This is a genomic window from Pseudomonas acericola (SeqCode), from assembly GCF_053456465.1.
In genome coordinates this window covers 884,103-929,006 of sequence record NZ_JBRFJB010000003.1, presented here as the reverse complement: position 1 = coordinate 929,006, position 44,904 = coordinate 884,103, and the positions used below count along the sequence as shown (strand labels likewise).

36 protein-coding genes (1 of these 36 cut by a window edge) are annotated in these 44,904 nt (G+C 62.1%); 16 read left to right on the top strand and 20 right to left on the bottom strand.

Annotation, left to right across the window (positions count from 1 at the left end; all coding sequences use genetic code 11):
• The first annotated feature begins 649 nt into the window (after nucleotides 1-649).
• From ACU688_RS16225 to ACU688_RS16210, 4 genes are all read left to right on the top strand, one after another.
• Nucleotides 650-1,240: an antibiotic biosynthesis monooxygenase gene (locus tag ACU688_RS16225; RefSeq protein ID WP_448185578.1), complete on the top strand. Its 591-nt coding sequence runs from the start codon at nucleotides 650-652 to the stop codon at nucleotides 1,238-1,240.
• Nucleotides 1,237-3,075, top strand: a complete 1,839-nt coding sequence (locus tag ACU688_RS16220; protein WP_448185577.1) for an amidohydrolase — start codon at nucleotides 1,237-1,239, stop codon at nucleotides 3,073-3,075. Before ACU688_RS16225 ends, ACU688_RS16220 begins: the two co-directional genes overlap by 4 nt.
• A gap of 28 nt (nucleotides 3,076-3,103) precedes the next feature.
• Nucleotides 3,104-3,718 (top strand): isochorismate family cysteine hydrolase YcaC, encoded by a 615-nt coding sequence (gene ycaC, locus ACU688_RS16215; protein ID WP_016980087.1) that lies wholly within the window; start codon nucleotides 3,104-3,106, stop codon nucleotides 3,716-3,718.
• Between the two features lie 214 nt (nucleotides 3,719-3,932).
• On the top strand, nucleotides 3,933-4,814 hold the full coding sequence (locus ACU688_RS16210; RefSeq protein ID WP_448185576.1) for a LysR family transcriptional regulator: 882 nt from the start codon (nucleotides 3,933-3,935) through the stop codon (nucleotides 4,812-4,814).
• On the opposite strand, the gene ACU688_RS16205 is transcribed toward ACU688_RS16210, so the two are convergent.
• Nucleotides 4,801-5,838 carry an AraC family transcriptional regulator gene (locus ACU688_RS16205; RefSeq protein WP_448185575.1) on the bottom strand — a complete coding sequence of 346 codons (1,038 nt, stop codon included), beginning with the start codon at nucleotides 5,836-5,838 and terminating at the stop codon, nucleotides 4,801-4,803. The two genes, ACU688_RS16210 and ACU688_RS16205, sit on opposite strands and share 14 nt — an antisense overlap.
• A gap of 1 nt (nucleotide 5,839) precedes the next feature.
• Nucleotides 5,840-6,754, bottom strand: a complete 915-nt coding sequence (locus tag ACU688_RS16200; RefSeq protein WP_257782427.1) for a GGDEF domain-containing protein — start codon at nucleotides 6,752-6,754, stop codon at nucleotides 5,840-5,842.
• Nucleotides 6,755-7,158: 404 nt separating this feature from the next.
• Here ACU688_RS16200 and ACU688_RS16195 point away from each other — a divergent pair, with 404 nt between their 5' ends.
• The 5 genes from ACU688_RS16195 to ACU688_RS16175 all read left to right on the top strand — a co-directional run bounded on the left by ACU688_RS16195 (nucleotide 7,159) and on the right by ACU688_RS16175 (nucleotide 13,583).
• Nucleotides 7,159-9,672, top strand: coding sequence for a TonB-dependent receptor (locus ACU688_RS16195; RefSeq protein ID WP_448185574.1), 2,514 nt, complete (start codon nucleotides 7,159-7,161; stop codon nucleotides 9,670-9,672).
• A gap of 83 nt (nucleotides 9,673-9,755) precedes the next feature.
• Nucleotides 9,756-11,618 (top strand): phytase, encoded by a 1,863-nt coding sequence (locus tag ACU688_RS16190; protein WP_448185573.1) that lies wholly within the window; start codon nucleotides 9,756-9,758, stop codon nucleotides 11,616-11,618.
• A gap of 46 nt (nucleotides 11,619-11,664) precedes the next feature.
• A complete protein-coding gene (tolQ, locus tag ACU688_RS16185) occupies nucleotides 11,665-12,357 on the top strand; it encodes a protein TolQ (RefSeq protein WP_448185572.1) in 693 nt (230 codons plus the stop codon).
• A 15-nt stretch (nucleotides 12,358-12,372) separates the two neighbouring features.
• Nucleotides 12,373-12,819 carry a protein TolR gene (tolR, locus tag ACU688_RS16180; RefSeq protein ID WP_448185571.1) on the top strand — a complete coding sequence of 149 codons (447 nt, stop codon included), beginning with the start codon at nucleotides 12,373-12,375 and terminating at the stop codon, nucleotides 12,817-12,819.
• A complete protein-coding gene (locus tag ACU688_RS16175; RefSeq protein ID WP_448185570.1) occupies nucleotides 12,816-13,583 on the top strand; it encodes an energy transducer TonB in 768 nt (255 codons plus the stop codon). Before tolR ends, ACU688_RS16175 begins: the two co-directional genes overlap by 4 nt.
• A 5-nt stretch (nucleotides 13,584-13,588) precedes the next feature.
• Here the strand turns inward: ACU688_RS16175 and ACU688_RS16170 are convergent, their stop codons facing one another.
• The 6 genes from ACU688_RS16170 to ACU688_RS16145 form a co-directional block, all read right to left on the bottom strand.
• The gene (locus ACU688_RS16170) at nucleotides 13,589-15,709 is read right to left on the bottom strand and encodes a TonB-dependent receptor (protein ID WP_448185569.1); all 2,121 of its coding nucleotides are present in this window, start codon (nucleotides 15,707-15,709) and stop codon (nucleotides 13,589-13,591) included.
• A 295-nt stretch (nucleotides 15,710-16,004) separates the two neighbouring features.
• Nucleotides 16,005-16,949 (bottom strand): D-isomer specific 2-hydroxyacid dehydrogenase family protein, encoded by a 945-nt coding sequence (locus tag ACU688_RS16165; protein WP_448185568.1) that lies wholly within the window; start codon nucleotides 16,947-16,949, stop codon nucleotides 16,005-16,007.
• Entirely contained in the window at nucleotides 16,946-18,115 is a 1,170-nt protein-coding gene (locus ACU688_RS16160) for an acyl-CoA dehydrogenase family protein (protein ID WP_448185567.1), read from the bottom strand. Before ACU688_RS16160 ends, ACU688_RS16165 begins: the two co-directional genes overlap by 4 nt.
• Nucleotides 18,116-18,239: 124 nt before the next feature.
• Nucleotides 18,240-18,923, bottom strand: coding sequence for a peroxiredoxin-like family protein (locus ACU688_RS16155; protein WP_448185566.1), 684 nt, complete (start codon nucleotides 18,921-18,923; stop codon nucleotides 18,240-18,242).
• Nucleotides 18,920-20,269, bottom strand: a complete 1,350-nt coding sequence (locus ACU688_RS16150) for an LLM class flavin-dependent oxidoreductase (protein ID WP_448185565.1) — start codon at nucleotides 20,267-20,269, stop codon at nucleotides 18,920-18,922. Before ACU688_RS16150 ends, ACU688_RS16155 begins: the two co-directional genes overlap by 4 nt.
• A gap of 11 nt (nucleotides 20,270-20,280) precedes the next feature.
• Nucleotides 20,281-21,255 (bottom strand): ABC transporter substrate-binding protein, encoded by a 975-nt coding sequence (locus ACU688_RS16145; protein WP_448185564.1) that lies wholly within the window; start codon nucleotides 21,253-21,255, stop codon nucleotides 20,281-20,283.
• Between the two features lie 285 nt (nucleotides 21,256-21,540).
• Between ACU688_RS16145 and ACU688_RS16140 the strand changes: the two genes are divergently transcribed.
• Nucleotides 21,541-25,830, top strand: a complete 4,290-nt coding sequence (locus ACU688_RS16140; protein ID WP_448185563.1) for an RHS repeat-associated core domain-containing protein — start codon at nucleotides 21,541-21,543, stop codon at nucleotides 25,828-25,830.
• Nucleotides 25,817-26,407, top strand: coding sequence for a hypothetical protein (locus tag ACU688_RS16135; protein WP_448185562.1), 591 nt, complete (start codon nucleotides 25,817-25,819; stop codon nucleotides 26,405-26,407). The genes ACU688_RS16140 and ACU688_RS16135 overlap by 14 nt, the downstream gene beginning before the upstream one ends.
• A 338-nt stretch (nucleotides 26,408-26,745) precedes the next feature.
• Here ACU688_RS16135 and ACU688_RS16130 read toward each other — a convergent pair whose 3' ends face one another.
• From ACU688_RS16130 to ACU688_RS16105, 6 genes are all read right to left on the bottom strand, one after another.
• Nucleotides 26,746-27,108, bottom strand: a complete 363-nt coding sequence (locus ACU688_RS16130) for a 4Fe-4S dicluster domain-containing protein (RefSeq protein WP_448185561.1) — start codon at nucleotides 27,106-27,108, stop codon at nucleotides 26,746-26,748.
• 131 nt (nucleotides 27,109-27,239) lie between these two features.
• A complete protein-coding gene (locus ACU688_RS16125; protein WP_448185560.1) occupies nucleotides 27,240-28,760 on the bottom strand; it encodes an FAD-dependent oxidoreductase in 1,521 nt (506 codons plus the stop codon).
• 9 nt (nucleotides 28,761-28,769) lie between these two features.
• Nucleotides 28,770-31,223, bottom strand: coding sequence for a TonB-dependent receptor plug domain-containing protein (locus tag ACU688_RS16120; protein WP_448185559.1), 2,454 nt, complete (start codon nucleotides 31,221-31,223; stop codon nucleotides 28,770-28,772).
• 158 nt (nucleotides 31,224-31,381) lie between these two features.
• Complete coding sequence (locus tag ACU688_RS16115) at nucleotides 31,382-32,212, bottom strand: TauD/TfdA dioxygenase family protein (RefSeq protein WP_448185558.1); 831 nt, start codon at nucleotides 32,210-32,212, stop codon at nucleotides 31,382-31,384.
• Nucleotides 32,213-32,307: 95 nt separating this feature from the next.
• Nucleotides 32,308-33,891: a rhodanese homology domain-containing protein gene (locus tag ACU688_RS16110; protein ID WP_448185557.1), complete on the bottom strand. Its 1,584-nt coding sequence runs from the start codon at nucleotides 33,889-33,891 to the stop codon at nucleotides 32,308-32,310.
• On the bottom strand, nucleotides 33,888-34,499 hold the full coding sequence (locus tag ACU688_RS16105; RefSeq protein WP_448185556.1) for a cysteine dioxygenase family protein: 612 nt from the start codon (nucleotides 34,497-34,499) through the stop codon (nucleotides 33,888-33,890). The genes ACU688_RS16110 and ACU688_RS16105 overlap by 4 nt, the downstream gene beginning before the upstream one ends.
• Before the next feature lie 214 nt (nucleotides 34,500-34,713).
• Here ACU688_RS16105 and ACU688_RS16100 point away from each other — a divergent pair, with 214 nt between their 5' ends.
• A complete protein-coding gene (locus ACU688_RS16100; RefSeq protein ID WP_017736142.1) occupies nucleotides 34,714-35,619 on the top strand; it encodes a LysR family transcriptional regulator in 906 nt (301 codons plus the stop codon).
• A 244-nt stretch (nucleotides 35,620-35,863) separates the two neighbouring features.
• Nucleotides 35,864-36,658, top strand: a complete 795-nt coding sequence (locus tag ACU688_RS16095) for a class II aldolase/adducin family protein (RefSeq protein WP_124528382.1) — start codon at nucleotides 35,864-35,866, stop codon at nucleotides 36,656-36,658.
• A 257-nt stretch (nucleotides 36,659-36,915) separates the two neighbouring features.
• Here the strand turns inward: ACU688_RS16095 and ACU688_RS16090 are convergent, their stop codons facing one another.
• Nucleotides 36,916-37,998, bottom strand: coding sequence for an LLM class flavin-dependent oxidoreductase (locus ACU688_RS16090; RefSeq protein WP_448185555.1), 1,083 nt, complete (start codon nucleotides 37,996-37,998; stop codon nucleotides 36,916-36,918).
• Between the two features lie 256 nt (nucleotides 37,999-38,254).
• Between ACU688_RS16090 and ACU688_RS16085 the strand changes: the two genes are divergently transcribed.
• The 3 genes from ACU688_RS16085 (at nucleotide 38,255) to glsB (ending at nucleotide 40,941) form a co-directional block, all read left to right on the top strand.
• Entirely contained in the window at nucleotides 38,255-39,076 is an 822-nt protein-coding gene (locus ACU688_RS16085) for an ABC transporter permease (RefSeq protein ID WP_448185554.1), read from the top strand.
• Between the two features lies 1 nt (nucleotide 39,077).
• Nucleotides 39,078-39,866, top strand: coding sequence for an ABC transporter ATP-binding protein (locus ACU688_RS16080; protein ID WP_448185553.1), 789 nt, complete (start codon nucleotides 39,078-39,080; stop codon nucleotides 39,864-39,866).
• Nucleotides 39,867-40,032: 166 nt separating this feature from the next.
• Nucleotides 40,033-40,941, top strand: a complete 909-nt coding sequence (gene glsB, locus ACU688_RS16075) for a glutaminase B (RefSeq protein WP_448185552.1) — start codon at nucleotides 40,033-40,035, stop codon at nucleotides 40,939-40,941.
• A gap of 144 nt (nucleotides 40,942-41,085) precedes the next feature.
• On the opposite strand, the gene mddA is transcribed toward glsB, so the two are convergent.
• From mddA to ACU688_RS16050, 5 genes are all read right to left on the bottom strand, one after another.
• Nucleotides 41,086-41,877: a methanethiol S-methyltransferase gene (gene mddA / locus ACU688_RS16070; RefSeq protein WP_448185551.1), complete on the bottom strand. Its 792-nt coding sequence runs from the start codon at nucleotides 41,875-41,877 to the stop codon at nucleotides 41,086-41,088.
• A gap of 126 nt (nucleotides 41,878-42,003) precedes the next feature.
• Nucleotides 42,004-42,507, bottom strand: a complete 504-nt coding sequence (lspA, locus tag ACU688_RS16065) for a signal peptidase II (RefSeq protein ID WP_448185550.1) — start codon at nucleotides 42,505-42,507, stop codon at nucleotides 42,004-42,006.
• A gap of 94 nt (nucleotides 42,508-42,601) precedes the next feature.
• Nucleotides 42,602-43,105, bottom strand: coding sequence for a DUF6622 family protein (locus ACU688_RS16060; protein WP_448185549.1), 504 nt, complete (start codon nucleotides 43,103-43,105; stop codon nucleotides 42,602-42,604).
• Between the two features lie 240 nt (nucleotides 43,106-43,345).
• Nucleotides 43,346-44,590 carry a saccharopine dehydrogenase family protein gene (locus ACU688_RS16055; protein WP_448185548.1) on the bottom strand — a complete coding sequence of 415 codons (1,245 nt, stop codon included), beginning with the start codon at nucleotides 44,588-44,590 and terminating at the stop codon, nucleotides 43,346-43,348.
• Between the two features lie 28 nt (nucleotides 44,591-44,618).
• Nucleotides 44,619-44,904 carry the 3' end of a carboxynorspermidine decarboxylase gene (locus ACU688_RS16050; RefSeq protein WP_257783592.1) on the bottom strand. 812 nt of this gene lie beyond the right edge of the window, so the window shows 286 of its 1,098 coding nt (coding positions 813-1,098); its start codon lies off the right edge, out of view; it ends in the stop codon at nucleotides 44,619-44,621.

The window sequence follows — 44,904 nt, the reverse complement described above, 5'->3', positions numbered from 1 at the left end:
ACCGATATGTGGCGCGCTACAACAGCGTAAGGCGCCACAGCTACAACGGATACCATTCGCCAATAGCAGCAGAAAAGTTAGCGGCGTGAGAACCGAAAAGAATGTCCGAAATTACTGGACCAGTTCAGCTTGCCTGCGATGCAGACAACTCGGTACATCAGACAAACCCAGTTGAGGCCATCGCAGGCAAGCCAGCTCCCACAGGGTACCGCGCACGCTTCATCGATCAGGTCGGCTGTCAGGCCGCCTCGCTTTGTTTTTGATTTTGATCTTGGGCGCCCCGTCAAACACGCTGGCCGGAATTCGGCATGGATTTGGGGGGTAAACCGGCAGGGATGCCGGTTTAGCCGCCACGCGCCATGGATGGCGCGTGGCGGCGGCCCCCCAAATCCATGTCGGATTACGGGCATGCCGAGCCTAGGCGAGGCACCGAGTGTTGGGGCAAGAGCCCTTTGGTTACTTTGGGGCTTTTCCAAAGTGACCCGCCGTAAGGGCGGAACCAATAGCAGCCGTTACCGCAGCAACGGATATGTACCCAACCCAACCCAACCCAACCCAACCCAAACAGCACATACATCCAATTCCGCCACCACCCGGACCGGCAAACTCCCCTCATCGCTGATATCTCGAAGAAGCAGAGGGACACTCCATGGACCCAGCACCCCAGACAGGCCCCGACGAAGTCGTCACCCTGGTCGTCAAACACCTCATCAAACCCGGCCACGAAACCAACTACGAAGCCTGGCTACGCCGCATCGTCCGCATCGCCGGCGAACGCCCCGGCCACCTCGGCGTGGACGTCGTACGCAGCAAACAAAACAACCTCGCCCTGTTCACCTGCGTCCTGCGCTACCGCTCCACCGACGCCCTGGAACGCTGGCTCGACTCCCCCGAACGCAACGAATTGATCGCCGAAGCCGCCCCCATGCTCGCCGACGGCGACAACACCGAAATCGGCGCCGTCAACGAATTCTGGTTCAACCCCGAAACCGAAAACGCCGCCAAGCCCCCGCGCTGGAAGCAAGCCGTGGTCACGCTGTTCGTGATCCTGCCGCTGACCCTGCTGGTCCCGATCATCTGGGGCCCAATCCTGCGCCTGCACCCCTTCCTCTCCAACTATGTGGTCGCCACCTTCCTGGTCACCCTGACGATCGTTCTGCTGGTGGTCTACCTGCTGATGCCGGCCGCCACACGCCTGTTCGCTCCCTGGCTTGAAGCCTCTGTAAAGGAAACCCTATGAACGCCGACCTGATTCTGTTCAATGGCCAGTTCCACACCGTGGACCGGGAAAACCCACGCGCCACCGCCGTCGCCATCCACCAGGGCCGCTTTGTCGCGGTCGGCACCGACGGTGAAGCCATGGCCCTGCGCGGCAGTGGCACCCAGGTCATCGACCTCAAGGGCCGCACCGTGATCCCCGGCCTCAACGACTCGCACCTGCACCTGATCCGTGGCGGCTTGAACTACAACCTGGAGTTGCGCTGGGAAGGCGTGCCGTCCCTGGCCGATGCGCTGCGCATGCTCAAGGACCAGGCCGAGCGCACCCCGACGCCACAGTGGGTGCGCGTGGTCGGTGGCTGGAACGAATTCCAGTTCGCCGAAAAACGCATGCCCACCCTGGAAGAGTTGAACCAGGCCGCGCCGGACACCCCGGTGTTCGTGCTGCACCTGTACGACCGTGCCTTGCTCAACCGTGCCGCCCTGCGTGTGGCCGGCTACACCAAGGACACGCCGAACCCGCCGGGCGGCGAGATCGTGCGTGACAGCAACGGCAACCCCACCGGCATGCTGGTGGCGCGGCCCAACGCGATGATCCTGTATTCGACCCTCGCCAAAGGCCCGAAACTGCCGCTGGAATACCAGGTCAACTCGACCCGCCAGTTCATGCGCGAACTCAATCGCCTCGGCCTGACCAGCGCCATCGATGCCGGCGGTGGTTTCCAGAACTACCCCGATGACTACGCGGTGATCGAGCAACTGGCCAAGGACGAACAGCTGACGGTGCGCATCGCCTACAACCTGTTCACCCAGAAGCCCAAGGAAGAGCTCAGCGATTTCAAGAACTGGACCGGCAGCGTCACCCTGCACCAGGGCGATGACTACCTGCGCCACAACGGCGCCGGCGAGATGCTGGTGTTCTCGGCCGCCGACTTCGAAGACTTCCTCGAGCCGCGCCCGGACTTGCCGCTGACCATGGAGCAAGAGCTGGAACCGGTGGTGCGCCACCTCGTGGAGCAGCGCTGGCCGTTCCGCCTGCATGCCACGTATGACGAGTCGATCTCGCGCATGCTTGACGTGTTCGAGAAGGTCAACCGCGACATTCCGTTCAACGGCCTGCCGTGGTTCTTCGACCATGCCGAAACCATCACCCCGAAAAACATCGAGCGCGTGCGTGCATTGGGCGGCGGCATTGCGATCCAGGACCGCATGGCGTTCCAGGGCGAATACTTCGTTGAGCGCTACGGCGCCAAGGCCGCCGAAGCCACGCCGCCGATCAAGCGCATGCTCGCCGAAGGCGTGCCGGTCGGCGCGGGCACCGATGCCACGCGGGTGTCGAGCTACAACCCGTGGACCTCGCTGTACTGGATGGTCAGCGGCCGCACCGTCGGCGGCCTGGAGCTGCACGCCGAAGGCTTGCCGCGCCTCACCGCGCTGGAACTGTTCACCCATGGCAGCGCCTGGTTCTCGTCCGAGCAGGGCAAGAAAGGCCAGATCAAGGTCGGCCAATTGGCAGACGTTGCCGCACTGTCGGCGGACTTTTTCAGCGTCGATGAAGAAGCGATCAAGTGGATTGAGTCGGTACTGACCGTGGTCGGCGGCAAGGTGGTCTACGGCGCCGGCGATTTCGAAGATTACGCACCGCCGCGCGTGCCGGTGCTGCCGGACTGGTCGCCGGTGGTCAAGGTGCCGGGTCACTGGCGTCCGACTTCGCCGTTGCAGGCGCAAGTGCACCAGTGCAGCGGCCCCTGCGGCGTGCACTCCCACAGCCACGAAAAGGCGCGCCTTTCCAGCGTGCCGGTCAGCGACTTCCAGGGTTTCTGGGGCGCGTTTGGCTGTTCCTGCTTTGCTTTCTGATTTCCCCACCCCCGTAAGGAGTTGAACCATGGCTAGCCCACGCTTGAACAAAGATGACGCGGTTGTACTGTTGGTCGATCACCAGACTGGCCTGATCTCCCTGGTCCAGGATTTCTCCCCCAACGAATTCAAGAACAACGTCCTGGCCCTGGCCGATGTGGCGAAGTTCTTCAACCTGCCAACCATCCTCACCACCAGCTTTGAAAGCGGCCCCAACGGCCCGCTGGTGCCGGAACTCAAAGAGCTGTTCCCGGACGCGCCGTACATTGCCCGCCCTGGCCAGATCAACGCCTGGGACAACGAAGATTTCGTCAAGGCGGTGAAGGCGACCGGCCGCAAGCAGATCATCATTGCCGGCGTCGTGACCGATGTGTGCGTGGCGTTCCCGACCCTGTGCGCGCTGGAGGAAGGCTTTGAAGTGTTCGTGGTTACCGATGCTTCGGGCACCTTCAACGAAACCGTGCAACAGGCCGCCTGGGCGCGCATGACCGCCGCCGGTGCCCAACTGGTGAACTGGTTCGCCGTGGCGTGCGAGCTGCAACGCGACTGGCGCAACGACATGGAAGGCCTGGCCAACCTGCTGTCGCCGCGTATTCCCAACTACCGCAACCTGATGAACAGCTACTCGGCGTTTACCAAGTAACCCCACCCGCAAAACACCGCTGAACCCTGTGGGAGCCGGGCTTGTGTGGGAGCGGGCTTGCCCGCGATGGCGGTCGATCAGCCACTGACGTGCTGGCTGGACTACCGCTATCGCGGGCAAGCCCGCTCCCACATAAGCCAGCTCCCACATTTTGGTTTGTGGTGTTGCGACTAACCGGTTATACAACCGCTTAAATGTCCACCGAGAAGCGACAATGAACCCCTTTGAAGACATGCGCCTGTTCTGCCAGGTCATGGAGTCCGGCAGTTTCACCGCCGCCGCCGAACAGCTGGGCCTGTCCAAGCAGTTCGTCAGCCGTCGCCTGATCCAGCTGGAAGACCGCCTCGGCGTGCGTCTGCTCAACCGTTCCACGCGGCGCCTGGATGTCACGCCACTGGGCCAGAGTTATTACGAATCCGCCCTGCGCCTGCTCGGTGAAGTCGAGCAAGTGGAGCAGGGCATCGCCGGGCAGAACAGCGAGCCGCGCGGCACCATTCGCCTCAGCGCGCCGTTGTCGTTTGCCATGGCTCACCTCGGTTGCCTGTTGCCGCTGTTTTTGCAGCGCCATCCCCACGTGTCGGTGGAGGTCGATCTCAGCGACCGCCCCGTGGACTTGATCGGCGAAGGCTACGACCTGGTCTTGCGCATCGGCACCCTGGAAGACTCCACCCTGATTGCCCGCCGTATCGCCAGCATTCCCCGGGTGTACTGCGCCAGCCCCGACTACCTGGCCCTGCGCGGTACGCCGCAAAAACCCGATGATCTCGCTGAACACGACTGCCTGCCCTACGGCCACGGCCGCCAGGTGCAATGGCGCTTCAAGGGCAAGGTGCAGGCGCTGAACGTGAGCGGACGGATGCGCGTGAACAACGGTGATCTGTTGCGCGACACCGCCATCGCCGGTTTGGGCGTGACCTATCTGCCGACCTTTATCGTCGGCGACGCGCTGAAGGACGGGCGCCTGGTCAGTGTGTTGGACGAGTTCGCCCCCGAAGACCTCACCCTGTCGGCGGTCTACCCGCAGCACCGGCAAAGCTCACGGCCGGTGCAGGCGCTGGTGGAGTTCCTGCGCGAGCGCCTGGCTAGCGGCTGTTGAACAGTTGGCGGATCAGGTTGGGCGTGCTGCCGGTCCAGCGTTTGAACGCGCGACGAAAGTTCGCCGCATCGTTGAAATTCAGGTACGCCGCCACTTCCTCATTGCTGTAGCCCTTGACCTGATACAGGTGCAGCGCGACTTGCTTGCGCACCCGGTCCACTTGCTGTTGAAACCCGGTGTCGTGCTTGTGCAACTTGCGCTTGAGGGTCGCCGGGCTCATGGCGAACGCCAGCGCCGCCTGTTCCAGGCTTGGCGGTTGGCGCACCAGGTCGCGCAGGTAGTCGTCGAGGCAATCGAGAAAGCTGCCGGCAAAGCCCAACTGTTCGATCTGCTCACGGGCCTGCTGGCGTGCGACCTGCCCAGCCGTGACGGACGCGCCCGGCCACGCGCGGGTGAGGTATTCGCGGGGAATACAGAGCATGTCCAGCGGCCGATCGAAGCGAGTGTCTTCGCCCAGGTGCACCCAATACTGCTCGACATAACGCGGCTCGGCATGGCTGAAACTGGCCACCCACGGCAGGCGTTCGCCGCTGAGCCATTGGCTCATGGCAACCAGCGAGGTCATGCTGGCTTCGAGCAGGAAACGCCAGTGTTCGCCAGCGCCGCATGTGTCCAGCCAATACAGGTAGGCGTGGTGCTCATCCAGCTCCAATTGCAGGGTAACCAGCGGGCTGAGTAAAACCTGCTGCTGGATCAGGATGTCCAGCGCCTGGTGCAGGTTCTGCGCATGGCCCAAGGCATGGCTGGCCGCACCGTAATAGCCGGGCAACAAGCGCTGGCCGAACAGGAAACTGCTGTCGTCGGCGTCCAGCAGTTTGCGGCTGTTGCCGATCAGGCCGAAAAACTGCTGAGGGCTCAATCGTGCAGTGCCCGCCAGGATGTCCTCGTGAAACAGCCCGGTGCCGCGCAGCAGGCGATGGCTGTCGATGTCCCGCGACAACGCCAGGTCGATCAGTGTGGCGGGTTGGTAATGCCCCGGGATGAAGCGGCTGTCGGCTTCATACCAGTTGGTTTTCACTGCCATCTCAGGCGCTTTTCGCAAGGGGTTGCTTGGCGCGGGCCAGGGCCAGGTTGAGGCGCTTGAGCAAATCCTGCGGGGCTTCGTCCAGGGCCATGACCACGGCGGTGGTCGCGGCCAGTTGCAGGCGCTCGCCTTGCAGCCGGGTCTTGTGCGCGAGGGCACGCACGGTCTGTTGCAACTCCAGCGCCAGTACCTGGGCCTGGCGTTCGCCGGTGTTGGGCAACAGCACCACGAAGCGGTCGCCGGCCAGACGGCAGAGTAAGTCCTGGCGGCGCAGGTTCAGCAACAGCACATGGCTGAGGGCTTGCAACACCGCGTCGCCTTCGGCATGCCCGTAGGCCTGGTTGATGGCTGCGAAGTTGTCCAGGTCCAGGGCCAGCAGGGACAGCGGTTGTTGTTGCTCCTGGCTGTCACGCAGGCTGTCGGCGAGTTGGCGCTTGAGGTAGTCGGCGCCGGCCAGGGGCGTGAGTTTGTCGAACAGGCGATGCTCGCGGAACAGCCGCTCGCGTTTCTCCATCTGCGCACTGATCGCCAGTTGTTCGCGGTGCCAGTGGTAGATGCCGATGGTCAGCAAAATCATGCCCACCGGCATCGGCCCGGATTCGAGCCAGTGGTCCCAGGTGATGCTGTCGGGCAGGCGGATAAACTCGTCGAGGCTATCGATCCACCACGAGAAAAAGATGCACGACAGGCCCAGCGCCAGGTAGTTGGTGACGCGCCCGGCGGGGCGGCTTTTCAGCACCAGGCCGAGCCAGACCAGGGCGAGCAGGGCGGAGCCGCCTTCGCCGAAGATGTCCAGCCACACCCACTCGCTGAAGCTTTTCAACTCGCCACAGGCCAGGTGCAGGATCAACCCGAGGTTGGCGGCGATCAGCAGCAGGGAGAGTTTCCAGCGGTGGGGTTTGAGCACGGAGAACATGGCCGCGAATCCTTGGGCAACAGAGCGATGGGCGCCAGCACAGCAGATGGATGTGACGGTTGCGTGACGGTGGGGGCGGGTCGAATCAGCTCACGGAAAAATCACAATTTCAAACCAAACACCGTTCAACTGTGGGAGCTGGCTTGCCTGCGATGCAGACACCTCGGTCTTTCAGTAACACCCGGGTGATGCTATCGCAGGCAAGCCAGCTCCCACACAAGCCAGCTCCAACAGTTTAAATCGAGGTCATTTCAGCTCATTTGTTCACTGAGGTGCGCTCTAAACCCCGGTTTACGGGCCTTCGCGCCAGCCCCTGTCACAGAACCGTCATCCCCCACCCCTAGCTTGCCCTCCCAGTTGCCGGGCCTCTTGCCTGGCGCCAACGGATTCTTGGGGAGGATTGCATGTACAAGCGCACCGGGCTCGTCGGCTTTACGCTTACCGCCTTGGCCCTGGCCATGGCCAGCGAGCGGATCAATGCGGCCGAAGCGGCCACCACCGAGCACGTCGAAGTGGTCGGCCAGGCCGCCGCGATCGATTCGGCGCTGAAAGAACAGCGCACCGCCGACAGCATCAAGAGTGTGGTGCATGCCGACGGCGTCGCCCAGTTGCCGGATGAAAACGTCGCCGAAGCGGTGCAGCGCCTGCCCGGTGTCAGCGTCGAGCGCGACCAGGGCGAAGGGCGCTTCGTCAGCGTGCGTGGCCTGGGCCCGGACCTCAACAGCGTGACCATCAACGGCACCCTGGTGCCCGCCCCGGAAAGCGCGCGCCGCGCCGTGGCGCTCGATGTGCTGCCTTCGGAGCTGGTGCAGTCGCTGTCGGTGATCAAGACCCTCACCCCGGACATGGACGCCAACTCCCTCGGCGGCACCGTCGATGTGCAAAGCCTCTCGGCCTTCGACCACAAAGGCCTGTTCTACACCGGCAGCAGCGAAGCCAGCTACGACAAGAACACCCACCAGACCAGCCCGAAATTCTCCGGCGCCGCCAGCAACCGCTTCAGCCTGGGCGACGGCATCGACAACTTCGGCGTGGCCGCCGCACTCAGCTGGCAGAAGCGTGACTTCGGCTCGGACAACGTCGAAACCGGCGGCGCCTGGGACTTCAGCGACGGCGCCAAGCTCAACGAATTCGAACAGCGCGACTACGACATCAGCCGCGAACGCGCCGGTGGCGGCCTGAACTTCGACTACAAGCCCGACGACCTCAGCAGCTATTACCTGCGCACCCTCTACAGCCGCTACAAGGACACCGAGACCCGCAACTCCACCAGCATCGAATTTGCCGACCCGCTGGCAGCGGGCGAGCTGGGAGACGCCGAAGGCAAGCGCAAGCTGAAAAACCGCGAAGAGACCCAGGAAATCCAGTCCTATGTCTTCGGCGGCGAACGCATGCTCGGCTTGTGGACCTTGAGCGGCCAGGCCGGTTACAGCCAGTCCAGCGAAGACAGCCCGGCGCACATCGCCGGCGCGACCTTTGACGGCGGCGACTTTGCCGACAGCGGTTTCTACGACAAGGACAAGCCGCGCCCGATCATCGGCAGCGCTTTCTACGACGCGAGCAACTTCACCCTCGACAAGGTTGACTGGGAAAAACAGAACACCAAGGACACCGAGAAAAACCTGCGCCTGGACCTGGCCCGCGACTATGACCTGAGCGGCTACGCCTCGCAGTTCAAGTTTGGCGGCAAGGTCAGCCGCCGGCACAAGAGCAACGACCTGGAAGCCTGGGTCTACAAGGATTTCGACGAGCTGGGTTTCACTGACGAACAACTCAACCTTACCCAGTTCCAGAAGGGCACGGTCGATTATCGCCTGGGCAACTACGGCCCCGGCATCAGCCCCAGCAGCATCAAGCAGTTGATCGGCGGCCTCAACGCAGCGGACTTCTATGACGAGACCGAATCGCGGGTCAACGACTTCACCATCCGTGAAGACATCAACGCCGGCTACCTGATGAACACCATCGATATCGACGACTGGCGCTTCATTGCCGGCCTGCGCTACGAAGGCACCGAGTTCGAAGCCAAGGGCACTGGCGCCACCGATGGCGTGTTCACCGCCACTGACACTAAACGCCGCTACCACCACTGGCTGCCGGGCCTGCATGCGCGCTACCAGATCGACAAGAACACCCAGGTGCGTGCGGCCTGGACCAAATCCGTGGTGCGCCCAACCTTCGGCCAACTGGCGCCGGGTTTTGTGATCGACGATGACGAAGCCACCTTCGGCAACCCGGACCTCAAGCCGCTGGAGTCGAGCAACCTGGACCTGGGCATCGAGCACTTCATGGGCCGCGCCGGCACCGTCTCGGCGTTCGTGTTCTACAAGGACATCAAGAACTTCGTCTACAACACCGACCTTGCTGGCACCGGCGCCTGGACCAACTTCTCCGAGGCCCACACCTACGCCAATGGCGACAGCGCCAAGCTGTATGGCCTGGAACTGGCCTACTCGCAGAAGTTCGATTGGCTGCCGGCGCCGTGGAACGGTTTGCTGGTGGGCGCCAACACCACCTTCAGCCGCTCCAGCGCGGACATCGAAGGCTTTGACAGCACCAGCGGCGGCAACCGTAAACGCAACATCAGCCTGCCGAACCAGTCGGACACGGTCGGCAACCTGATGCTCGGCTGGGAAGACGACAAGCTCAGCCTGCGCTTGTCGGCCAACTACAAGTCGGCCTACCTGTACGAGCTGGCCTCGATCAACGACAAGGCCCATGACCTGCATGTGGATGCGCAGACCTTTGTGGATTTCAGCGCGCGCTACTCACTGACCAAGAACCTGCAAGTGAGCTTCGAGGCGCAGAACCTGACGGATGAGTCGTACTTCGTCTACACCGGCCATCGCAGCTACAACGGCCAGTACGAAGAGTACGGCCCGACCTACAAAGTCGGCCTGACCTTCACCCACTTCTAAGCACCAACATTGATCTAAATGTGGGAGCTGGCAAGCCAGCTCCCACAGTTGATCTCCATCGTTTTTGAAGGATTTGCATGTTCATGAAATTTTCGAACTTGTACCTGCTCATGGTTCTGGCAACCAGCGGTCACGCATTTGCCGCTGATTTGGCCCTGACGCCTTGGGCTCCAAGCCTCAACGCCGAGGCCGTGACGATCTTGAACACCAATGCACGCCTCGCCGCCAGCACCCGCGACGGCCTGCAACTGCTCGATGCCAAGGGCGCCGAGCTGGCGCGCTTCAACGGCAATTTCAGCAGCCTCGACACCCGCGCTGCCGGCACCCAGACCCTGGTGGCCAGCCTCGACAACGATCGCCAGCAAGCCCTGTTGATCAGCCTCGACGCTACCGCCAAGACCTTCGGCAAATCGCTCTACCTGCCCACCCGTGACTACGCAGTGAACTGCCTGTGCCTGTACCGCGATTCGGCGGCCAACCTGTTTGTGTTCCTGGTGGGTGAAGAGGGCAAAGGTGAGCAATGGCTGGTGGGCAATGGCGCCACGCTGTTGAGCGAGCCCCAGCGCGTACGCGGTTTGCCGTTGCCGCCGTCGGCGCAGTTCTGTCAGGTGGATGACGCGGCCAACCGCTTGGTGGTCAACGAAGAAAACGTCGGCTGGTGGGCCTACCCAGCGCACCCGGAAGCCGATGTGAAGCGCACGCCGGTGGCGGTGTTCGACACGCCCAAGCGCGAAGCCGGGGCCATGGCGCTGGTGCCGGGTGGTGTGGTGGCGCTTGATCCGAAGACCGCCCAACTGCATCTGTTCCAGCAAACCGGTGAGCGTTGGGTCGAGCAAGCGAGCCTGAACCTGCCGGGCCTCAAGGAGCCGGAGCAACTCAGCATCAACGGCCAGCAACTGCTGGTGCGCGATGACGACACGGGCAAGCTCTACCAGGGCACGCTCAACTGGCAGGCCAAGCCGGTGCCGGCCGATGCGGCGATCCCGGAAGTCGCTGCCGTGCGCCAGACCGATCCCGTTGGCCGCCAGGGCGATGCGGCGGATGACCCGGCGATCTGGATTCACCCCGAACAACCGGCCAAAAGCCGTGTACTTGGCACCAACAAAAAGCAGGGCCTGCTGGCCTACGACCTCGACGGCAAGCTGTTACAGGAGCTGGCAGTCGGGCGCTTGAACAACGTCGACGTGCGCCCGAAATTCAAGCTGGGTACGCAAACCGTTGACCTCGCGGTCGCCAGTAACCGCGATCACAACAGCCTGAGCCTGTTCAGCATCGACCGTAGCACCGGCGAGCTGCGCGAAGCCGGTGAAGTGCCGACGCCGCTCAAGGCGATCTATGGCATTTGCCTGTTCCAGCCGGCCAGCGGTGAGATCTATGCCATCGCCAACGACAAGGACGGCACCTTCCTGCAATACCGCCTGAGTGCACCGGATGGCCGCGTGCAGGGCGAGTTGGTGCGCCAGTTCAAGGTCGATAGCCAACCCGAAGGCTGCGTCGCCGATGATCAGCGTCAGCGCCTGTTCATCGGTGAAGAAGACGTCGGCGTATGGGCCGTGGATGCGCGTGCCGATCAACCGGCCAAGCTCACCAGCGTGATCAAGGTGGGGCCGCAGTTGCATGCGGATGTTGAAGGCCTGGCGCTGTACCAGAGCGACAAGCGTGATTACCTGGTGATCTCCAGTCAAGGCAATGACAGCTATCTGGTGGTGGATGCCGAGCCGCCGTTCGCCACCCACGGCGCGTTCCGCGTTGGCCTCAACGCTGCTGCCGGTATCGATGGCGCCTCGGAGACCGATGGCCTGGAAGTCACCGCGATCAACCTCGGTGGGCCGTGGAGCCAAGGCATGCTGGTAGTGCAGGACGGGCGCAAGCGCATGCCCGAGCAGACCCAGAACTTCAAGTTCGTGCCCTGGGCCGACGTGACCCGCACGCTGAAATTGCCGTGACGCGTCATCACCCGGTCATCACTTTTTATTCGAATAGGAGTTCACCATGCACGCGACGATGGAACATATGACGATCTGGGGATTGATCAGCGACGCCAGCCTGTTGGTCAAGGCCGTGATGGTCACGCTGCTGCTGGCGTCCTTGCTCAGCTGGTACTTGATCATCCAGCGCGGCGCGGTGCTGCGCCGCCTGGAGCGTCAGTTGAACGGCTTTGTGCAGCGCTTTCGTGCGGCACCCGACTTGCAGGCGCTGTGCCGTGACACTGTGCAGGCGGGCGAGGGCGGCATTGCGCCGATCTTTATCGCCGGGGTGCAGGAATATCAGCACCTGCACAGCCATGATCCGGCCGTGCTGGAAGGCGTCGAGCGTGCCTTGCAGGTGGCGATTACCGAGCAGGAAATCGAACTGGAAAAGGGCCTGCAATTCCTCGCCACCGTGGGTTCGGTCAGCCCCTATATCGGTTTGTTCGGCACCGTGTGGGGCATCATGAATTCCTTTATCGGCTTGTCCCAGGTGCAGCAGGCCACGCTGTCCACCGTTGCACCGGGGATTGCCGAGGCGTTGATCGCCACCGCCATTGGTTTGTTTGCGGCCATCCCGGCGGTGATCGCCTACAACCGTTTTGCCGCCCGTGGCCAGACCTTGCTCACCCGTTACTACGCCTTCGGCAATGAACTGCAAGTGCGCCTGCACCGCACGTTGCGCGGCACGTCGATCAACCTGGCCGTGGCCGCCTGAAAAAGGAAACTTCCCATGTTGACCAGGCCGCAACGCAAGCACGGGCCCAAGGCCGAGATGAACGTGGTGCCCTATATCGACGTGATGCTGGTGCTGCTGGTGATCTTTATGGTCACCGCGCCGATGCTGACCCAGGGCGTGAAGATCGAACTGCCCAAGGTCGCCGCCGAGGCGCTGGCCACGGATACGCGCCAGCAGATCATCACGCTGTCGGTGCAAGCCGACGGCGGTTACTACTGGAACCTCGGCGGCGAACTCGACACCCAGCACCAGACCGACAGCGCCGTGAGCCTGGAGGAAATGGGCGCCAAGGTCATGCAGGTGGTGGCGGCGCGCAGCGACACCCAGGTGTATATCCGTGCCGACGACAACGCCGGCTACGGTCGCGTGGTCGCGGCCATGGCGGTGTTGCAGAAGGGTGGTGTCAGCAACCTGGGGCTGGTGACCGAGGCCCCGCAATGACGGCGATGATCATGCACAGTCCACAGCTTTCAATTGCGCCCAGGGACAGCGCCGGGTTTTGGCGCAACAGCTTCGCCGCCAGCCTCGCGGTGGCGTTGCACGTCGGTGTGCTGGCCGTGCTGATGCTGGGCTGGTCGACGGAAAAACCCGTGGTGGAGGCGCCACGGGTGATGCACACCCAATTGGTCATGCTGCCGCCCGCGCCAGTGCCGGTGCCTGAACCGGTGGCCGTCGCCGCACCACCACCGGAGCCGGTCGCCGTGCCTGTGCCTGTGCCGCCAAAACCCGTGGTCGATCCGCAGATCCAGGCGCAAAAACTGGAGAAAGCCGCCTTGGCGCGCAAACGGGTCGAGGAGAAGAAAGCCGAGCAACAGCAGGAACGCCTGGCCAGCGAACAGCGCAACCGTGAACTGGAACAGCAACGGTTGAGCCAGGAACGCCTGGCCGCCGAACGCGCGCGCCCGGCCGCACCCACAGCGGCCCCGGCGTTTGACAGCCGCCAGTACCAACCCTTGAGCAAGGAAGCGCCGGACTACCCCGAGCGCGCCCTGGACAAGAACATCGAGGGCGATTGCTCGGTGGAGTACACCGTCAACACTCAGGGCCGCGTGGAAAACCCCAAGGTGCTGGACGGTTGCCACCCGCTGTTCATGCGCCCGTCACTGGCCGCCGCCAACACCTTCCGCTACCAGCCGCGCATCGTTGAAGGCAAGGCCGTCGCCGTACCGGCAGTGCGCAATACCTTCCACTACCGCATCAAATAAACCGGTCAAAGGTCGTAGCGCACCGACAGCAACAGGGTGCGCGGATCGTTGACCGAGTAGTAACGCGCGCCGCTGGACGGCACGTAGCCCACCGATTGCGGATAGGCGCGATCCAGCAGGTTTTTCACCGCCAGGGTGGTGGTCCAGTGGCCGTCGCCGCTGATGTAGCGGGTATTGGCGTTCCAGAAGGTTTGCTGCGGCACTTCCTGGATATCGTCGTTCAGCGCATTGGCATAGGACTTGGTCTGGAACTGCGCGTCGGTGCCGGCCAACCAGGTGCCGGGCAGCCCGGCCGGGATGGTGTAGTTCAGACCCACGCTGGCGTTCCAGCGCGGCGAGAACACCAGTTGCTTGCCGTTGGCATCCACCCCGGCGCCGCTGGCGTTCTGGAAGTCATCGTACTGGCTTTGCAGGTAGCCGAGGTTGGCGGTCAACTGCAAGTCGCGGCTCAGGGCGGTGAGGGTTTCCAGCTCCACGCCATAGGTATGGGCCTGGCCGACGTTGGTGCGCAGGCTCACGCCCAGCGCCGGGTCGTAGGCGTTGGTTTGCAGGTCCTTGTAGTCGTTGTAGAACAGCGCGACGTTGGCGCGCAGGCGCTGGTCGAAGAAGTCGCCCTTGAAGCCGGTTTCCCAGGTGGTCACGTCCTCCGGCGAAAACGCCTGCTCGGCGGCGGCGCGGGTCGGCGCGCGGTTGTCGTAGCCGCCGGCCTTGAAGCCCTTGGCCACGTAGGCGTACTGGTTCAGGTGTGGCGTCCAGGCGTATTCGAAACCGATTTTCGGGCTGGTGGACTGCCAGGACTTGCTCGACTCGGCGGCAAAGTTGGTGCCGGTGATCTGCCGGTCGGTGTTGATCGCGTAGTTGGTGAACTCGAAGTTCTTGTGCTCGCGGGTGAAGCGCAAGCCGGCGATCAGCGACAGTTGCGGCGTGATCTTGTAGGTGCCCTGGCCATACAGCGCATAGCTTTCGGTGTTGGTGGTGCTGTATTGGCCTTGGCCGATCACGCGGTTGCGCGCGATGGAGTAGGTGAGGTTGTCGCGGTCGGCGTCGAAGCGTTCGCGGTACAGGTACAGGCCGGTGCTGAAGCTGAAGTCGTCGTAGTCGCCGTTGAGCTGGAACTCCTGGGTGGCGTAGTTCTGCTTGTAGAGGATCAGGTTGTTCTGGATCAGCGCGGCCTGGCCGGAGTTGTCGTAATCCACCGGCTGGTTGAAGGACGACCAGGCAGTGACCGACTTGACGTTCAGGTGATCGTTGATGGCATAGATGGCGCGCAGCACCGAGCTGCCCTGGTCTAGGCGATTTTTCGGGTCGAGGCTGCTGTAGCTCTTGAACTTGTCGAAATGGCCGTTGGCATCGAACGGCGAATAACTGGTGGTGTCGCCGCGATCAAAAGTGCCGGCCAGGGTCAGCTGCACATCCCACGGTGAATCCTCGGGCTTGTAGCGCAGCTTGCCGCGATAGGACTGGATATCCACGTTGTTGACGTCCTTGCCCCGTGTCGGGTTGGACACGGTGCCGTCGCGGGTCAGGCGAATCGCCGAGAAGCTGCCAAACAGGGCGTTGTCCACCAGCGGGCCGCTGATCAGGAAGCGCCCGTTCTGCGCGTTGTAATTGCCCGCGCCAAGCTCGACGAAACCCCGGGTTTCCTGGTTCGGGTCACGGGTGATGACGCGAATCGCGCCGGCGCTGCTGTTGCGCCCGTACAACGTGCCCTGGGGGCCGCGCAGCACTTCGACGCGTTCGACGTCGTTGAAATCCAGCATCGAGGAAATGGCGCGGGGGATGTACAGGTCGTCGGCATACACCGCGACGGCGGCTTCCTGGATCGGGTCGGTTTCGCCGATGCCACGGATGCCGTAGGTCTGCGCACTGTAGGAGATCGATTGGCGGCTGAGGGTAAGGTTCGGTACCTGGCCGGAGAGATCGCGCACGCTGCGGATCTGTTTGTCTTCGAGGGTCTTTTCATCGAAGGCGGAGATCGCCAGCGGGGTTTTTTGCAGGTCTTCGCTACGGTGCTCGGCGGTGACATTCACCACCGGCAGCGCGGCGTCGTCGGCGTGGGTGTAGACGCTGAACAAGGCGAGCGAGACGGCGAGGGTGAGGCGGTTGGGCGCGGCGATATGGCTCATGGTGGACCCCTGAGAGAGTGGTGGTTGGCAAGGCCTCCACCTGGTCAGGGGTCGGTGCTGGTTGTAACAATATGGATATGAGGGGCGTTCGTAAAAGTCCGTTTTGTTATATGTTAATTATTAATAATATGCATTTTATTGGTGCATAAAATGCCATTTGATAATCATATTTCCAGCCCTGAAAATATTCCATGTGGGAGCTGGCTTGCCTGCGATAGCGGTGCATCAGCTTGCACATCCTCGGCTGATAGACCGCTATCGCAGGCAAGCCAGCTCCCACATTTTTTGGGTTGTGTCAGGTGTTGGCGAGGTTGGCCAGTTCGATTCCGCTCAGATAGCGCTGTAGGTTCGCCAAGAACGTATCCGCAATCTCATGCCGACTATTCGTCGAAATCGCCGACGTATGCGGCGACAACCTCACCCGTGGATGCGTATACAACGGATGCCCATCCGGCAACGGCTCCGGCTCCGTCACATCCAGCGAGGCCAGGCCGATCTGGCCGTTATCCAGCGCCTCCAGCAACGCCTCCTGGTCCAGCAAGCCACCGCGCGCAATGTTGATCAGATGCAGCCCCGGCTTGGCACTGCCCAGCACGTCGCGGTTGATCAGGTTGCGTGTAGCCTCGGTCAACGGCGCGGCCACCACCAGATGGTCAGCGCGGGCGAACAGGTCGTGGATATCCTTGGCGGCCTCCACGCCCGCAGTGAACGGCGCCGAGCTTTGGCGCAGCGCCACAACGTTGATGCCCAGCGCCAAGGCCTTCTGCGCCAGGCTCTCGCCTATCGCACCAAATCCAAGGATGCCCAGCGTGGTGCCCTTGAGCGGGCGCAGCGGGGTGAAATTCCATTGCGAATCCTTCACCCAGATATCCGGCAAATGCTTGGACGCGGCAAAGATCGCCGCCAGGGCGAACTCGGCGAGGTTGTCCGCCGCGCTGCCGCGTGAGGTGGTCACCGGCGGGCCGTTGAACAGCCACTGCGGGTAGAAATCGATGCCAGACGACACCAGGTGCACCCATTGCGCGCCGTACGGCCAGCCCGGTGGCGGGGTGTCCGGGGCGGTGTAGCCGCGCACGTTGATCGGGCGCAGCAGCAGGATATTGGCCTGGGGTGGCAGGTCGCTCGGCACGCCAACCGGTACACCAATCACTTGGGCGTCTGGGTGAATGGCTTTGAGGCGCTCACGGATCACCTCGTTGAAATCTTCGTCCAGCTGGCTGGCGATAATCACCTGACTCATGTGCGTTCCTTTTGGCGTTGGGCGAAGACGGCTTTGCCGACGCCTTGCAGCACAGCGTCGTTCTGCGGGGTGTGCACGCGGCTGCACAACACGTCGCGGTAATGCCGTTGCAATGGGTTGAGGCGCGACAGGCCAGGGTTGCCCGAGGCTTCGATGGCGAGTTCTACGGCGCGGATCGCGTTGTTGGTCACCAGGTACTTCAACTGTGCGGCATTGGCGGCCGGGGTGTGGCCTTCGGCGGCGGCGTCCAGCAGGCTGCGGTTGGCAAACAACAGGGTGTCGATATGGCCGACGGTCTCCTGGAAGCGCGGCAAGGTCGCCAGCGCGGCGCCGAGGTTGGACGGTGCGCGTTCTTCCAGCCAGTTCACCAACCAGTCCCGCGCAGCGTGGGCCACGGCGTCGTACACCGAGGACAGCAACACCGACATCCACAGGAAACCCTCGCCATCCAGCTCCGGCGACGGCGCGCTCCACGGGCTTACACCAACGGCGTGGTCCAGGGGCACCAGTACGTTGTCGAGCACCACCTCATGGCTGCACGTGGCGCGCATGCCCAGGTGGTCCCAGGTGTCGATGATGGTGATGCCGGGGCTGTCCTTGGGCACCAGCCAGGCACCCACCAGCGGGTCGGCGTCGTCGCTGCGGCCCCACACGCTGAACCACGTCAGGCCGTGGCTGCCGGTGGAGTAGATCTTGCGCCCGCTGATGCGCCAACCTTCGGCGGTGCGTACGGCGGTCGTCGCCGGCAGGCCGCCCCGGGCCGGGGTGCCGAGGTCGGGTTCGACGCGCAGGGCGTTGATCAATGCGCCGTTACGCACGGCGTCTTCGGCCACTTGGGTGCGCAGGTGCGCGGGCCAGGTTTTGCTGTCTTGCAGGCGCGTGTGTTGCAGGTACTGCATCACCAGAATCAGCGCGGTGGAGGGTTCGCCCTTGGCAATCGCACTGATCGCTTTGCGCGCCTGGGGCAGGCTGGCACCGCCACCGCCGAGGGCTTTGGGCACGGTGAGGGCGACGAGGCCGTGTTCGTGCAGCAGTTTGAAGTTGGCGTGGGGGAAGGCGCCGCTCTCGTCATACAGGTGCGCGGTGCTGGCCAGCTCGGCGCTGAGACGTTCGAGCAGGGCTTCGAAATTGGCGACTTCGACGGAGCGTAGAGACGGTTGGGTCATAGAAATGTACTCGGTCAAAAATGTGGGAGCTGGCTTGCCTGCGATAGCGGTATATCAGCTGGCACATGTGTGACAGATACACCGCCATCGCAGGCAAGCCAGCTCCCACAGAGATTAGGGTGGGTCAGATGGCCAGGCGTACGGGCTGCTCGGCGAGCAAGCGCTCGACGGCCTGCAACACCGGCTCAGCTTCCGTGCGCACCAACCAATCCGGGCTCACCTGCACAAACGCCACCGTGCCGTCCTTGGCAATCACCACCACCGTCGGTTGCGGCAACTCCCACGTGCCGGTGCCGGTGGTCTCGCCAATGCTGTTGCCCTTGGCCAACGCGGCATTACGCGACGCCTCGTCAAAGCTGTAGAGAATCCCCAGGCGCCGGCCAAGGTTGTTGTCCTGGTCGCTGGCCACCAGCAATTGCAGGTTGTGGCGGGTCTTGATCTCCACCAGGCGCTCAGGCACTTGCGGGCTCACGGCCACCAGCGGCACGCCGAGTTCACGCAGGCGTGGGTAGAGCTGGCGCTCGTAATACGGCAGGGCAATGTTGCACGCCGGGCAGCCGGCAAAGCGGAAGAACACCAGCACCGCCGGGCCGTCGGCCAGCAGCAGCTCGCGGTTGAGTTCGCCGCCTTCGACGTTGAGCAGGGTAAACGGGTCCAGCTCGTCGCCGACCTGCACGTAGTCGTCCGGCCGGGCCTCGTCCAACAGGCGCTGGCGCTGGTCGATATTGACCTGCAACGACTCCGGCGCCCAGGTCGCTACACGCTCGGCGTGCAGGTCCGCCAGTTGGCGGTTGAGAGATTCGCTCATGCCAGCGCCTCCTGCTTTTCTTCTACCTCGGCGGTGACGCTGTAACGGTTGGCCGGCACATCGAGGCCAAGGTTGTCGCGCAGGGTGTGGCCGCTGTATTCAGTGCGGAACAGGCCGCGCTGTTGCAACACCGGCACCACCAGTTCGGTGAAGTATTGCAGGCCGTCAGGCAGCACTGAGTTGACGATAAAACCATCGCTGGCGCCGGTTTCGAACCAAGTCTGGATCGCATCGGCGACTTGCTCCGGGGTGCCGACAAAATCACGTTTGGGCCGTGAGAAGCGCAGGGCCACTTCGCGCAGGGTCAGGCCTTCGTCCTTGGCCAGCTGCTTGATGCGGTCGGAGCCGCCTTTCTGGCTGTTGGAACCGAGGTCGCCGAGTTCCGGGAACGGCGCGTCCAACGGGTATTTGCTGAAGTCATGGTCATTGAACGGGCGGCCGAGGGCGACGATGGCGTCTTCGACGGTGACCAGGTCCACGGCTTGCTGATAGCGGCTTTCCACTTCGGCGGCATCGCGGCCGACAATCGGGCGGATGCCCGGCAGGATCGACAGGCTGTCCGGGTCACGGCCAAAGCCCTTGGCGCGGCGTTTCAGGTCCTGGGAATACGCCAGGCCTTCCTCGATGCTCTCCACATGCACGAAGATTGCGTCGGAGTTTTCGGCGGCAAAGTTGCGCCCATCTTCAGAGGTGCCGGCCTGGAAAATCACCGGCTGGCCCTGACGCGAACGGGCGATATTCAACGGACCTTTGACCGAGAAAAATTCGCCCTTGTGGTTCAGCGCGTGGAGCTTGCTCGGGGTGAAAAACTCGCCGCTTTGCTTGTCGTAGGCAAAGGCGTCGTCTTCCCAGGAATCCCACAGGCCCTGGACCGCGTTCACGTGTTCCTTGGCGATGCGGTAACGCACGGCGTGCGGCGGGTGCTCGGCCTTGCCGAAGTTGTCGGCGGTACCGCTCAGCCACGAGGTGACCACGTTCCAGCCGGCGCGGCCGCCGCTGATATGGTCCAGGGACGAGAACTGGCGCGCGACCTGGTAGGGCTCGGTGTAGCTGACGGTCACGGTGGCCACCAGGCCGATATTCGTGGTGATCGCGGCGAGTGCCGAGAGGATGGTCAGCGGCTCGAAGCGGTTGAGGTAGTGCGGGCTGGACTTGGCGTGGATATGCAGGCTGTCGGCGATGAACACGAAGTCGAACTTGGCGGCTTCGGCCAGTTCAGTCTGCTGCTTGTAGAAACCAAAATTCGTACTGGCATTCGGTTGGGCCTGCGGATGGCGCCATTCGCCCCAGCCGTGACCGACACCATGGACCATGGCTCCGAGTTTCAATTGACGTGGCTTGCTCATGTTCTGCTCCTTTAGCGCGAGGCTTGATTGAGGGGGGCACGCTTGGCGTTAAAGCTCTTGTCGAAACCCTGCGACACATCGATGTGCTTGGTCAGCAGGCCTTCTTGTTGGTAGATGTCGGCGGTGGCTTGCAGGCCGCTGATGACGGAATCGTCGATGGCCACCGGCGTCAGGCGCGTGTCCTTGGCCACTTCCACATGCACTTCCAGCGGCAGTCCGGTGATCTTCGCCTGGGCGGCGGCGTATTCGTTGGGGTGCACATTGGCCCAGGCGTAGGCACGGTCCAGGCGCGCGACAAAGTCATCCAATTGCGGGCGCTTGTCGGCGATGGCTTGGCTGGTGGCGGCGAGGTACAGGTGGTTGCTCAACAGCTGGTTGCCGCTGATCAGCACGCGCGCGTGGCTTTGCGAAGTGACCACGGTGGTGTAAGGGTCCCAGGTGGCCCAGGCGTCGGCGGTGCCGTTATCCAGCACCAGGCGTGACTCACTCGGCAGCAGGAAGATGAACTGCACATCCTTGGTGGTCAGGCCCGCCGTGGCCAAGGCCTTGATCGCCAGGTAATGGCCGATGGAACCGCGCCCGGTGACGATCTTCTTGCCCTTCAGGTCGGCGACGGTCTTGATCGGCGAGTCTTTGTTCACCAGCAGTGCCGTGGTGTTGCGCCCTTCGGCGTGGATGATGCTGACCACCTTGAGCGAGGCGCCGGCGCCGAGGGCGAAGACGTAAGGCGCATCGCCGAGGGCGCCAATATCCACGGCACCGGCATTCAGGGCTTCGCCCAAGGGCGAGGCCGAGGGGAATTCCGACCACTGGATTTCGTAGGGCACATTCTTGGTTTCGCCGGAGACTTCCAGCAGCGCCTTGATCGTCGATTTCTGATTGGCCACCCGCAGCGGTTGCAGGTCGGCAGCGTGGGCGCTGCCGATCAGGCCGAGGGCGAGGGCGGTGCCCAGGAGCAGGCGTTTGAAGGGGGTGGTAAAGACCATGGGATGCAGGCTCCAGGCAGATCAAGAAAGGGTTCGGCTACCTCCGCCTGGAGAAGGGGTCGGTGAGTGGGTTGACGTTATTCCCATAAGAACGCTCTGTGAAGTTCTTTTTGGTTATATGTTAATTATTAAAAATATTGATTATGATCTTGTTGATTATTCTTTAATTGCATTTGGTGTTGAGGGTTTCAAGAGCTTTCCTACGTGCCACTCGGAAAGTGTCACCTGAGCATCTGCGTATCTGCGTGATTTGATCCCGGTCTTTTCGGACAGGGATTGTTGCGCATGACGGATACGCTGTGGGCCGCCCGCGAGGGCGATGCGCTGTTGCACAGCTCGATGCTGGCGGACGTGTTGGGCGGCGTGCTGGAGATAGCGGCGATGGTGGCCGTGACCGCGCTGGCCACGGCGGCCGTTGTGGCAGCAACCGGCATCACTGTGGCGACAGGCGGCCTTGGCTGCGTTGTGCTGGGAGCCGTGGTGGGTGTGGTGGTCGGGCTCGGCATGGGCGCAATCGGTGCCGACACAGGCCTTTCACGATTATGTGAGTCTTTCGCCAACGCACTTTTCCCACCGGTCATCGATGCCTTCATCAGCAGCGGTTCGCCGGATGTTTTTATCAACGGAAAACCTGCTGCGCGGGCGGCCGGAAAAGTCGCCGCCGCCGTGGCAGAAGCGGGCAGTGAACCGACTTATCTGGATATCGCCGCAGGTTTTTTCTCTCAGCTCTGGCGCCCTACGGTCGCTGCACCGGTGACGGGCGCTGTGCCTTGTGCTGCCGATACGGTCGATTGTAATAAGCACCCGCCAATGCCTGAGCAGTACCTTGCCGAAGGTTCCAGCAAGGTCTTCATCAACGGCCAGCCCGCCGTGCGTAGTGGAGACAGAAGCACCTGTGAAGCCACGGTGGGCAAGGTGCAGATCTCGCCCAACGTGGTCATCGGTGGCGCGCCCGTGGTGGTGCGTGAGATTCGCAGCGGCGAGACGCCGGGTGTCGGGCTGGCGGTGACGGCGCTTTTGGCATTACGCGGTGACGGGGTGAAGTTCTTCAGCAAGCTGCCCTGCATGGCGGTGGGTGGGTTGGTGTCATGGGGATCCAGCCAGGTGACCAACGCCCTCACTGCGGCGGTGGTGGGTTCGCCCAACCCGGTGCACAGCGCTACCGGCGCGAAGATCCTCGACGGTGAAGATGACTTGGATTTCGCTTTGCCTGGCCGGCTGCCGATCGAGTGGCAGCGCTACTACAGCAGCCGGGATGAGCGCCGTAACGGTCTGTTCGGCGCGAGTTGGAGTGTGGCCTATGAGGTGTTCGTCGAGATAGACCGGCATCCCGACGGTGGCGAGCGGCTGGTCTACACCGATGAGCAGGCTCGCCGGATCGACATGGGCGTGATCCCGCTGGGTGCAGCGGTGTTCAGCGCCGGCGAAGGGTTGAGCGTGCGGCGCCATGCTGGCGGCCAACTGCTGATTGAAAGTGCCGAAGGGCTGTATCGGCTGTTTGAACCCGCACCGGGAAACCCTGCGCATTTGCGCTTGAGCCAGTTGGGTGATCGCAATGACAACCGCGTCTTTCTCGACTATGACGCACAGGGCCGCCTGAGCCAGTTGCGCGATACCTTTGGCGATGTGCGGATCGAGCTAGGCTACAGCCAGCAATGGCCCGGGCGGGTCGAGCAGATTGAGCGCCTGTACCCGGATTACAGCCGAGAAATCCTCGCCAGCTATGGCTATGACGCTTGCGGCGACCTCTTGGAAGTTCGCGATGCAATTGGGCACACGCAACGCCGCTTCGCCTATGACAACGCCCAACGCATGGTCGAACACCAACTGCCCACGGGCTTGCGCTGCTTTTACCAATGGGCTTGCGTGGACGGACGTGAATGGCGCGTGGTGCGGCATTGGAGCGATGAGGGCGACGACTACAGCTTCGATTACGACCTGAGTGCCGGGATCACACGGATTAGCGATGGCTTGCAACGGGTCAGCACCCGCCATTGGAATGCGCAGTACCAGATCACCGAATACACCGATAACCTGGGGCACACCTGGCAGTTCGACTGGAATGATGAGCGCCAGTTGCTCGGCGCGACCGATCCCCGGGGCGGGCAGTGGCGGTTCGGCTACGACGCAGTCGGCAACCTGTGCAGCACGCAAGATCCGCTGGGGCGTATTGAATCGACTGTGTGGCTGGAACACTGGTCGCTGCCATTGGTTGAATCCGATGCAGCCGGCCACAGCTGGCAGTATCGATACGATCCACGCGGCAATTGCGTCAGTGAAACCGACCCGCTGGGACACGTCATGCGCTATCGCCATGATGGTTTTGGTCAGGTCGTCGAAATCACCGACGCCATGGGCAAGCGCAAAACCCAGCGTTGGAATGAAACCGGGCAGTTGATCGAGCAGGTCGATTGTTCGGGCTATGCCACAAGATTCGAGTACGACCGTCGAGGTCATTTACAAACCCTTATCGATGCAGTCGGTGAACGCCAGCGATATCAACACGACCGCGACGGCCGATTGCTGCAAATCGAACGGCCCTACGGTTACATCGAACAATACCTGCGCAACACCAGTGGCCAGTTGACCGCCTACACCGATGCGGCGGGCCACACTACCCGCTACCAATACGACCGGCGCGGGCAGCTAGTGCGGCGCATTGATGCCCATGGCCGCCAGATCGAATATCGGCACGATGCCTACGGCCGACTGCAAACCCTGACCAATGAAAACGGCGAGCACTATCGCTTTGCCTGGGACCAGGGCGACCGCCTTACACAACAGCAAGACCTTGATGGCAGTGCGCGGCGTTATGCCTATGACGCGCTGGGCAACCTGATCGCGGTCGAGTACCTCTCTTTGGATGATGCCTCTTCCATCGTGCATCGCCTGAAGCGCGACGCCGTCGGCCGTCTGTTGGCCAAGGAGACTGACGATGGTCGAACCGAATACGCCTACGATCTAACCGACCAACTCATCGCCGTCACCACCACCGACCGGCAAGGAAATGCCCAAGCACTGGGGTTTGCCTATGACGCACTCGGTCAACTGACGTGCGAGCAGAGTGCAACCGGCAAGCTGCACCATCGCTACGACGAACTCGGCAACCTGAGCCAGACTCAACTGCCCGACGGCCGCTGGCTCAACCGCTTTTACTACGGCAGCGGCCACCTGCACCAGATCAACCTCGAGGGGCACGTCGTCAGCGACTTCGAACGCGACCGTTTGCACCGCGAAGTGCTGCGCACCCAGGGCCAGATCACCACCCGCAGCGAATACGACCGTTGCGGCCGGTTGCGCTCGCGCAAACGCAGCCCTACAGGCCAGCCCCGACAGTTGCCGCCTGCGCAACAAAAGACTTTCGAATACGACCCCGCCGACAACCTGATCGGTCGCTTGGAAGGAAGCCAACGCCAACTGCTGCATTACGACGCAACCGGGCGGATCATTGCCACCCAGGACAATGCCCAAGGCCAGCTGGAAACCTTCGCCTACGATGCTGCCGCCAACCTGTTGGACGGGGCACAGTCGAGTGCCGGCTTAGTGAGGCACAACAAGTTACTGACCTACCAGGACAAGCGCTACCGCTACGACGGCTTCGGTCGAATGATCGAAAAACGCAGTGCTCTGCGTGGCCTGCAACGCTTCACCTACGACGCCGAACACCGGCTGATCGAAGTGCACAACGCCAGCGGCAACGTGGTGCGCATGACCTACGACCCGCTGGGCCGGCGCATCGCCAAAACCGAGCAGGACAGCAGCGGTTATCTATTGGGCGAAACCCGCTTCACCTGGGATGGCCTGCGCTTGTTGCAGGAGCATAAACACAGCCAGACCAGCCTTTACATCTATGTAGACGAAGGCTACGAGCCGTTGGCGCGCGTCGATGGCATCGGCCTGCAGCAGAAAATCCGCTACTACCACAACGACCTGAACGGCTTGCCGGAGCAATTGACTGAAGCCGATGGGCACAACGCCTGGCGCGCGACATACCGGGTGTGGGGCAGCGCGCTGGAAGAGGTGCGCGAGCCTGACTACATTGAAGAACAGAACCTGCGGTTCCAGGGGCAGTATCTGGATCGGGAGACGGGGCTGCACTTCAATACGTTCAGGTTTTATGACCCGGATGTGGGGCGGTTTGCGACGCGGGATCCGATTGGGTTAATGGGTGGTCTGAACCTCTATCAATATGCGCCAAACCCCATCTTCTGGATTGATCCATGGGGTTGGAGCTGTGTTCAGTTCAAGCGTTGGAGAAGAGGGCAGGCGATAGATAAACCTATGGCCAACGGCAAGGCGCCCGAGTGGGATGTGGTCAGAAGCCGATACTGGAAAAACCGCTATACGGCTTCAAAGTCTTCAGGTGAGTTCAGTCCGGCTAACATGAGTCGTATGGAGCGCGGTGCTGCGCCGACGGACGCGTACGGAAAATCGATGGAGTTGCATCACCACATCCCCCAACGTAAGGGTGGAGCAGATATCAACAACCCTATAAATTTGCGTGAGGTCACTCGGGAACAGCACGCTGCGATTGATGAATTCAGACACCTAGGAACAAACAATGACCGCTATTGAAATCATCACGGAATTCGTCGAAGGGACCATTTCACCCAAAGCATTTGAAGAGATGATTTACTCAGATCCAGAAGTCAAAGCGTTGCTTGAAGTTGAGGGTAACCTTCCGGCCTATATCAATGAGCCCGATCTTTACAGCTATGCAATCGGTCAGGACTATCTGAATCTAGAGTGCATCTACAATATTCAAACGCTGCTTTCTGCAGTTCTGAGCAAGAAAGGCATTGTTCATACAGTGGAAAAAAAGTACGAAAACCTATTCAGTCTGACACTAAAAGTTCAGCCGAAATGGTTGTCGTTGCCGGCTGAATATTTTTTAAAACTGGTAGAAGAGCAAAAAAATCTTAGCCCTAAAGAGCTGCAATCTTGGCTGAAGAACAAAATAAAAACTGACTTCAGGTGCCTTAGAGCAACGCCGAAGTGGTTGCAAGGCCCCGATTGGCCGGTGGTAGACGGAAGACCGACGGTTTTCCTAGGGCAGCTCGACATCAGTGAGTTGAGTCATGACTGCGCCCAGGCGTATCTGTTTTTTGATGAAGAGAAAAAGATCTTCCATACCATCACTCAGGCATGTTGAACATTCTGCGTTTACGCTTACCAATAACCTGCCGGTACCGAGCCCCGTGATGCCTATGGCGTGTCTAGACAAGGCAAACCGCGCGGGAATCGGCACGGTGGTGGTGTTGGAGATGACCCTTTGGTCTGACCGCAATCGCCACCGGATCGGTTAGTGTGGAATGCATTCCTCCAAAATAATAAGAACAGGCTTTCCAATGAGCCCAAACCTGAGCCTTCTGCGTAAATTCGTCTGATATCAGACATTAATGCGGACCCTTGCTTTCCTCGAGAGAAAAGCCGGTTGAATCTTGAGGCTTTTCAATCGCCCTATGTCGATCAACGTGTTTGAGGCCGGCGTCATACTTTCAGGTTGCCGCCCACTCCTCGCGCCAACGCAAATATCCCATCCATACGCCAATGCTCATTCTGATGCCTGGGATCATCCGCCCATTCATCCCACCCCGAGTCGCGGCGGTATTGCCCGAGCAACCCGGCCTCACGCACCGCCACTGGATCGGGATGGCGCAGGTGTTCGACGTCGGGGTCCACATACAGCGCGTCGCTGCTGCAATACAGCTCACACATGAAGCAGGTCTGGCAGGCCTGTTGCTCGGCGATCACGGGTTTGCCCAGCACGTCGGCGGCCAGGACGTTGGTGGGGCAGACGGTGATGCAGTGGCCGCAGCCGTTGCACAGGTCGGAGTAGATCAGTTCGATCATGTTAGGTATCTCTTGTGTGTGAATCACTTGTGGCGAGGGAGCTTGCTCCCGTTCAACAGCGCAGCTGGAGCCGGCTTTTTGGGAGCGCTTCGCACTCCAGCGGGAGCAAGCTCCCTCGCCACAGAAGCGCCCTAATAGTTCGTGGAAACGGGGTCGAAGCGCGCCTGTATCTGGTCCACGCCAGATAGACGCAAATGCCCGTCATACCCCGCACTCTGCTTTGGCATGTCGCTGCGCTGGTGCATGCCGCGACTCTCCTTGCGCAGCGCCGCAGCGGTGTAGCACCAGCGCGCAGTGGCGGCCATGGCGGCGGTTTCGCGGGCGCGCAGGGGGTTGGGTGAGGGGGTCGTGGAGCGCACCTGATCCCAGATGTTGTCGAGTTCGCGCAGCGAACGTGCGAGTTGCTCGCCGCTGCGGAACAGGTTTTTGTCCAGTGGATGGACTTCCGCCTGGATCCGTTGGATCAGTTGCGCACTGCCCCCCGCAGCGCCATCGAACCCGCGCAGTGCGCCGTGATACGCAAGTTTCTGCCGCGCCAACCGTGCCGCACCACGCCCAGCCCATTGCCCGGTGGACAACGCCCACGCCGAGTTCTGCGCGCCGCCACCGGAGGTGGCGCCGGCAATCGGCTCACGGCTGGCCGCATCACCGGCAGCGAAGACGCCGGGTACGCTGGTTTGGCAGTCATCGTCGAGCAGGCGCAAACCGCCGACACCGCGAATGGTGCCTTCGGGGTGCAGCGTCACCGCAAACCGCTGGCGATACGGATCCACCCCGCGCCGATCGAACGGCAGCATCAGGTTGGGCTGGATGCTCGGCAGTTGCGCCCGAATATCCGCAGGCACCCGGTTCAAGCGGCAATACACCGGGCCGTTGAGCAGCGCCCTGGCCAAGTCCTCGGTAAACCCCGGGCCGCCACTGATTGCCAAGGGTCGATCCGCCGCGTCGAAGTAGTCGCCAAAGCTGTACACCATCGAACGGGTCATGCTGCTGCCCGCTGCGGCGATGCAGTAGTAGTTGGAGAACTCCATGCCCGACAGTTCGGCGCCGGCTTCGGCGGCCATCAGGTAGCCGTCGCCGGTGTTGGTGTGGTTGCCCAGCAGGCGCGAGAGGAATGCGCAACCGCCGGTGGCCAGCACCACGGCGCCGGCGCGGATCAACCAGTCGCCACCGGCCTGGCGCCGCCAGCCACGGGCGCCGGCCACGCGGCCGTGGTCGTCGCGCAGCAGTTCCAGGGCGGGGTGGTGGTCGAGGATCGTCACGCCGCTGTCGAGCACGCGGCGGCGCAGGCCGCGCAAGTATTCCGGGCCGCGCAGGCCACGGTATTGGGTTTCGCCGTGTTCGTTTTGCGGGAAGGCGTAGTAGTCGCCAAGGCCCGGCAGGCTGGTCCAGGTGGTGTCGATGGCGCGGGCCATCCAGCGCGCATCGGCCAGGCCGTAGGCGGTGCCCAGGCGCTTGTCGATGGCGGCTTCGCGTGCGCCGGGTGGCACCCACCAATGCCCGGGGCCGGCAGTGGCGGTGACGCCGCTGGTGCCGCAGTAGCCCTTGTCCACCAGGATTACCCTGACCCCTTCGCGGGCCGCCGCGATGGCGGCCCAGGTGCCCGCCAGGCCGCCGCCGACGATCAACACATCGCAGCTCAATTCAGTCATGTCGGGGCCTCAGAAGTTATACGCCAGGCGCGTGTAGTAATACGCACCGCCAAAGCCGAACGGCGAGAACTGCCCGTACTCGTAGCCTCCGGCCCAGTCCTTGATGCCTTTTTTGTCCGGGTACACGTTGAACAGGTTGTTGGCGCCCAGGGCCACGGTGAAGTGCTTGTTGATGTCGTAGGCGGCGTCCACGTCGCTGATCCACTTGGCGCTGAATTTGCGGTCGTTGATCGGGTTGTTGTCGCCTTCGGTGTAGCTGCCGAAGCGGGTCAGGGCGAGGTTCAGGGTGTAGGCGCTGACTTTCCAGTTGGCCGCCAGGATCAGCTTGGATTGCGGCGTGGCGACGGTCAGGTCTTTTTGCAGGCGGCGGTCGAAGATCTGGTAGTTGGAGCCCAGGCCAGCGAGCGCGGGCGGGGTGTCCTGGAGTTTTTCGATCTTGGTCTGGTTCCAGTTGTAGGCCAGGCTCCAGCGCACTTGCCCGTATTGGTCCAGCTGTTGGCGGTACTCGTTGATGATGTCGACGCCACGGGTGCGCGTATCGACGGCGTTGGTGTAGTACTGCGCGTACAGGCCCGGCGACAGGCCGTTGGCGACCAGCACCTGGGACACCGCCGGGCCGCCGAGCAGGCTGGTGGAGACGATGCGGTCGCGGATGCCGATCTGGTACAGGTCGGTGGTCAAGCGGTAGTTCTGCGTGGGCTCGTAGGTGAAGCCGAAGCTGTAGTTCAGGGATTTTTCCGGCTTGAGTTTTTCCGCGCCCAACGCTTGCGCTTCAGGCGTGTCCACCGGCAGCACCTTGACCGGCACCGAGACCTGTTGGCCATTGACCACGCCACCGGAGGTGAAGGTGGATGAGGCATAGATCGTCTGCGCCAGGGACGGTGCGCGAAAGCCATTGTTGATCGTGCCGCGCAGGGCGAATTCGGGGGTGAGCTTGAAGCGCGTCGACAATTTGCCGCTCCAGGTGCTGCCGATGTCCTGGGTGTAGCGCTCGTAGCGGGCGGCGGCGCCGACGTACCAGCGGTCGGTCACGTCCAGGCCCAGGTCAACATAACTGGCGACGTTGCTGCGGCTGATCTCGCCGGCATCCGCTGTGCTGGTGCCGTTGTAGGAGGCCAGCCCCGGCAGCGGTGTTTGCCCGGCGAACGGGCCGCTGGGCAGCACGTAGTTGCCCGGCGTATAGGACGCGTAGTCGCCAGCTTCGATCTGGTATTTCTCCCAGCGGTATTCAAAGCCGAACGCGGTTTGCAGGGGGTGGCTGAGGCCGATGTCGAAGGTGCGGCTGAGGTCGAGGTTGTTGGTCCACTGGTCGAAGATCTGCGAGGCCAGGTTGAACGAGGTCGGGCTGGTCGGGCCCCAGGAGGGGTTCAGGGTGTTGTTGGCGTTCAGGGTGGAATCGTCCTCGCCCCAGGTGGAGCTGATGTCGTAGTCCCAGCCGCCGACCAGGCCCTTGAAGCCACCGGCGACCTGGAAATCCTTGGTGCGGTTGCGCCGTTGTGCATGGATACCGTCGGGGTAGGGCGTGTTCGGGTCGCCGGCCAATGAGGTGATTTCGTTGGGGCGATAGTTGCCGGTGACCTTGGTGGTTTCCATGTAGCTGGCGGTGGAAAACGAGTAGAACTTGAGGTCGTCCTGCAACGGCAGTTCGAGGTTGTAGCTGGCGTTGGTGACCTTCTCGCGGCCCAGGCCGTAGCTGGGGTTCCAGCCGTGGCGGTTGGCGGTCTGGTCGCGGCTGTCGGGGTTGGCGGCGGTGCCATAGAGCCGGCCGGTGGCGCTGCCGGTGCGGTCAAAAGGTTCCTGTTCCTTGACGTCCAGCGCCAGGTTGGCGAAGCCGTCGTTGGGCAGCGGCAGGCCGTAGTTGACGGTCTGGTGCACGGTGTCGCCGTCGCCCGCGCCGTAGCGGCCGAAGGAGGTTTCGGCGCTGCCGCCGCTGTCGTTTTCCTTGAGGATGATATTGATCACCCCGGCAATCGCATCCGAGCCGTACTGGGCGGAGGCGCCGTCGCGCAGTACTTCGATATGGTCGATGGCCGACACCGGGATCAAGTCCAGGTTGACCGGCACCGCCGCCGTGCCGATGCGCGCGAGGTTGTTGATCAGCGCCGTGTTGTGGCGACGCTTGCCGTTGACCAGCACCAGCACCTGGTCACCCGAGAGACCGCGCATGGTCACCCCGCGCACCGACCATGAGGTGCCGCCGCCGTTGATCGCCGGCAGGTTGAAGGACGGCAGCAGGCGCGCGAGCAGTTCCTTGAGGCCGACCTTGCCGCTGGCTTGCAGCTGTTCGGCGCTGATCACGTCGATGGGTGAGGGGCTGTCGGCGATGGTGCGCGCCTGGTTGCCACGGTTGCCGGTGACGACCACGGTGCCGAGGGTTTTGTCGGGGGCTTCGGCCTGGGCCGGGGTGTGGATGGCGAGCAGGCTGAGGGCGGCTGCGCAGTAGTGAAAGCGGGATGCAGGCATGGGGCTGATTCCAGAAGACGAAAGAACGCCGTAGATCCCTTGTGGGAGCTGGCTTGCCTGCGATGGCGGTGTGTCAGCGACAGAAATACTGGCTGGTCTACCGCCATCGCGGGCAAGCCCGCTCCCACAGGGGATCTTTGTTGGGGCTTAAATAGGGTTCAGGCTGCGTTGGCCGCTCTTACCCGATGCGGAATATCGTCATAGGCAATCAGCACCCGCTCCATGCGGCGTGGGTAGTCGCCGTAGTTATAAACGGGGTAGTGCAGGGTCGAACGGTTGTCCCAGAACGCCACTGAACCGGGGCGCCACTTGAAGCGCACCTGGTGTTCCGGCTTGTTGAATTCCAGCAGCAGCCGGTCGATCAATTGCTTACTTTGCTGCGGCGTCCAACCGATCACCGAGGGGTTCTGCGAGAAGTTGATGAACAGCCCGTCTTCACCGGTTTCCGGGTGGGTGCGCACCAACGGGTGGGCGAGGATCGGGTAGTCGTAGCCGACCTTGTCCAGGGACTTCTTGAAGTCGTGCACCACGTGCAGGTGGTCGATCTCGGCGCGCAGTTCATCGGGCAGGGCGCGATACACCGCGCCGGCGTCGGCCCACAGGGTGTCGCCGCCGACTTCGGGCAAGTCCACCGCGCGCAGTACCGCACCGAGGGTGGGTTGCAGCAGCCAGCTGGTGTCGGTGTGCCAACGGCCGCTGATGCGCGGGCCGTAGAGCTTGCGTTCGTCCTGGGCTTCGATCAGGTGCGCCTGGGGCCGCGTCGGGTCGTTTTGCTGGGTGGTGGGGTGCACGTAAAGCTCGCCGAATTCCTTGGCGAAGGCGATCTGTTGTTCGGTGTTGATGGCCTGGTCGCGGAAGAACAGCACCTTGTGCGTGAGCAGCAGTTGGCGCAGTTCGTCGCGCAAGGCTGGGGTCAGCGGCTGGCGCAGGTCGATGCCGGCGATTTCGGCGCCGATAGTGGGTTCCAGGCGGGTGATGTGCAGGGTCATGCGGGTGTCCTCTCGTGTGTGGGTTCAGCCTCCGCCTGGAGAGGGGTCGGATGTGGGGCCTGCACCCGGGGTGGGTGCAGGTGGATCGGGGTGGGTCAGATCACGTAGAAACCATGGGTGCCGTCGCGGGCCAGTTGGGCCACCAGGCCGAATTCCCAGTCCAGGTACGCCTGCATGGCTTCCTTGGGGTTGTCGGTGCCTTCGTATGGGCGGCGATAGCGGTCGATGCGCGGTGAGGCGAGGTGGTTTTCACCTTCTTCCAGCGGCAGTTGGGCGTTGATCCAGCCAGCGGTGCCGTCTTGCAGCAGGAACACTTGCTTGCCGGTGATGGCTTCGACTTCGGCCACTGCGAGGCGCGCCAACTGGCTGCTGCCACAGGTCAACACGTAGCGCTCGGCGGCGGGTGCCTTGGCCAGGGCAGCGGGCAGTTGCGCCCGCAAGGCCCACCAGGCGCCGGGGATATGGCGCTTGACGTAGTTGGCGCTGGCGGTGAAATCCAGCACCACGGTGTCGCCATGGGCCAGCCACTCGGCGAGGGTGTGCGGGCTGATCGACTCGGCTTGTGGCGGGGCTGGCACGGGGGCGACCCACGCACCTTGCTCACTGAAGTGCGCCGCTTGCAGGTCATCCAGCACGTGCACTTCCCAGCCCAACTGCGCGAGCCAGGACGCAGACATATTGGCGCGCACGCCATCGTCATCCGCCAGCACAATGCGCGCACCGCGCACGCTGGCGACGTTGTCGGTTTCCTGCACCAGCTGGCCGCCCGGCGTCGAACGCGCGCCCGGCAGGTGGCCGGCTTCGAATTCTTCCGGGGTGCGCACGTCGAACAGGTAGGTGGTGCGCTGTGCTTCCTGCTGCCAGCGCGCCAGGTCGGCGAGGCTGGCACGGCCGACGCGGGCCTTGTCGGCAACGCGGCGCGCGTCCACGGCGGCGACTTGGCGATGTTCTTCCGAGGTCGGTGCAAAGCGACGCGATTGGCCGTGGGCGAGTTTCTGCCCGGCCAACGTCCAACCGATGGTGCCGTTGCGCAGCGCCGACACCGGATTGGCCACGCCGGCGTTGATCAGCGACTGCGTGCCGATGATGCTGCGGGTGCGTCCGGCGCAATTGACGATGATGCGGGTGGCTGGATCGGGCGCCAGTTCACGGGCGCGCAGGACCAATTCGGCCCCGGGCACGCTGATGCCGGTAGGAATGCTCATGGTCTGGTATTCGTCGAAACGGCGGGCGTCGAGCACCACCACATCGGCTTGGCTGTCGAGCAGGGCCTGCACTTCCTCGGCAGCGAGGGACGGCGTATGACGCTCGCTTTCCACCAGTTCACCAAAGGCCTTGCTCGGCACGTTGACGTCGATAAACAGCTCGCCACCGGCCTGGTGCCAACCGTCCAGGCCACCTTCGAGCAGGCTGACCTGGGTGTAGCCCAGCGCAACCAGGCGCTCGGCGGCGCGGGCGGCGAGGCCTTCGCCGTTGTCGTACACGGTGACTTGGGTATCACGGCGTGGAATGCGTGCGTACACCTCCAACTCCAGCTTGGACAGCGGGATGTTGGCGGCAAACAGCGGGTGGGATTCGGCGAACGGCGCTTCTTCGCGCACGTCGATCAGGGCGACTTCGTGGCGGTCCAACAGGGCCTGGCGGATCTGGGCGAAGCTTTGGGTCGATACGGTGCTCATAGGGCAGGGCTCTTTTCTTTGGACAAATCCCAGATATTCGGGAGGAAGGCGTTGGAATAACCGGAGATAAACAGTTTCTCGCTGCCGTCGGGCTGGTACACCGCGCGGCGCACCGCACCGATATTGGCGCCATACACATGGATGCTGATGGACACCTGGTCGCTGTGGGCATTGCTCACCTGATGGATGTCACCGACCTTGGGCGACACCGCTTCCACCTGGCCCGGCACCAATGCAATCGGCTTGCCCTCGGCCACCAGGCTGCCGTCGGGGGCGCGCTCAAAACCTTGGGAAAGCTCTGCGCCACGCAACATGCCGATCAGCCCCCACACTCGATGGTCATGAATCGGCGTGTTTTGCCCCGGGCCCCACACAAAGCTGACGATGCTGAAGCGCTGGCGCGAATCGGCATGCAGCAGGAATTGCTGGTAACGCTCGGGGTTGGGTTGGGCGAACTCATCGGGGAGCCAGTCATCATGGCTGACCAGTTGCGCCAACAGCTTGCCGCCACGGTGCAACAGGTCGCCTTCGCGTGGATTGCCGTCGATCAGTTCCGCCAGGGCGCCAATAAAGGCTCTGAGTCTTTCGGGGTGCTTGGCCTGGGTCATGGCAATTCCATCAGTCGCTGTCGGTTAAGCTTATCTAAGCATAATGTTTATAGTTAATATGCTATTTTTTAATGATTAGCTTATAGCTGAAGGTAATTTAGAACTGCTCCGACTAGGCTTAGACGTTATCGATCGCAGCGCAGACTATTCAGATAGCGATCCTGCAACTATGCTTCGCACACATCTTATTGACTGTTCTCTATGTGCGGCCCAAATGAAAATTGACGATATAGACGCCTTTGTCGAAGTGATTCGTTGCCAGTCCATCAGCCATGCCGCCGAATCATTGCAACTGACCCAGCCCGCCATCACCCGTCGCGTGCAGAACTTTGAGCAGGCGCTGGGGGTGGAGCTGTTCGACCGCAACACCAAGCCGCTCAAGCCGACCTTGATCGGCACCCGGGTTTACGAGCAATGCCGGCTGATCTTGCGCGAGATGGATGCCCTGCGTGAACTGGTGGCCACCGACGCACCGCCCACCGGCCTGCTGCGCCTGGGCGTGCCGCAGACCATCGGCGACGTGGTGCTGCTCGATGCCCTCAAGCACCTGCGCACCGAATACGCCGACCTGCGCGCCCAGGTCGCCACTGGCTGGGGCAGCCAACTGGTGGGCAAGATCGAGCGCGGTGAGTTGGACGCGGCGGCGGCGTTGTTCCCGGCGGGCAAGATCTTCCCTGACAACATCGTCGGTGAGTCCATCGGCAAGATGGAGTTGGTGGTGGTGTGTGCCAAGGCGCAGTTGCCGAAGAAGCCGTGCAAGCTGGCGGACGTGTACCAGGACGGCTGGATTCTCAACCCGGATGGCTGCGGCTTCCGTGCGGGGTTGCAGCGCACCTTGTCCGATCAGGGCCTGGCCTTGCGGGTGAACCTGGAGACGTTTGGCACCGAGCTGCAATTGGGCCTGGTCGCCGATGGCCTGGGGCTGGGCCTGGTGCCGCGTCCATTGCTGGAGCGTAGCGCCCACCGTGAGCAACTGGCGGTGATGCCGCTCAAGGACTTCAAGCCGGTGATGGATTTGTGGCTGATCTATCCGCACTTTTTGGGCAACTTGCAGGGGCCGGTGGATGCGTTTGGCAAGTTGGTTGCGGCTTCGTTGCACAAGATCAGAGACGCCGCTTAACCCCAGTGAAAGCCGCTTTTATGTGGGAGCTGGCTTGCCTGCGATGGCGGTGTATCAGTGACGGAAATGTTGCCTGACCCGCCGCCATCGCAGGCAAGCCCGCTCCCACATTTGTCCTGTGTCGTGTTTGATATGGTTATGAAAAAAAATAATAATTAGCTTAGATTAAAATGTGCTTTTTATTATTTTTATGCATCCCATAGGCTTGCCTGGAAGTCCTTAAGGCCATCCAGGAAGTTTTGCCATGAGCAGCGTCACCTCGATTTCCAGCGTTTCCACCAATGTCCGCCAGCGCGTCACTCCAGAAGAATGGGAAGTGCGCGTCAAGCTGGCCGCCGCGTATCGCCTGGCGGCCTTGTACAAGTGGACCGACCACATCTACACCCACTTCTCCGCCCGCGTGCCGGGCCCGGACGAGCATTTCCTGATCAACGCCTTTGGTTTGTTGTTCGATGAAATCAACGCCTCCAACCTGGTCAAGGTCGACCTCGACGGCACCATCGTCGATGACCCCACCGGCCTGGGCATCAACTACGCCGGCTACGTGATCCACAGCGCCATCCACGGCGCACGCCACGACCTGCAAGCGGTGTTGCACACCCACACCCGTGACGGCATTGCGGTGTCGGCGCAGAAGGACGGCTTGCTGCCGATCTCCCAGCATTCCATCGGTTTCTCCGGGCGCGTGGCGTACCACGGTTACGAAGGCGTGGCCCTGGACCTGGACGAGCGTGAGCGGTTGGTGGCGGACCTGGGTGACAAGAGCGTGATGATCCTACGCAACCACGGGCTGTTGACGGCGGGTGTGAGTGTCGAGCATGCGTTCCAGCAACTGCAACAGCTGGAGCGCGCGTGCAATATCCAGGTGGCGGCGCAGGCGGCAGGGAATGCGGAGTTGATCTTCCCGCCGAAGGAGGTGGTAGAAAAGGTCGAGCAGCAGGCCAAGGTGTTTGCCAGCGGTGATGGGCCGGGTGTGGCGCGGCATTGGAATGCGTTGATCCGGCAGTTGGAACGTACCGATACCGACTACAAAAACTGATCCTCGGCACTCAGCAGGGCTAAAAATGTGGGAGCTGGCTTGCCTGCGATAGCATCACCTCGGTATGACTGACAGACCGAGGTGTCTGCATCGCAGGCAAGCCAGCTCCCACAGAAGTCAGTTCCCACATTTACTGATCGTTCCCACGCTCTGCGTGGGAACGCATCCCCGGACGCTCCGCGTCCGTTCTTGAAGGCGTGGCGCAGAGCGCCACCGGCGGCATTCCCACGCAGAGCGTGGGAACGATCTTCACAGGATTACGCGACTTGCTGAGCCTGTTCGCGCTCCGCGATCAGTTGGCGGGTGAGGGGGATCAGGCGCTTGCCGTAATCAATCGCATCATTCAGCGGATCAAACCCACGGATCAGGAACGTGGTGATTCCCAGGTCGTAGTAATCCACCAACGCCTCGGCGACTTGCTCTGCCGTCCCCACCAGCGACGTGGAGTTGCCCTGCGCGCCAAGCAGCCCGGCAATCCCGGTCCACAAGCGCTTGTCCAGACGCGAGCCTTGTGCAGCGGCGGCGAGCAAGCGACGCGAGCCTTCGTTCGGCGGTTCGCGGCGCACAAAGCCATTCTTTTCCGCCAGCGCGGTGGCTTGCTGCAAGATGCTGTCGGCGCGTGCCCACGCCAGTTCTTCTGTTTCGGCGAGGATCGGCCGCAGCGACAAACTGAAGCGAATCGTGCGCCCGTGCTTGGCCGCCTCGGCGCGCACTTGGGTGACGATCTCGCGCACTTGCTCGTAGGTCTCGCCCCACAGCGCGTACACGTCGGCATGCTTGCCGGCCACGGCGATGGCCGCCGGTGACGAACCGCCGAAGTACAGCGGGATATGCGGCTGTTGCGGCGATTTGACCGTGGAGTGCGCGCCTTCGACCTGGTAGTAGGTGCCGGCGAAATCGAAGGGCTGCTCGCTGGTCCATTCCTGGCGCACCACGCTCAGGTATTCGTCGGTGCGGGCGTAGCGTTCGTCCTTGCCGATATGGCTGCCATCGGCGCGCAGTTCGCGGTCATCGCCGCCGGTGATGATGTGCACCGCCGTGCGCCCGCCGTTGAACACATCCAGCGTGGTGAACTGGCGTGCCGCCAACGTCGGTTGCGCGAAACCCGGGCGATGGGCGATCAGAAATTGCAGCTTCTTTGTCACGCTGGCGGCGTGGGAGGCGATCAGCGTGCTGTCCGGGCTGTTGGAATGGAACGCCACCAAGGCGCGGTCGAACCCGGCCTCTTCGTGGGCGCGGGCCACGGTTTCGACGTAGTCCGGTTGCAGGGTAGGGCCGCTGCGCGGGTGGATCTCGGAAGCGTGATGGCCGCCAATGTAGCCGATGAATTCAATGCTCATGGTCTGTCCTTGTCTGGTGCGGGATGGTCACCTCCGCCGGGCAGGGGGTCGGTTATTCGCGTCCAAGGTAGGGGCAGGGGGCGGGGCTGTAAAAGGCCGTTTGGTTCTAACCTAATTATTAAAATGTAGAATCATAAATTGATTGATGTATCAGTAATTTGCATTTTGTGTGCATTAGGTTATTCCTCGAAAGACTTTCACCACGGTTTTTTATGCGATTAGCATGGGGTCGAGTCTTTCCAAGGAAGCTAGCCCGATGACCGAGACGCTCACCATCAACAAACGCGATGTTCAACCCACGGCGAAGCGCCGCTGGCACACGCCGGACGCCGTGTTGCGCTTGCTTAGCCCCGTTGTGCTGTTGCTGCTGTGGGAGCTGGCCTCGCAGGCGGGCTGGATTCCCGCGCGGGTGATCGCCCCGCCGTCGCAGATCGGCGGCACGCTGTGGGCAATGATCGTTTCCGGGGAGTTGGGCAAGCACCTGCTGGTGTCCCTGCAACGTGCGTTGTTCGGCCTGGGCATCGGCGTGAGCATTGGCGTGGTGGCGGCGCTGGTCAGCGGCCTGTCGCGGCGCGGTGAAGTGATCCTCGACTCGCCGATGCAGATGCTGCGCACCATCCCGTCCCTGGCGTTGGTTCCGCTGTTTATCCTGTGGTTCGGCATTGGCGAGTTCACCAAGATTGCGCTGATCGTCACCGGCACCACCTTTCCGGTGTACCTCAACCTGTTTGCCGGCATCCGCAATATCGACCCCAAGTTGATCGAGGCCGCCAACACCCTCGGCCTCAACCGCCGCGAGCTGATCTGGCACGTGATCTTGCCGGGTTCGTTGCCGTCGTTTTTTGTCGGCTTGCGTTATGCCCTGGGCATTTCCTGGCTGGCCTTGGTGTTTGTCGAGCAGATCAATACCACGGCGGGCATCGGCTTCCTGGCCGGTGATGCGCGGGACTTTATGCGCACCGACGTGATCGTCATCTGCCTGCTGATCTACAGCGTGCTCGGCCTGCTGATCGATGGCGTGATCCGCGCCCTCGAACGCTTTGCGCTGGCCTGGCGCCCATCTTTTGTGAGGAATTGATATGTCGTCCATTGAAGCGCCCGTGCAACTGCGCAATGTCGTCCGTCAATTCGGCCAGCAACGGGTGATCGACGGCCTGGACCTCGACATTGCGCCCGGCGAATTCGTCGCCTTGCTCGGCGCCAGCGGCTCGGGCAAGACCACCTTGCTGCGCAGCCTGGCCGGGCTCGACAGCATCGACAGCGGCCAACTGCGGGTGCCCAAGGCGCGCGCGGCGGTGTTCCAGGAGCCGCGCCTGATGCCGTGGAAGCGCGCGTGGAAAAACGTCGTGCTCGGCCTGCACGTTGCCGACGCCAAGGCGCGCGCGGTGCAGGCCCTGACCGAAGTCGGCCTGGCCCACCGTCTCGACGCCTACCCGGCCACACTGTCCGGCGGCGAAGCCCAGCGCGTGGCCCTGGCGCGGGGGCTGGTGCGTGAACCCAAGTTGCTGTTGCTGGACGAACCCTTCGCCGCACTGGATGCCCTGACCCGCATCAAGATGCACCGCCTGATTATCGAGTTGTGGCGCAAACACACGCCGGCCGTGTTGCTGGTGACCCACGATGTGGACGAAGCAATCTTGCTTGCCGACCGCGTGATCGTGCTGGAGAACGGCAAGATTGCCGAGCAATTGACGATTGATCTGCCGCGAGCGCGGGATACGGGGCAGGCCGGTTTCCAGGCGATCCGCGCGCGGTTGTTGGGGTTGCTTGGGGTGCAAGGGGATGTTGCGGCGGTACGTGGTGCCGAGGCCAACGTGCGGCACTTGCCGGTGCGGGCAGAGCCTGCAGTGTTCAAAGTTGCGATCTAGTACTTACTTGTGGCGAGGGAGCTTGCTCCCGCTGGGCTGCGTAGCGGCCCCGAAATCTTGGGAGCGCTTCGCACTCCAGCGGGAGCAAGCTCCCTCGCCACATTGAGATCAGGTATCCTCCGCGCCCCGCTTATCACCGATTCCAAGACAGATGACAGGACAAGACATGCAGGCGTTGCTGGAGTCGATCCTTGACGAAGTGCGTCCATTGATCGGCCTCGGCAAAGTGGCCAACTACATCCCCGCGCTGGCCGATGTGCCGGCCAACCAACTGGGGATCGCCGTGTACGGCAACGACGGTTCCGCCTACTGTGCCGGCGACGCTGACACGTTGTTTTCGGTGCAGAGCATTTCCAAGGTGTTCAGCCTGGTGCAAGCCATCGACCACGGTGGCGAAACCATCTGGGAACGCTTGGGCCATGAGCCTTCCGGGCAGCCCTTCAACTCGCTGGTGCAGTTGGAGTTTGAGCGCGGCCGGCCGCGCAATCCGTTTATCAATGCTGGCGCGCTGGTGATCTGCGACATCAACCAGTCGCGGTTTGCCGTGCCGATTTTATCGATGCGTGATTTTGTGCGGCGCTTGTCGGGCAATCCACAGATCCTGGTGGATGGTGTTGTCGCGGAGTCAGAGGCGCAACACGGCGCGCGCAATGCGGCCATGGCGTACCTGATGAAGTCATTCGGCAACTTCCATAACGACGTGCACGCGGTGTTGCACAGCTACTTCAACTACTGCGCGCTGCAGATGAGCTGCCTGGACCTGGCCAAGGCGTTCAGCTTCCTGGCCAACGAAGGGGTGAGTGCCCACAGCGGCGAGCAGATCCTCACGGCACGCCAGACCAAGCAGGTGAACTCGATCATGGCCACCAGCGGGCTGTACGACGAGGCGGGCAACTTTGCTTATCGGGTCGGCTTGCCGGGCAAGAGCGGCGTGGGCGGCGGGATCGTCGCGGTGGTGCCGGGGCAGTTTACGGTGTGCGTGTGGTCGCCGGAGTTGAATGCGGCCGGCAACTCGCTGGCGGGGATCAAGGCGTTGGAGTTGCTGAGTGAGCGGATTGGGTGGTCGGTGTTTTGATAAAGCGGCACGTGAAATAGCCCGAGCACCGCAAATCCCATGTGGGAGCTGGCTTGTCGGGCCGCCGCATCGCTGCGATAGCGGTGTGTCAGCCAGCACATCTGGCCCTGAAAGACCGCCATCGCAGGCAAGCCAGCTCCCACATCAAGATTCAGGCTTCTTTATCCGTGATGCAGGCCGGACGTTCGACCAAGGTAAAACCATGCCGACCGCTTGCTTGTACTGCCGATACTGCTCACCGAACAGTGCCTCAAGATCCTTCTCTTCAAAGTGCGCACCCACAAAGATGTAGGCCGTCAGCCCAACCGCAAACAACAGGTGGCCAGCGGTCATGTGCGGCGTTGCCCAGAAGGCGATCAGGAATCCCAGGTACAGGGGGTGGCGGACAATCCTGTAAAGCGATGGCGTTCGGAATATCGACAGCTGTTGTGCCGTGCCACGCCAACGATCAATCGCCTGCTTGAGCCCAAAGAGTTCGAAATGGCTTATCAGCAACGTTGCCACGAAGACAACCACCCAGCCCAGCCAGAACAGGCTGGTCAGCAGCACCCTGGCCCAAGCCGCCTCAACCTGCCAGACGGTGAATGTGATTGGCCGCCACAACCAGAACATCAGCACAAGCACCAGGCTGCTGAGCAATACGTAGATCGAGCGCTCGGCAACAGGCGGGACGAATGTCGTCAGCCAGCGCTTGAAGCCTTTACGCGCCATCCCCGAGTGCTGGACGCCGAACAACAGCATCAGCAAGCAGTTGATCAGGATTGCCAGAGGCCAACCGTTGACGGGGCCGGAGTTGATGTGCTTGGGTACGACGACACCGCCTACGAAGCCGATCAAGTAGAAAAACGTGAATAGAAAGACCAGATAACAGCAGGTGCTGAAGGCCAGCCCGGCAATACGTGCAGAATGGCCGTTCGCGGTTTTCTGCAGGTTCATGGACGAATCCTTTCGCACATGGTGAGGAGGTAAGCCAATCGATGATTGAACTCTCGCCCTGTCAAGGTTAGCGGGGTTTGAGGATTCAGCTACCTGGGTGCACAGATCCCTAGGGGGGGGGGATCGCTAGACTTTGCGCGGCTTCACAAACAGATCCACCATCAACCACAACGCCCCGGCGGTGATCGCGATATCCGCGATGTTGAACACGCCAGTGTGCGTTGGGCCGAGGTTCAGCACCATGTAGTCGACGACGTGGCCGTCGCGAAAGACCCGATCGATCAGGTTGGCGATCCCGCCTAGGGCGATCGCATAAAGCGGCAAGACTTTACGCAAAGGTTGGTTCCAGTTGGATAACGACCACCACATTGCCCACACCACCACGACGGCCACGCCGACGATAAAAATCAGCTGCTTGACCTGTGGCGGCAATGCGGCACCGAGGCTGAGGAATGCGCCCGGGTTCAGGCTCAACTCCAGTGCCAGATTGAACGGGGTGGAGCCGATCTTGAAGCTCTGCGCGTGCAGGGATGCCAGGGCCAGCAATTTGACGAGTTGGTCCACGGCAATAAAGGCGATGCCGGCGAGGAGGGCAAAGGTGCGGCCTCGCAGGAGGGGCGACGTGCTCAAGCGGTTACTTCCTGTTCCGGGTCTGTCGGGAGGGGGCCAGAAGATAGCTCAGGCGCCCTGTGTCGTCCATGTTCCCGGTGATCCAGGATCTGCCTTATGCCAGCCTTGACGACAGCCGCGATGAGCGAATCACTTGCCAGCACACCCGCCCACGCAGCGCAAAGTACCCGCTCCAGGTTCCCAAAACGCCGGCCACTACCATCTGCACCGGCCACTGCTCAAGCATCGGGGAGTGCATGGCGTGCGCCACACCCAGCGTGTAACGGGTGAGGAAAATACCCAGGATGACCAGCAGAGGCACCCAGCTGCCTTGCACCAGCAATCGGCCATCGGGAGCGGGGGTTACGAAGCCTGGACTCATCAATCGCGAAAGCAGGGTTGCACTGACGGCGACGCCGAGCATCCAACTGGCCAGCCCTGCGAGCCAAAGGCTGGTGTACTGCAACACGCCAGCCAGGGACAGGACAAGCATGCCGGCGGGTAGCAACAGCGCGAGCGCAGGACGCACGCCGCGAGTACGGGTTTGCAGTACACCAAAGAGGCACAGGCCGATGAAGAGGGCAAAGACCCAGTAGGGGGTGTGGATGATGTAGATCAATTGGGGTCTCGTCCTTGAGAACTGAAGGTCGTCACTTTAGGGCAGGTTGTGTGACGAAATGATGAGTGTGTGGGCGGACTTGGCGGTGAGCGTATTTCCTGCACCTGGCATGGGGCCGAATGTGGGAGCAGGCAAGCCAGCTCCCACAGTTGACCTCATTGGTCGTGAGGGCTGTGTTTGCCTCCAACAAAAAATGCGCCCCTAAGGGCGCATTTTTTTTGTTCGGTCCGCTATCGCCTATCAGGCAGTCGCATCCCAGGCACGATCACCGTGCTCATCCTTGATTCGGGTCGGCAGGCCCATCACGTCCAGCGCCTTGAGGAACGGCTCAGCCGGCAGTTCCTCGACGTTGGCCATGCGTTGCACGTCCCACTCGCCACGGGCAACCAGCAGCGCGGCGGCTACCGGTGGCACGCCGGCGGTGTAGGAGATGCCCTGGCTGTCGGTTTCAGCGAACGCTTCTTCGTGATCCGCCACGTTGTAGATGAACACCTCGCGTGCCTTGCCGTCCTTGGTGCCTTTGACCAGGTCGCCGATGCAGGTCTTGCCGGTGTAGCCGGGCGCCAGCGAAGACGGGTCGGGCAGTACGGCCTTGACCAGTTTCAATGGCACCACTTCCAGGCCTTCGGCGGTGGTGACCGGTTTTTCGGAGAGCAGGCCGAGCTTGTTCAGGACGGTGAACACGTTGATGTAGTGTTCGCCAAAGCTCATCCAGAAACGCACGTTGGGCACGTCGAGGTTTTTCGACAGCGAGTGCACTTCATCGTGGCCGGTCAGGTACAGGTTCTGCGAACCGACAACCGGGAGGTCATCGGTGCGTTTGACTTCGAACATGGTGTTGCTGGTCCACTGGCTGTTCTGCCAGCTCCACACCTGTCCGGTGAACTCGCGGAAGTTGATTTCCGGGTCGAAATTGGTGGCGAAGTATTTGCCATGGGAGCCGGCATTGACGTCGAGGATGTCGATCGAATCAATGCGGTCGAAATGCTGTTGCTGCGCCAGCGCGGCGTACGCGTTGACGACACCCGGGTCGAAGCCCACGCCTAGGATGGCGGTGATGTTCTTCTGTTTGCACTCTTCCAGGTGGTTCCACTCGTAGTTGCCGTACCACGGCGGGGTCTCGCAGACCTTGCCCGGCTCTTCGTGGATGGCGGTGTCGAGGTAGGCCACGCCCGTGTCGATGCAGGCACGCAGTACCGACATGTTGAGGAACGAGGAACCGACGTTGATGACGATCTGCGATTCGGTCTCGCGGATCAGGGCCTTGGTCGCTTCCACGTCCAGGGCGTTCAGCGCGAAGGCTTTGATTTCTGCGGGTACTTTGAGGCTACCCTTGGCCTTGACGCTGTCGATGATGGCCTGGCATTTGGAGATGTTGCGCGACGCGATAGCAATACGACCGAGTTCGTCGTTGTGCTGCGCGCACTTGTGGGCCACCACCTTGGCGACACCTCCTGCACCAATGATAAGAACGTTCTTTTTCAATTGCTTTCTTTCTCCTATATCCGCCAGCTTACGAAAGGCTGGACAGGTAGTCGTCGTAACCAAATTCACGAACCACTTCGACAGTACCGTCGAGTTGTTTCACTACGATGGACGGCATTTTCAGGCCGTTGAACCAATTTTTCTTGACCATGGTGTAGCCCGCGGTGTCGATAAACGACAGCCGATCGCCGATGGCCAGCGGACGATCAAATTGGTACTCACCGAAGATGTCCCCGGCCAGGCAGGATTTGCCGCACACCATCACGGTGTGTTCGCCATCGCTCGGCGCCAGCTTGGCGTTGAGGCGATAGATC

Excerpts from the sequence above, each read along its gene's own strand:
- ACU688_RS16170 (WP_448185569.1), bottom strand. The coding sequence starts at position 15,709 with ATGAGCCATATCGCCGCGCCCAACCGCCTCACCCTCGCCGTCTCGCTC.
- ACU688_RS16100 (WP_017736142.1), top strand. The coding sequence starts at position 34,714 with ATGAAAATTGACGATATAGACGCCTTTGTCGAAGTGATTCGTTGCCAG.
- ACU688_RS16225 (WP_448185578.1), top strand. The coding sequence starts at position 650 with ATGGACCCAGCACCCCAGACAGGCCCCGACGAAGTCGTCACCCTGGTC.
- ACU688_RS16150 (WP_448185565.1), bottom strand. The coding sequence starts at position 20,269 with ATGAGCAAGCCACGTCAATTGAAACTCGGAGCCATGGTCCATGGTGTC.
- ACU688_RS16160 (WP_448185567.1), bottom strand. The coding sequence starts at position 18,115 with ATGACCCAACCGTCTCTACGCTCCGTCGAAGTCGCCAATTTCGAAGCC.
- ACU688_RS16130 (WP_448185561.1), bottom strand. The coding sequence starts at position 27,108 with ATGATCGAACTGATCTACTCCGACCTGTGCAACGGCTGCGGCCACTGC.
- ACU688_RS16125 (WP_448185560.1), bottom strand. The coding sequence starts at position 28,760 with ATGACTGAATTGAGCTGCGATGTGTTGATCGTCGGCGGCGGCCTGGCG.
- ACU688_RS16090 (WP_448185555.1), bottom strand. The coding sequence starts at position 37,998 with ATGAGCATTGAATTCATCGGCTACATTGGCGGCCATCACGCTTCCGAG.
- ACU688_RS16085 (WP_448185554.1), top strand. The coding sequence starts at position 38,255 with ATGACCGAGACGCTCACCATCAACAAACGCGATGTTCAACCCACGGCG.
- glsB (WP_448185552.1), top strand. The coding sequence starts at position 40,033 with ATGCAGGCGTTGCTGGAGTCGATCCTTGACGAAGTGCGTCCATTGATC.
- ACU688_RS16145 (WP_448185564.1), bottom strand. The coding sequence starts at position 21,255 with ATGGTCTTTACCACCCCCTTCAAACGCCTGCTCCTGGGCACCGCCCTC.
- ACU688_RS16175 (WP_448185570.1), top strand. The coding sequence starts at position 12,816 with ATGACGGCGATGATCATGCACAGTCCACAGCTTTCAATTGCGCCCAGG.
- ACU688_RS16190 (WP_448185573.1), top strand. The coding sequence starts at position 9,756 with ATGAAATTTTCGAACTTGTACCTGCTCATGGTTCTGGCAACCAGCGGT.
- ycaC (WP_016980087.1), top strand. The coding sequence starts at position 3,104 with ATGGCTAGCCCACGCTTGAACAAAGATGACGCGGTTGTACTGTTGGTC.
- mddA (WP_448185551.1), bottom strand. The coding sequence starts at position 41,877 with ATGAACCTGCAGAAAACCGCGAACGGCCATTCTGCACGTATTGCCGGG.
- ACU688_RS16110 (WP_448185557.1), bottom strand. The coding sequence starts at position 33,891 with ATGAGCACCGTATCGACCCAAAGCTTCGCCCAGATCCGCCAGGCCCTG.
- ACU688_RS16095 (WP_124528382.1), top strand. The coding sequence starts at position 35,864 with ATGAGCAGCGTCACCTCGATTTCCAGCGTTTCCACCAATGTCCGCCAG.
- ACU688_RS16080 (WP_448185553.1), top strand. The coding sequence starts at position 39,078 with ATGTCGTCCATTGAAGCGCCCGTGCAACTGCGCAATGTCGTCCGTCAA.
- ACU688_RS16135 (WP_448185562.1), top strand. The coding sequence starts at position 25,817 with ATGACCGCTATTGAAATCATCACGGAATTCGTCGAAGGGACCATTTCA.
- tolQ (WP_448185572.1), top strand. The coding sequence starts at position 11,665 with ATGCACGCGACGATGGAACATATGACGATCTGGGGATTGATCAGCGAC.
- ACU688_RS16105 (WP_448185556.1), bottom strand. The coding sequence starts at position 34,499 with ATGACCCAGGCCAAGCACCCCGAAAGACTCAGAGCCTTTATTGGCGCC.
- ACU688_RS16200 (WP_257782427.1), bottom strand. The coding sequence starts at position 6,754 with ATGTTCTCCGTGCTCAAACCCCACCGCTGGAAACTCTCCCTGCTGCTG.
- tolR (WP_448185571.1), top strand. The coding sequence starts at position 12,373 with ATGTTGACCAGGCCGCAACGCAAGCACGGGCCCAAGGCCGAGATGAAC.
- ACU688_RS16115 (WP_448185558.1), bottom strand. The coding sequence starts at position 32,212 with ATGACCCTGCACATCACCCGCCTGGAACCCACTATCGGCGCCGAAATC.
- ACU688_RS16205 (WP_448185575.1), bottom strand. The coding sequence starts at position 5,838 with ATGGCAGTGAAAACCAACTGGTATGAAGCCGACAGCCGCTTCATCCCG.
- ACU688_RS16155 (WP_448185566.1), bottom strand. The coding sequence starts at position 18,923 with ATGAGCGAATCTCTCAACCGCCAACTGGCGGACCTGCACGCCGAGCGT.
- ACU688_RS16140 (WP_448185563.1), top strand. The coding sequence starts at position 21,541 with ATGACGGATACGCTGTGGGCCGCCCGCGAGGGCGATGCGCTGTTGCAC.
- ACU688_RS16120 (WP_448185559.1), bottom strand. The coding sequence starts at position 31,223 with ATGCCTGCATCCCGCTTTCACTACTGCGCAGCCGCCCTCAGCCTGCTC.
- ACU688_RS16210 (WP_448185576.1), top strand. The coding sequence starts at position 3,933 with ATGAACCCCTTTGAAGACATGCGCCTGTTCTGCCAGGTCATGGAGTCC.
- ACU688_RS16195 (WP_448185574.1), top strand. The coding sequence starts at position 7,159 with ATGTACAAGCGCACCGGGCTCGTCGGCTTTACGCTTACCGCCTTGGCC.
- ACU688_RS16165 (WP_448185568.1), bottom strand. The coding sequence starts at position 16,949 with ATGAGTCAGGTGATTATCGCCAGCCAGCTGGACGAAGATTTCAACGAG.
- ACU688_RS16220 (WP_448185577.1), top strand. The coding sequence starts at position 1,237 with ATGAACGCCGACCTGATTCTGTTCAATGGCCAGTTCCACACCGTGGAC.